The sequence below is a fragment of the Thiocystis minor genome, assembly GCF_016653465.1.
Classification (GTDB): Bacteria; Pseudomonadota; Gammaproteobacteria; order Chromatiales; family Chromatiaceae; genus Chromatium; species Chromatium minus.
The window spans coordinates 1-57,671 of sequence record NZ_NHSQ01000085.1; the positions used below are offsets into that span (position 1 = coordinate 1).

The 57,671-nt window shown below is 62.0% G+C and carries 41 protein-coding genes (1 of these 41 running past the window's edge); 19 read left to right on the top strand and 22 right to left on the bottom strand.

Annotated features, from left to right (window positions below; translation table 11 throughout):
* The 3 genes from CCR95_RS12280 to dnaN form a co-directional block, all read left to right on the top strand.
* A partial coding sequence (locus CCR95_RS12280; RefSeq protein WP_276570259.1) for an IS4 family transposase occupies positions 1-179 on the top strand: 179 nt, incomplete at its 5' end.
* A gap of 164 nt (positions 180-343) precedes the next feature.
* Positions 344-1,681, top strand: a complete 1,338-nt coding sequence (gene dnaA, locus CCR95_RS12285; protein ID WP_201094699.1) for a chromosomal replication initiator protein DnaA — start codon at positions 344-346, stop codon at positions 1,679-1,681.
* 116 nt (positions 1,682-1,797) lie between these two features.
* Positions 1,798-2,898, top strand: a complete 1,101-nt coding sequence (gene dnaN, locus CCR95_RS12290; RefSeq protein ID WP_201094700.1) for a DNA polymerase III subunit beta — start codon at positions 1,798-1,800, stop codon at positions 2,896-2,898.
* A 216-nt stretch (positions 2,899-3,114) separates the two neighbouring features.
* Here dnaN and CCR95_RS26115 read toward each other — a convergent pair whose 3' ends face one another.
* The 5 genes from CCR95_RS26115 to CCR95_RS12315 all read right to left on the bottom strand — a co-directional run bounded on the left by CCR95_RS26115 (position 3,115) and on the right by CCR95_RS12315 (position 8,501).
* Positions 3,115-4,539, bottom strand: coding sequence for a GGDEF domain-containing response regulator (locus tag CCR95_RS26115; protein ID WP_420825657.1), 1,425 nt, complete (start codon positions 4,537-4,539; stop codon positions 3,115-3,117).
* 295 nt (positions 4,540-4,834) lie between these two features.
* On the bottom strand, positions 4,835-6,583 hold the full coding sequence (locus CCR95_RS12300) for a RyR domain-containing protein (RefSeq protein ID WP_201094701.1): 1,749 nt from the start codon (positions 6,581-6,583) through the stop codon (positions 4,835-4,837).
* 48 nt (positions 6,584-6,631) lie between these two features.
* On the bottom strand, positions 6,632-7,429 hold the full coding sequence (locus tag CCR95_RS12305; protein ID WP_242523214.1) for a hypothetical protein: 798 nt from the start codon (positions 7,427-7,429) through the stop codon (positions 6,632-6,634).
* A 141-nt stretch (positions 7,430-7,570) separates the two neighbouring features.
* The gene (locus CCR95_RS12310) at positions 7,571-8,032 is read right to left on the bottom strand and encodes an OsmC family protein (protein WP_201094702.1); all 462 of its coding nucleotides are present in this window, start codon (positions 8,030-8,032) and stop codon (positions 7,571-7,573) included.
* Positions 8,033-8,054: 22 nt separating this feature from the next.
* Positions 8,055-8,501, bottom strand: a complete 447-nt coding sequence (locus tag CCR95_RS12315) for a gamma-glutamylcyclotransferase family protein (protein WP_201094703.1) — start codon at positions 8,499-8,501, stop codon at positions 8,055-8,057.
* A gap of 229 nt (positions 8,502-8,730) precedes the next feature.
* On the opposite strand from CCR95_RS12315, the gene CCR95_RS12320 reads away from it, so the two are divergent.
* Positions 8,731-9,777, top strand: a complete 1,047-nt coding sequence (locus tag CCR95_RS12320; RefSeq protein WP_201094704.1) for a quinone-dependent dihydroorotate dehydrogenase — start codon at positions 8,731-8,733, stop codon at positions 9,775-9,777.
* A 100-nt stretch (positions 9,778-9,877) separates the two neighbouring features.
* Here the strand turns inward: CCR95_RS12320 and CCR95_RS12325 are convergent, their stop codons facing one another.
* The 5 genes from CCR95_RS12325 to CCR95_RS12345 form a co-directional block, all read right to left on the bottom strand.
* Positions 9,878-13,348 carry a bifunctional diguanylate cyclase/phosphodiesterase gene (locus CCR95_RS12325; RefSeq protein ID WP_201094706.1) on the bottom strand — a complete coding sequence of 1,157 codons (3,471 nt, stop codon included), beginning with the start codon at positions 13,346-13,348 and terminating at the stop codon, positions 9,878-9,880.
* Complete coding sequence (locus CCR95_RS12330; protein ID WP_201094774.1) at positions 13,341-16,319, bottom strand: chemotaxis protein CheB; 2,979 nt, start codon at positions 16,317-16,319, stop codon at positions 13,341-13,343. The genes CCR95_RS12325 and CCR95_RS12330 overlap by 8 nt, the downstream gene beginning before the upstream one ends.
* Positions 16,320-16,705: 386 nt before the next feature.
* On the bottom strand, positions 16,706-18,040 hold the full coding sequence (locus CCR95_RS12335) for a hemolysin family protein (RefSeq protein ID WP_201094707.1): 1,335 nt from the start codon (positions 18,038-18,040) through the stop codon (positions 16,706-16,708).
* A complete protein-coding gene (locus CCR95_RS12340) occupies positions 18,033-19,370 on the bottom strand; it encodes a hemolysin family protein (RefSeq protein ID WP_201094708.1) in 1,338 nt (445 codons plus the stop codon). The genes CCR95_RS12335 and CCR95_RS12340 overlap by 8 nt, the downstream gene beginning before the upstream one ends.
* A gap of 279 nt (positions 19,371-19,649) precedes the next feature.
* The gene (locus CCR95_RS12345; protein WP_420825658.1) at positions 19,650-21,206 is read right to left on the bottom strand and encodes a glycosyltransferase; all 1,557 of its coding nucleotides are present in this window, start codon (positions 21,204-21,206) and stop codon (positions 19,650-19,652) included.
* 339 nt (positions 21,207-21,545) lie between these two features.
* On the opposite strand from CCR95_RS12345, the gene CCR95_RS12350 reads away from it, so the two are divergent.
* The gene (locus CCR95_RS12350) at positions 21,546-21,917 is read left to right on the top strand and encodes a hypothetical protein (RefSeq protein ID WP_201094709.1); all 372 of its coding nucleotides are present in this window, start codon (positions 21,546-21,548) and stop codon (positions 21,915-21,917) included.
* Between the two features lie 18 nt (positions 21,918-21,935).
* On the opposite strand, the gene ggt is transcribed toward CCR95_RS12350, so the two are convergent.
* The 6 genes from ggt to CCR95_RS12380 form a co-directional block, all read right to left on the bottom strand.
* Positions 21,936-23,630, bottom strand: a complete 1,695-nt coding sequence (gene ggt / locus CCR95_RS12355; RefSeq protein ID WP_201094710.1) for a gamma-glutamyltransferase — start codon at positions 23,628-23,630, stop codon at positions 21,936-21,938.
* A gap of 31 nt (positions 23,631-23,661) precedes the next feature.
* Positions 23,662-23,913 carry a YfhL family 4Fe-4S dicluster ferredoxin gene (locus CCR95_RS12360; protein WP_201094715.1) on the bottom strand — a complete coding sequence of 84 codons (252 nt, stop codon included), beginning with the start codon at positions 23,911-23,913 and terminating at the stop codon, positions 23,662-23,664.
* 68 nt (positions 23,914-23,981) lie between these two features.
* Complete coding sequence (gene coaD, locus CCR95_RS12365) at positions 23,982-24,458, bottom strand: pantetheine-phosphate adenylyltransferase (RefSeq protein WP_201094721.1); 477 nt, start codon at positions 24,456-24,458, stop codon at positions 23,982-23,984.
* Positions 24,459-24,730: 272 nt separating this feature from the next.
* Entirely contained in the window at positions 24,731-25,318 is a 588-nt protein-coding gene (rsmD, locus tag CCR95_RS12370; protein WP_201094723.1) for a 16S rRNA (guanine(966)-N(2))-methyltransferase RsmD, read from the bottom strand.
* The gene (locus CCR95_RS12375; protein WP_201094725.1) at positions 25,302-26,669 is read right to left on the bottom strand and encodes a M16 family metallopeptidase; all 1,368 of its coding nucleotides are present in this window, start codon (positions 26,667-26,669) and stop codon (positions 25,302-25,304) included. The genes rsmD and CCR95_RS12375 overlap by 17 nt, the downstream gene beginning before the upstream one ends.
* Positions 26,659-28,047 carry a M16 family metallopeptidase gene (locus CCR95_RS12380; RefSeq protein WP_242523216.1) on the bottom strand — a complete coding sequence of 463 codons (1,389 nt, stop codon included), beginning with the start codon at positions 28,045-28,047 and terminating at the stop codon, positions 26,659-26,661. The genes CCR95_RS12375 and CCR95_RS12380 overlap by 11 nt, the downstream gene beginning before the upstream one ends.
* A gap of 391 nt (positions 28,048-28,438) precedes the next feature.
* Between CCR95_RS12380 and CCR95_RS12385 the strand changes: the two genes are divergently transcribed.
* From CCR95_RS12385 to CCR95_RS12395, 3 genes are all read left to right on the top strand, one after another.
* Positions 28,439-29,404 (top strand): substrate-binding domain-containing protein, encoded by a 966-nt coding sequence (locus tag CCR95_RS12385; protein ID WP_242523217.1) that lies wholly within the window; start codon positions 28,439-28,441, stop codon positions 29,402-29,404.
* A gap of 24 nt (positions 29,405-29,428) precedes the next feature.
* On the top strand, positions 29,429-31,462 hold the full coding sequence (locus CCR95_RS12390; protein ID WP_201094727.1) for a hybrid sensor histidine kinase/response regulator: 2,034 nt from the start codon (positions 29,429-29,431) through the stop codon (positions 31,460-31,462).
* Between the two features lie 121 nt (positions 31,463-31,583).
* Positions 31,584-32,846 carry a bifunctional alpha/beta hydrolase/OsmC family protein gene (locus CCR95_RS12395; protein ID WP_201094729.1) on the top strand — a complete coding sequence of 421 codons (1,263 nt, stop codon included), beginning with the start codon at positions 31,584-31,586 and terminating at the stop codon, positions 32,844-32,846.
* Positions 32,847-33,041: 195 nt separating this feature from the next.
* Here CCR95_RS12395 and CCR95_RS12400 read toward each other — a convergent pair whose 3' ends face one another.
* Complete coding sequence (locus tag CCR95_RS12400) at positions 33,042-34,622, bottom strand: glycosyltransferase family 39 protein (RefSeq protein ID WP_201094731.1); 1,581 nt, start codon at positions 34,620-34,622, stop codon at positions 33,042-33,044.
* Between the two features lie 233 nt (positions 34,623-34,855).
* Between CCR95_RS12400 and CCR95_RS12405 the strand changes: the two genes are divergently transcribed.
* The 9 genes from CCR95_RS12405 (at position 34,856) to CCR95_RS12445 (ending at position 45,693) form a co-directional block, all read left to right on the top strand.
* Complete coding sequence (locus CCR95_RS12405; protein ID WP_201094733.1) at positions 34,856-36,721, top strand: DUF294 nucleotidyltransferase-like domain-containing protein; 1,866 nt, start codon at positions 34,856-34,858, stop codon at positions 36,719-36,721.
* A 21-nt stretch (positions 36,722-36,742) separates the two neighbouring features.
* On the top strand, positions 36,743-37,420 hold the full coding sequence (locus tag CCR95_RS12410) for an exonuclease domain-containing protein (RefSeq protein ID WP_201094735.1): 678 nt from the start codon (positions 36,743-36,745) through the stop codon (positions 37,418-37,420).
* A gap of 264 nt (positions 37,421-37,684) precedes the next feature.
* Positions 37,685-39,631 (top strand): acetate--CoA ligase, encoded by a 1,947-nt coding sequence (gene acs, locus CCR95_RS12415; RefSeq protein WP_201094737.1) that lies wholly within the window; start codon positions 37,685-37,687, stop codon positions 39,629-39,631.
* A 262-nt stretch (positions 39,632-39,893) separates the two neighbouring features.
* A complete protein-coding gene (locus tag CCR95_RS12420; protein WP_201094739.1) occupies positions 39,894-40,727 on the top strand; it encodes an NYN domain-containing protein in 834 nt (277 codons plus the stop codon).
* Positions 40,728-40,743: 16 nt separating this feature from the next.
* Positions 40,744-42,459 carry a type IV-A pilus assembly ATPase PilB gene (gene pilB, locus CCR95_RS12425; protein ID WP_201094746.1) on the top strand — a complete coding sequence of 572 codons (1,716 nt, stop codon included), beginning with the start codon at positions 40,744-40,746 and terminating at the stop codon, positions 42,457-42,459.
* 20 nt (positions 42,460-42,479) lie between these two features.
* Positions 42,480-43,736, top strand: a complete 1,257-nt coding sequence (locus CCR95_RS12430) for a type II secretion system F family protein (RefSeq protein WP_201094749.1) — start codon at positions 42,480-42,482, stop codon at positions 43,734-43,736.
* 5 nt (positions 43,737-43,741) lie between these two features.
* Entirely contained in the window at positions 43,742-44,644 is a 903-nt protein-coding gene (locus tag CCR95_RS12435) for a prepilin peptidase (RefSeq protein WP_242523218.1), read from the top strand.
* Positions 44,645-44,730: 86 nt separating this feature from the next.
* Positions 44,731-45,330: a dephospho-CoA kinase gene (gene coaE / locus CCR95_RS12440; protein ID WP_201094751.1), complete on the top strand. Its 600-nt coding sequence runs from the start codon at positions 44,731-44,733 to the stop codon at positions 45,328-45,330.
* Positions 45,331-45,423: 93 nt separating this feature from the next.
* The gene (locus CCR95_RS12445; protein ID WP_201094753.1) at positions 45,424-45,693 is read left to right on the top strand and encodes a hypothetical protein; all 270 of its coding nucleotides are present in this window, start codon (positions 45,424-45,426) and stop codon (positions 45,691-45,693) included.
* Between the two features lie 124 nt (positions 45,694-45,817).
* Here CCR95_RS12445 and CCR95_RS12450 read toward each other — a convergent pair whose 3' ends face one another.
* Positions 45,818-47,698, bottom strand: a complete 1,881-nt coding sequence (locus CCR95_RS12450) for a phosphoenolpyruvate carboxykinase (GTP) (RefSeq protein WP_201094755.1) — start codon at positions 47,696-47,698, stop codon at positions 45,818-45,820.
* A gap of 438 nt (positions 47,699-48,136) precedes the next feature.
* Here CCR95_RS12450 and pyrC point away from each other — a divergent pair, with 438 nt between their 5' ends.
* Positions 48,137-49,213 carry a dihydroorotase gene (pyrC, locus tag CCR95_RS12455; RefSeq protein WP_201094757.1) on the top strand — a complete coding sequence of 359 codons (1,077 nt, stop codon included), beginning with the start codon at positions 48,137-48,139 and terminating at the stop codon, positions 49,211-49,213.
* Here the strand turns inward: pyrC and CCR95_RS12460 are convergent.
* The 4 genes from CCR95_RS12460 to CCR95_RS12485 all read right to left on the bottom strand — a co-directional run bounded on the left by CCR95_RS12460 (position 49,210) and on the right by CCR95_RS12485 (position 56,962).
* Positions 49,210-50,925 (bottom strand): L,D-transpeptidase family protein, encoded by a 1,716-nt coding sequence (locus CCR95_RS12460; RefSeq protein WP_201094766.1) that lies wholly within the window; start codon positions 50,923-50,925, stop codon positions 49,210-49,212. The two genes, pyrC and CCR95_RS12460, sit on opposite strands and share 4 nt — an antisense overlap.
* A gap of 97 nt (positions 50,926-51,022) precedes the next feature.
* Complete coding sequence (locus tag CCR95_RS25305) at positions 51,023-53,731, bottom strand: SpoVR family protein (RefSeq protein WP_242523219.1); 2,709 nt, start codon at positions 53,729-53,731, stop codon at positions 51,023-51,025.
* Positions 53,728-54,996 (bottom strand): YeaH/YhbH family protein, encoded by a 1,269-nt coding sequence (locus tag CCR95_RS12480; RefSeq protein WP_201094768.1) that lies wholly within the window; start codon positions 54,994-54,996, stop codon positions 53,728-53,730. Before CCR95_RS12480 ends, CCR95_RS25305 begins: the two co-directional genes overlap by 4 nt.
* Positions 54,997-55,039: 43 nt before the next feature.
* Positions 55,040-56,962, bottom strand: coding sequence for a PrkA family serine protein kinase (locus CCR95_RS12485; protein WP_014776808.1), 1,923 nt, complete (start codon positions 56,960-56,962; stop codon positions 55,040-55,042).
* A gap of 672 nt (positions 56,963-57,634) precedes the next feature.
* Between CCR95_RS12485 and ald the strand changes: the two genes are divergently transcribed.
* On the top strand, positions 57,635-57,671 hold the 5' portion of the coding sequence (ald, locus tag CCR95_RS12490) for an alanine dehydrogenase (RefSeq protein WP_201094770.1). 1,085 nt of this gene lie beyond the right edge of the window; 37 of the gene's 1,122 nt are visible here — the first part of the coding sequence; the start codon lies at positions 57,635-57,637; its stop codon lies off the right edge, out of view.

Consider the following 57,671-nt stretch of genomic DNA (forward strand, 5'->3'; position numbering starts at 1 on the left):
AACCGCCACGTCTCAACGAGGTGATGCGCCTCATCGCCCGTCTCGGCGGGTTTCTCGGGCGCAAGGGCGATGGCGAGCCCGGTTTGAAGACGATCTGGCTGGGCATGCAGCGCATCATGGACTTCGCGGCTGGAATCAAATATGCCAGGGAGATGCCGGACACGGAAAGTTGTGTGTAATGGGATGCCTCTAAGGGGGCTGGATGCCCTGTACGCAGATGCTTGTCGACACTTAGGCGCTGCTGTACTGGATTTCGCGTACACAGTATTTAGGGCCTTTGGGGGCAGCGCGCGATGCGCCTGTCAAAACTGAACGAATGATATGACAGAAGTCGGGAGTCGCCATGGATGTATGGGAGCAGTGTGTCAGGCAATTGAAGAGCGAATTGACGCCGGCAGAATTTAACACATGGATTATGCCACTCCAGGCACTGGTTGACGGCATTCAGTTACAGTTGTTTGCACCCAATCGTTTCGTGTTGGATTGGGTCCAAAATCATTATGAAAAAAGGCTGCTCGAACTTTGTGGGCTGCTCAGTAAAGGAATTGTTCTTCGGATCACATTTGAAGTTGGCGGGCTTGAACATGCCGTCGATCAAAAGCATGAACGCTCCCGATTCGTGGATCTTGCGGCCAATCCTGGGCTTGCAGAAAGGCGTTCAAATGCGCATTTAAATGCTGACTTTACCTTTGAGACATTTGTCGAGGGAAAATCCAATCAGCTTGCTCGGGCAGCGTCGATGCAAATCGGTCAGAACCCAGGAACGGCGTACAATCCATTATTTATCTATGGTGGAGTTGGTCTCGGCAAGACTCACTTAATGCACGCTGTTGGAAATATAATACTTACATCAAATCCCAGTGCACGTGTCGTTTATCTGCATTCCGAAAGATTTGTTGCCGAGATGATCAAAGCTCTTCAACATAACAAAATTGACGACTTCAAAAAAAACTACCGCTCGGTCAATGCCCTTTTAATTGATGACGTTCAGTTTTTTGCGGGGAAGGAACGATCGCAAGAAGAGTTTTTTCACACTTTTAATGCGCTCTTTGATTCACGCCAACAAATCATCTTAACGAGCGATCGATTTCCAAAAGAAGTTGTCGGTCTTGAAGAACGCTTGAAATCACGCTTTGGATGGGGCTTGACGGTCTCGATCGAACCTCCGGATCTTGAGACAAGCGTTGCTATCCTGCATTGCAAGGCGACTCAGTGGGGCGTTGAGCTTCCCGAGGATGTTGCATTTTTTGTTGGTCGCCGGATCCGGTCAAATATTCGTGAACTAGAAGGTGCCTTGCGACGCTTGATCGCAAATGCCCAATTCACCGGCAAGCCAATCAGCCTCGATTTCGCAAAACATGCTCTCCGAGATATGCTTGCCGCTCAAGACAAGCAAGTTAGTGTTGAAAATATTCAAAAAACTGTCGCAGAGTATTACAAACTTCGCACCTCTGACATGCTGTCGCCTAAACGAAGTCGTTCGCTTGCGAGACCAAGACAGATCGCAATGACGCTGGCAAAAGAACTTACGAAGCATAGCCTGCCAGAAATTGGCAACGCATTCGGGGGACGCGACCACACTACAGTGCTTCATGCCACTCGAAAAATTAAAAGCTTACGGGAAAGTGACGCAGGGCTAGACGAGGATTATAAGAATCTGTTAAGAATGCTTAACGCCTAATTTTGAATGCGATGTTCAGCTTTTTTGCTTTAAGTTGACTAGCTTCATGTAAGCAGATAGCGAATCGCAGTACTTTTTGAATTTACAATACTACTTACACATTTATGGAGAATGCGATGGAATTTGTCGTTAACCGGGAGATCCTGTTGCCCGCACTTGGGAAGGTGACTGGAATTGTCGAACGGCGTCAAACATTGCCAATTCTTGGCAATTTACATTTGGCCGTGGAAAGTGATCGTGTCACGATGACCGGGACCGATTTAGAGGTCGAAGTGAAAACGGTTTTTAATGTCGAAACATGCCACGCTGGAGATGCTACTGTACCAGCCCGAAAATTAATGGATATTTGCAAAAATCTCCCTGAAAGCGCCGATATTCGTCTGAAAATCAAGGATGATCGATGCGTTGTTACATCCGGTCGTGGGCGATTTTCGCTTGGCACATTACCGGCAGCTGATTTCCCGTTTATGGAGTCTGTACAAGATGGCGTTCAATTTTCGATTGGCGAATCTCTTTTAAAGCGATTACTGGAAAAGACTGCCTTCGCGATGGCACAACAGGATGTGCGATATTACTTGAATGGACTATTAATCGAGTTCGATACCGCAACACTGACTGCGGTCGCGACCGATGGTCATCGACTTGCAAAATTTCTCAGTAAAACTGCCGTTGGCATGAGCGAATCCCGGCAATTAATTGTTCCGAATAAAACCGTCCTTGAACTTCGCCGTCAACTGGGTAATTCTGAAGAATGCGCGATTATGAGCCTGGGGGAAAAGTGCTTTCAAATCTCAGTTGGCCATATGACGATGACATCGAAAATTGTTGATGGTCGATATCCAGAGTATGAACGCGTCATACCACGCGAACTTGGAAAAGTGGCTTTATTGAATAAAGAAGAGCTGAAACGTGCGCTTTCACGTACTGCGATATTGTCTAATGAAAAATATCGTGGTGTCAGACTGACATTCGTTCAAGACACACTCAGACTTCTCGCGCATAATCCTGAGCAGGAAGAAGCCGAAGAAGAGATTGAACTGGAATACAGTGATGACCAGATATCCATTGGTTTTAATGTTTCTTACCTGATGGACGTTCTCGGGGCCATCGACGGAACCGACGTGCAAGTTCAATTTCAGGATGGGAACAGCAGTTCTGTCTGGCGTGGCAAAGGTGCCGATGACGAAATATATGTTGTTATGCCCATGCGCCTCTGATTGGCTCTCCCGGATTTCATGCGGCAAATAACATTTTATAAATCATGATTTTACGCGAGCCACTCTCAAAACGCCGTATTCGAGCGATGTGATTTATGTGATCGACAAAGAGCCGCTTCTGAGCTTATTTAGGAATCGCCGAGATCGAACGCGTGGTCGAAAGTGGACCCCACGTCCAGGACAGTTATTCCCCGAATTCAAGTTGTGCTGCCGACCTCAATCGCAGCGGTTTGGCGCTGCCCCAGTGTTGTCTCGCCGACACGATCCACGATCTTCGCTCCCTCGCCTTCCCCCGAGCGGTAGACCTCCTCCGGCGTCGGGTACCCCAGGGATTGGTGCGGATGCTCGTGGTTGTAGAAGGCGAACGACGCGGTTGCGTCCCTCTGCCTTGGCGCGATAAACGGCGCGATCCGCCCGTCCGATCATCTGGAGTAACGAGTTTTCCAGCTCGGTGGTGAATCCAATGCTCACGGTCAGCGGGATCGGCGTTCCGCCATCCTCGAAATCCACCCGAGCGACGGCGGCGCGTACCCGCTCTAACACCAATTCTGCGTCATCGTCCTGTTTAAGCACGAGTAAACAGATGAACTCCTCGCCCCCGTAGCGCCCGACAATATCGGACACGCGCAACGATTGGCTCAGCGCGACGGCAATCCGCTTCAAGGCATCGTCGCCGACCAGATGGCCAAAGCGATCGTTGACCTGCTTGAAGTGATCCACATCGATCATGCCGAGCGCGATCTGAAAATGACCGCGCCGGGCATTGGCGTAGAGTTTTTCGCCCACTTCCAGGACATGACGCCGGTTGGCCAGCCCGGTCAGCACGTCGCGGGTGGCCGCCTCGCGCAGACGGCGCACATACTCCATCATGTTGGTGTTCTGGGTGACGCGGCAGAAAAACTCCTCCGCCTGAAATGGCTTGGCGATGAAATCGTTGGCGCCGGTCTTGAGCAGGCGGGCCGAGAGTCCGGGCTTGGAGGTATCCGACATACCGATGACGGCCAGATCTTCGCGGCGATATTGCTGACGGATGGCTTCGATCAGCTCCAGTCCGTTCATCTCGGGCATGTTGACATCGGTGATCACAAGACTGGTCTCGGGATGTTCAGCCAGCCGCTTCAACGCTTCCCTGCCGTTGTTCGCTGTCAATGTCTGATAGCGATAGCTCTCCAGCAGACTTTGCAGATACGCCCGAAAACTGGGCGAATCGTCAACCACCATCACCTTGATCTGACGGTTTTGCCACAGGCGTCCGAGCGTGTGCGCGACCTGTTCGATCTCGTTGCGATTGTGCTTGATGAAATAATCCACGACCTGCTTACTCAGCATGGTCTCCCGCAGCAAGGGATCCATGGAGCCGGTCAGCACCACCACCGGAATCCCGTGCCGCTGCACCAGATCCACGACCTGGCCCTCCGGCGCATCCGGTAGATTGAGATCCAGCACGGCGGCGAAGAACCGCGTGGGATCCAGGGCCAGCGCCGCCTGCGCCTCGGCCAGCGAACCCGCCTCCACCGTCTTCAATCCATGCGCATCGTCGAGATAGGCGCTCAGTAAACTGCGCAGGGAACGGCTGTCCTCGACCACCAGCACCGTGCCGGTCGCGCTGACGCTGGTCGCGTCATTAATCATCTGAATCATGGGGGCTTGCCTCTGTCGAGGACCGCCGAAAGTCACTGTTCGACAGGCCATACTCGAAACGCTCGAACTCAAGCCATCCCAGCCGCGAGAAAGAGTTCGGATTCTAAAGCGATTTCCGGCAAACATCATCTTCGCGTCGAATGCTGGCCCGGCGGACGAAGATTCGTGTGCAACGACGTTCGCCATCCCGGAGGGCACTGCCATTCAGTGAAGCCGTTCGTGGTGAGCGTGTCGAACCATGAACGGCTTCACTGAATGGCAGTGCATCCCGAAAGGAGTCCGCGCGTGGCCGGGATCAATACTCGAAGTTCCAGTCGAGTCCGGCCCAGCCAGTCGAAAGCGTCACTCGCCTGGCGGGTTCGGCCATGGGCGCGATCGCTCCCAGCGCAATGACGATCTCGGCCCGCGCGGCGAACCAGCGCGCCAGTTCGCCCTCGCCGTCCAGCGCGATCCGGCGCTCGGCGCGAGCGGCGAGTTCCAGCAAATCCAGCCGCGCGGCAGCGTCGGGCTGGGCGGCCAGCAGTTCGTCGACAGGCCGGGGCAGCAGCCAGAAGAGTCCGGCATCGGTCTGATCCAGCGCCTGTCGCATCACCTGTCGCGTCGCCGGGTCCGCCAGGGTGGCAGCGAGCACGAGGGCGCGATCCGGATAGCGGGCAACGAGCCGCTCCAAAACCAAACGGGTCAGGGTGCACAGCCGTCTCCCGCTAGCCGACCCCGCACCCGGCGCGGGGAGACCGACGATCAGCAGACGCACCACCCCCAGCCCGGAACGCGCCAGCAGGTTCGGCACGCCGCGCACGGCGAAACGGTCGAGATCCTTCATGGGCTCGGACAGTTCGGCATAGGGGATGAGCTGCGGATGATGCTTGCGGGCATTGTCGCGCACCGGGGCATAACTCCAGCCATCCAGAAACCGGTCGGCGGCCCAGCGCCGGTGTTCGATCCGGGCCAGCCGTTCCACCTCCAGCGGCGTGAAAGCGAAGGAGTCCACCATCTCCTCGACGACCGCCCGGCAGTCCGTGAGGGCCAGCTTGGCCCAAAGATGGTCCGCCTGATGGCGGTTGGCCTGCCGATAGGAGGTGGCCAGTCGCGGCCAGGGCTCGCCGGCCGGCTCGGTGCCCGGATCGCGTCCCTGCGCGGCGATGCTGTCGCAATACTGTTCATGGATGGTTCGGGCCGCCTCGTCGCCGAGACCATCGAGCAACACCTGAGGCCGGCAGGCTGCGTGGAGCGACGAGAAGGGGATGAGCTGTCCGTCCCAGTCCGCGATGTCGCCCCTGGCCGCGTCGTCGCCGATCTCCAGCAGAATCGGCGGCGAGGCGCGTTGCTCTCGGGCAATGGCCTGGATGAGCGCGCGCGCCACCCGAAGACCCTCCGCGCCGGGAGCGTCCGGGCAGACCAGGGCGAGAGTGACGGCTGGCGCGTCCTTGAGTGACGGTGACGCGAGTGGCGCGAACCGGATCTCCGCCACCTGACCAGCCTGGGGATACGCCGCCTGGAAACGCGCGGCCACGCGCTCCGTGTCATCGCAGAGAACGCTGACCCGTGGGCACGCATCGGCGTATTGGATCAGCCGCAGCGCCTGGACCAGAAAAGCGCCAGCAGAGGGCGTGAACCCCGCGATCAGCAGATGCGGCACCTGACCGAACGGCGGATCCATGCCGGAATGCAGCGGCCAGCGGGCGAGCAGCGCGCGCATGGCGCGGTTTTCGATGGCGAAGGTCTCCAGGCGCAGCCGTCCATCGAGGTTCAAGGTTGGAAGCGGGGGCGGCGGGTCGGCCGGGTGCATCAGGATCAGCCGGACGGGTTCGGCACCGAACCCTCGCCGGGCTTGATCTAGTCGGGCGGCGAACGGGGCGATCAAGCCCGCCGGGTCGGGTGGATCGGCCAGGATCAGGGTACGGATTCGGGCAGGCTTCAGCGTCGTCAGTTGGTCGGGCGAGACCAAGCGCACCCGTCGCCCATCCGCGCGCAATCCCGCGACGACACGCGAGGCGAGCGGCTCAGAGCCGCAGACATGGATAGGCGATGGGCCAAATAACATGGAGAGGCACTCGGGTCATTTCCAGGAAACGGCCCTGGGACCGCATCGTTATGACGCCTTCCCGTCTCCCGTCGACGCGAACGTCTGGGCCAGGATGTCGGCCACAGGTTCGACGGCATCCGCCATCTCCACCACCTGCATCAAGGCGTGCTCCCGCGCTCCGAGCGGGAAATCCTTAATCTCCCGGCCGTCACGCCACCAGTTGGCCAGCAGATCGGCCGTACCGCCCGTACCGGCCAGTATGATCAGGCGCAGACCCGCCCGCAACGCCAACACCACATCCAGCCGGGTAACGAGCCCGCCGGCGGCGACCAGGGTCAGGACTGGACCGTCGCCAGCAAGGCAGGTCGCGGCGGCGACGATCCAGGCCGATTCGTCGCCCCAGCGATCCCCTGGCGTCAGGAGAAAATGCGAGTGGTTCGGGTCAAGCCGCGCGCCCTCGCCGAATGTCCGCCCTCCAAACCGATCGGTGTCCCCACAATGTCCCGCCCCGCTCAGAACGCGGACCGCGGCACGCGACGGCCGTGTCTCCAGCGCCACCGTGCCGCGGTCCGCGACCCCGAGCAGCGGAAAGCGGGCGGCGGTCCGATGGCGCGCCTGACCCATCAAGGCCATGACTCCAAAGGCGGTGCCGCCATCGACGACCGTGACACCCAGCGCATCCAGCCGGGGCGCCAGTCGCTCGAACAGGCTGCGCAGGGCCGCCGCCACCGCCGGATCGAGATTCGCGGCCCCGCCGATCAGCACCAGCACCGGACGGGGCACGGACAGCCCCAGCGCGTCGAGCGCGCCGGCGAGGGCGGTCACGGCTTCGGATGGCGCGCGCCCGGCGCCTGCCGCCGTCATCTCGCCGAGATCCAGCGACCCGCTCCCGTGAATGCGGCTCGGCGCGCGAGGTTCCGTTCGCCCTTCGACCGGCCTGTCCTGAGCGAAGTCGAAGGGCTCAGGACGCACGGAACCTCGGCAAGGTCTTTCCCGGAAGTCGCCTTACTCGGACTCATGCAGGATCGTGCCCTGCTCGTCGAGCAGCGTGACGCGCATCGGAATGCCCTGGCGGATGCTCGCCGACACCACGCAGAAGTCCTCGAACAGGGTCTTGCAGCGGGCGAAACGGGGCGACTGCGTGACGACATCGGTCAGAATCAGCCGGACCTCCAGACCGCCGATGCGCTGACGTTTCTTCTCGTTGCGGACCATGATGCAGTCAACCTCGGTACGCAGACAGTGCTCTGGCGGCTCCTCCTTGAAGACGCAATAGAGCAGGCTCGCGCTCAGACAGTTGGCGGCGGCGGCGGCCAGCAGGCGCGAGGCGTTCGGCCCCTGCTGCTCGCCGAGCGGCGGGGGTTCGTCCATCAGCAGATCGGGCGCGCGCTTCCAGTCGAACGCGACATTGATCTGAAAACCTTCGCGTTGCTCAAGATGGATGGTGAAACGGCCTTCTTCGGACATGTTCTTTCCTCGATCTCGGTGGTTATCGCGCTGAACCTGTGGATGATGACGACCGTCGGTGACGGGTCTTGGGATCCCTGAGAGAGCGCACGCCGGTGGCCCGTAAAGACTGCGGATCGGCAGCGAGGGCACGCCAATCGCCGCCGACGATGATCGGCCGGCCGCGCAGCCGGCCGCGATAGACATAGATCCAGGCGCGACCATAGGGCGTTGCGATCCAGTGTCGATCATAGAGGATCGGATAGTCCTCCAGCCGGTCGAGTTGGCGCAAACCGGCGCCATCCAGGGCATAGACCTCGCCGAGGATCGCGGTCGCCCCGCCACGGGCCGCGCCCGGATAGGCGCCGATGCGATACAGTGTAAAGCAGGGCGCGGTGCGATGCGGCCCCAGCCAATCCGCGCCGTTCAGCAAGCGATGGTTGACTTCCCCGCGCAACAGGGTGCCATAAACAAAGACACGATGACGCATGGCGGCGGTCTCAGGATGCGAGCGGGGCGCCCGGCATGTCCGGCAACTGGGTTTGCGTGTCCATGGAAGTGTTCCCGCGGGAATCGGTTGAAAGACGCAAACTATACCATTCAGGTCAATCGCCTCTAAACCGCATCGACGCCGACGGCCCTGGGCGAATCCCATCTGGCCGATCCCGCGCGACGACACGCCGCGCGATGGCCGCGACTTAACAGCCTTGGACGACACGATGACAGAAGACAACCTTTGGCGTCTCCTCCGACCGCTGGCATTCCGGCTGGATCCGGAGCTGGCGCACAATCTGACCCTCGACCTGCTGTCGCGCTGGTCGACGCTGTTCGCGGGCAAACTGGATGACGGCGACATCGCCCGCGCCCCGGACCTGGCGGTCGAGGCGATGGGACTGCGCTTTCCCAACCCGATCGGGCTGGCCGCCGGACTGGACAAGAACGCGGAAGCGGTGTCGGCCTGGCAGGCGCTGGGCTTCGGTTTCGTCGAGGTGGGCACGGTCACGGCCCTGCCCCAGCCCGGCAACCCCCGGCCACGGCTGTTTCGCTTGCCGCGGGATAGCGCGATCGTGAACCGGATGGGGTTCAATAACGAAGGCGCGGAAGCCATGGGACGGCGGCTGGAACGCCTGCGCGCGCGTGATCTGCTGCAGGTACCGCTCGGCGTCAATCTCGGCAAGTCCAAGGTGACGCCACCGGAACAGGCCGCCGCCGATTATCGCCGCAGTTTCGAGCGGCTCGGCGAACTGGCCGATTATGTGGTGGTGAATATTTCGAGCCCGAACACGCCGGGTCTGCGCGATCTGCAACGGGTCGAGGAGGTCGAGCGAATCGTCGCGGCGATCCAGGGGCCGAATCAGCGCCTGTCCCGCCCGCGCCCGCTGCTGGTCAAGCTGGCGCCGGACCTGGCCGATACGGACGCCATCGACTGCGCCCGCGCCGCGCTCGGAGCGGGCTGCGCCGGCCTGATTCTGACCAATACCACCATCCGCTTCGTGGGGCTAGCCAGTGCGACCGATGGGCTCAGCGGCGGACTGTCCGGCCAGCCGCTGCTGGCGCGCAGTACCGAGTTGTTGGGCCGGGTCCGCGCGGCGCTCGGTCCGGAGCCGGTGCTGATCGGTGTCGGCGGCGTGATGGATCCGGCGGGGGCGGCGGCGAAGCTGGCCGCTGGCGCCAATCTGATTCAAGTATATACGGGGCTGATCTATCGGGGGCCGAGGTTCGCGCGGCAATTGCTGCGCGCATTGGCCGTCAGTCAATCGGGATGATGGCGATGCGTGACGCCGCAAAGCGGCGTCACGAGATCTAATCCTGTTCATCCTGTCCATTGACGGCCTCTCGGTGTGGACGAGTTTTTCAGGAAATCGCCTAAGACAACGCGGCCGCGAGATCCGCGGCCGGCATGGGCCGGCTGAACAGATATCCCTGACCCTCGATGCAACCCTCTTGCAGCAGGAAGTCCACTTGAGCCTGAGTCTCGACTCCCTCGGCGAGCGTCTCCAGACCGAGGCTGCGGCCGAGCGCAAGGATCGCCCGCACGATGGCGTCGTCGTTGGAATCCTGCGTGAGCTTCTCGACAAAGGAGCGGTCGATTTTCAGACGATGCAGCGGCAAACGCTTCAGATAGGCGAGCGACGAGTAGCCCGTGCCGAAGTCGTCCACCGCCAGGGTGACGCCCAGCCCGCGCAAAGCCGCCAGGGTTTTGATGGCAAGCTCGGCGTTGCGCATGATCATGGACTCGGTGACCTCCAGTTCGAGGCGCTCTGGCGCGACCCCGGTCCGATGCAGGATCTCCCGAATCTCGTCCACCAGATCGGCGCGCTCCAGTTCCCGCACCGAGAGATTCACGGCCAGCCGCGGCACATGAAAACCGGCTTGATCCCACACGATCATCTGCCGGCAGCTTTCTTCAAGCACCCAGGCGCCCAGCCGGTCGATGAGTCCGATGTCCTCGGCGACCGGAATGAACTGGTTGGGCGGAATCAGACCCAGCGTGGGATGTTGCCAGCGGCACAGCGCCTCGACCCCGCAGAGTTGCCCATCGGCGAGCGCCAGTTGCGGGTGATAATGCAGAATGAATTCATTACGCAGCAGCGCGCCGTGCAGATCGTGCTCCAGACGCAACCGCTCGGCGGCGCCCTCGGTCATAACGGACTCGAAGAAACTGAACCCGTTGCGCCCGCCATTCTTGGCCTGATACATGGCGATATCGGCATGGCGCACCAGGACATCGATCTCCACCCCATCCTGCGGATAGAGACTGATCCCCATGCTGGCGGTCACGAAAAGTTCATGGCCCTCCACGTTGAACGGCTGGCTGAAGGCCGTCATCAGCCGTTCCGCGAAATTGGCGGCGAAACGCGCGGCGGGAATGTCTTCCAGGATGATGACGAATTCATCGCCCCCCAGACGGGCGATGGTGTCGGCCGCCCGCACCTGTTTGGACAGGGTCTCGGCCACCTGTTGCAGGAGTCCATCGCCGATCGAGTGGCCGAGCGTGTCGTTGACGATCTTGAACCGATCCAGATCCAGAAACAGCAGCCCAACCAGACGCTGATGGCGCGCGGCGCGCTGCAGACACTGTTCCAGACGGGCCTGAAACAGACTGCGATTGGGCAGGCCGGTCAGCGGATCGTGGTGGGCCAAATACTCCAGCTTCTCCTCGGAGCGCTTGAGGTGGCTGATATCGCGGAACACGCCGACGTAATGGGTCAGTTCGCCATTCCCGTCCACCACGGCGCTGATGGTCATGAGTTCCGGATAGATCTGGCCATTTTTGTGACGATTCCAAAGCTCGCCGCGCCACTGACCGGAGCGGTTCAGTTCGGCCCACATCGCCTGATAGAACTCGGCATCGTGCCGCCCCGAGTTGAGGATGCGCGGCGTGGCGCCCAGCACCTCCTCCTCGGCGTAGCCGGTGATCTCGGCAAAGGCCCGATTGACGGCCAGGATGCGCTCATCGGGGTCGGTGATGACGACGCCCTCGGCGGTATTCTCGAACACCCGCGCCGCCTGACGCAGCGATTTATCGGCGTCCATGCGGGCGGTGATGTCCTGGATCGTCCCCAGGAGCTTGGTGGCCACGCCGTGGAGCATCACCGGCTCGCAGGCCACCTGCACCCAGAGCGGCCGGTCGCTAGCCGTGACGAGCCGGGCCTGGATATCGAATGGCTGACCCAGCGAGACCGCCAGGTCCATGACCTTCTGCAGCTTGACGCGATCGCTGGGATGGAAAAATGTCATCCCGCTCTCGAAGGAGGGTGCCCCGTCCGGCTCGACCTCGAAGATTTCATAGGTGACGCTGGTCCAGCGCATGGCGTTCGTCACCGGGTCCAATTCCCAGCCGCCGACCTTGGCCATGCGGCCGGTGGCGTTGAGGAAATCCTCGCTGCGGCGCAGCGCCTCCTCGAAACGTTTGCGCTGGGTGATGTCACGGTTCACCCCGCGTCGCCCCAGATAGCGTCCGTCGTCCGTGACCACCGGATTACAGATGTGCTCGATCCAGCGTTCCTGGCCGTCGCGGGCGAAAATGCGGAATTCCACGCTGCCCACATGCTCGACCGTGCTCGACGCCAGCTCCCGACAATGGTTGACCCAGAGTTCCCGATCCGCCGGATGAATCAGGTGGGTGAAGAGGTCGGGGTCGTCGACAAAGCCTTCGGGAGGATAGCCGGTCAGCTTGAGACAGGCCGGCGAGACATAGCGATACTGACCGTCCGGACCCAGCCAATACTCCCAGTCCGGACTGTATTGGGCCAGCACCCGATAGCGCTCGCGGCTGTCGCGCAGACGTTCCTCGTCGTCATGCCGGTCGAGAAAGACGGCGACATGGGTCGCGACGGCGTTGAGTAACGACCGTTCCTCGGGCAGGAAAATCTCATGCTCCTCGTCATCGTCATCGTCGTGCGGTTGCGCGCGATAGACGACCGTGAGATCCCCCTGCCGGCCGCCGGCCAGGGGGATGGGCGCGGTCAGGGACCAGTCGGTCATCCCGAACCCCTGGGTCTCGAAGCTGGCATGGGGCAGACAAATCCGGGCCTCGGCAAGATCCGAGAACCGCCAGGCGGCAGGCAGGCGCTCGACCACTTGCCGGATGACCTGCTCCACGGGGGCCTCGACCCGGCTGGTCGCGGCCAGCACGTCATGGAGACAGGCGAGTTCCTTGAGCCGCTCCTTCAAGTCGGCTTCGCTGCGAAACAGACGTTCGCCGGTCTCGAACAGATCCCGGCGTTGCTGAACCGCCTCGGTGCGGTCGATCACCGCGCAGACGAACTGCGGCGCCTCGTCATCGGTCTTGGGCAAGGGGGCGAAATGGAGGTCGCCGATGAACTCGCCCGCGTCGCCGCCGCGAAACCGGACCTCCGGGATGACCACGGTCTGATTCCCTGAGAGCTTGGACCAGGCGCCGATGACCGCGCCCCGGTCCGCCTCGGCGATCAGCCGCGCGAAAAAATGCTGATGAAAATGGATGTCTCGCAGATTGAACAGCCGTTGCGCCGCCAGGTTGCTCTCCTTGACCAGACCCGTGCGATCGATCACCAGCTCGGCCACGGGCAGGCCGTTGAAAAACGCCGTGAAGCGATCGAGCGACTCCTGGCTGTGACGCTGGCTGTGCAGCAGTTCCTCGTTCTGGATTTCGAGTTCAGCCTGATAGATCCGCAGGTTTTCCACCAGGGCGGCAACCTTGAGGTCGCTCCCCGCCAGCACCTCGTCGGCGAGGTCGAAGCGCCCCTGTTGCAGCGCGGCCAGCGCGCGCTCGCGCAGTTCCTCGGGGGAGATGTCGATCAGATCATGGATGCTGCCCTGCCCCTCCCGCACCCCGGTCTTCTGTCTAATCATGGTTGCCCGTCGACCACTTGCTGATATTGATGTGACTCACGATGACTCCCCCGCCCGGATGATCGATCGGCGCGACATGCATAATGTACCAACGCTGCTCATCCGGCGAGTGGCAGGGATATTCCAGGGAGAATGCCGTGGTCTTGCCTTCGAGCACCTGCCGGATGCCGTTCATCGCGTTGCCGGCGGTCGGCTCGTCCACGATTTGGCGCATGTCGCAGACTTCCAGATAGTTTGTCCCAAGTCCCGAGTATTGCAGCGTCGGATTGCCGTTGTCCTCCGCAAAAGCGCGCCAGGCACGGTTGACCATGGTGATGACACCCTTGGAATCGAGCACGGCGACATGCTCGGGCAGCGAGTCCAACACCGCCTGGAGACGTTCCACGTCCCGCAGCGTGGTGATATCCACGAAGGTGGCGACCGCACCGCGCGCCTCGCCGGCGCGCACCGCGTAGGGATGCACGCGCGCCAGATAGTGCCGTCCGTTGGCGGCGTCGATCTCGCGCTGGAGCATCTCGCCGCTGGCGATGGTGCGATGCAGCTCGGGGAGAAATTCCGGATACTGGAGCAGATTGGCGAAGTCGTCGATAGGGCGTCCTAGATCGCCGTCGCGAATCTTGAACAAGGCGGTCGCCTCGGGCGTGAAACGGGTCAGACGCAGTTGCGAATCCACGAAGACGGTCGCGATCGAGGCGGCCTTGGCCATGCCGTCGAGATCGGCGTTGAGCCGGTTGAGAATCTCGATCTTTTCCTGATTCTCGGCGTTGACGGTATAGAGTTCCTCGTTGACCGATTGCAGCTCCTCGTTAGAGCTTTGCAGCTCCTCGTTGGAGGCCATGAGTTCCTCGTTGGTGGCCTGCAACTCTTCGTTGGCGGTTTCCAGTTCCTCGATGGTCGCCTGGAGGCTTTCGCGGGTCGCCGCCAGTTCGCGTTCCAGGGTCTCCAAACGCTGGGCCGTCTCGCGGTCGAGACTGAGCGTCTCCATCTCGGTCAGGGAGGGCGTGGCGGAACGCCTGCCGCCCGCGGCATCGATCTCGACGGCGACACTCGGCGCGGTTTCTGTCTCGAAGGACAGCAGCAGGTTGAGCTCGCCGTGCGGCGGGTCGATGGGTCTGGCGACCAGGTGCAGACGCTCGGTGCGGCCCTCATCCAGCGAGAGTCCGAGCAGGTCGGAGCGCAGCGGCGAGCGATCGCGCGCGGCTTTATAGAGCAGCGCCTTGGCGATGGCCACCAGCGAGCTGGGCAGCAGCTTCGCCAGATCCAGAGTGGCCGCGCCCTCGCCGATGCGCAGGTAATGCGTCACATCGCCAAACACATGCAGCAGATCGTGACGTTGATTCAGGAGCAGGCTGGTCGGCGCGTAGCTACGCAGCAGCAGATTCTGCGCGGCATCGATGGCGGCGGCATCGCTGGACACGCCATGGGTGCGGATCCCTGGACGCGGCCGGGCGCCTGTCACCGAGCTGCGCGAGAGCGACGCGATGGCGGTATCCAGTGGCAGCGCGACATGGCGCAGGATGCGATAGATCTTGTGCTTGGAGCTGACGGCGGTGAAGTCGGTCTGGAGATTGGCGAGCGTCTCGCTGGGTCCGAGAAAGAGGAAGCCGCCCGGCGCCATGGCGTACTGGAGCCGGCGCAGCGCGCGCTCCTGGGCCTCGGAGCGGAAATAGATCAGCAGATTGCGGCAGGACACCAGATCCATCCGGGTAAAGGGCGGATCCTCCAGGAGATTGTGCCGGGCAAAGATGATGCTCTGACGGATCTCGGTCTTGACCACGAAATGGTTGCCGCGCCGCAGAAAGAATTTTTCCAGCCGCTCGGGCGAGATTTCCGCCGTGATCGCCTCGGAAAAGACGCCAGCACCGCCCGTCTCGACGTTCTGGGGCTCCACGTCGGTCGCGAACAGCTTGAAATTCGGCCAGCGGCGCGCCCGATCGAACGCCTCGGCAAAGAGGATCGCCAGCGAATAGGCCTCCTCGCCGGTCGCGACCCCCGCCGCCCAGACTCGCAGCGGCTGATTGTCGGCGCGTTCGGCCACGATGGTCTTGACGGCGGTGTCGGCCAGGATCTCGAACGCCTCGGGGTCGCGGAAGAAGCTCGTGACCGGGATCAGCAGCTCGCGGCGCAGGGTCGCCAGTTCACCCCGATCCGTGCCCAGCAGTCGCACATAGTTCAGCAGATCCGGCGTCTGGCGCACTTGCATGCGCCGCTCCATCCGGCGCATCACGGTGGCCGGCTTGTATTCGCGGAAATTGATCCCGCCGGAATGCTGCAACAGGTGCATGACCTCTTCGTGGGCACCGTCCTGATCGATCTCGGCGGCCAGCACCGGCACCCGGATCTTGACGTGAGGCAGTTGGTGGATGTGTTCGAGCAGACGGGGTCCGAGTTCTTCCGGCGGGAGGATCGCATCCACCAGACCGGTGGCGATGACGCTGCGCGGCATGCCGTCGAATTTGGAGGACTCGGGATCCTGAGCAAGCAGGAAGCCGCCGGCATCGTTGATCGCCACCGAGCCGCGGGTGCCGTCGGAGCCGGTTCCGGAGAGGATCACGCCGATTCCGCGATTGCCGAACTCCTTGGCCAGCGAGCTGAAGAAATGATCGACGGGCAGGGTCAGGCCGCGCGGATTCTTGGGGCTTAGGCGCAACGCATTGCCCGAGGCGCTCATCATGCTGGCGGGCGGGATCAGATGCACCCGGTCCGCCTCGATCTTCATGTCATGCTCGACGGTCACCACCGGCATAGCGGTATGACGCGACAACAGATTCGCCATCATGCTCTTGTGATCGGGCGAGAGATGCTGGATCACGACATAGGCGGCACCGCTGTTGGCGGGCAGACCTTGAAAAAAACGCTCCAGTGCGTCCAGTCCGCCCGCCGAGGCTCCGATCGCAACGACATAGCCTTTGAATCGATTCGGGGAGGCGCTCGCCTCCATGCTCTCGGCAACATTCGGGACATTGGACATAGTAATGATCTTTTCGCCTGCTTCGTCATGAGTCATGAATGACTGCCTTATGTCGGTTCCGCGCTGGTTTATCCCGTCACCCGGCCGTCATCGGTCGATCCGACCTGGAGCCAGGCGCTCGTGAAACCGCGGAGGAGTATTCTAACGCCCTCCCTGCCTGTCTTTCAGGTGCGACCGTCGCCACAGCATTGTGCTGCCGCCAGTTTACCCGTACCACCCCGATCCTGCCGATCGATCTGAAGCAAATTCAACCGCGTTCGGCCTGATCGACGCCCTGTCGAGCGATCCCCGCCACCCGGGATCAGCCAAGGTCTTACCGCATTCGGCATCCTGCCGAATCAGCTCGCCGCCTTTCTCGCAGGCTCCCGAAACGTCTTGCGAATGCCTCAAAGAGACTCGGCCGAGCGGGGGGCTGACCGATCCAGGGTCACAACCGCTTGCCGCACCCCGCGTCCATACAGACTGCTGACCTTAAAGCTCAGATCATTCCAGTGGATGCGATCGCCCACCAAGGGCGGCCGGCCGAGTTCGCTCAGGATCAAGCCAGACACGCTGTCGACCTCCGGGTGTTCCAACTCCCGCCCGATGAGGGTGCCCAGCGTATCCAAACGAACCGTTCCCTGTACCTGATAGCTGTCCGCCCCGACCGGGAGGGCATCGGGGACATCGTCCTCCCCCTCCTCGATATCCCCGACCGCCTCGGCGCAGATATCCTCCACGGTCAGGATGCCCGCCGTGCCGCCGTGCTCGTCCATCACCACGATCATTTGACTGTGCACTCGGTCCATCGCGGCGAGCACATCGTCCAGGGTGGCGGTTTCCGGCAGATAGGCGGTTTCCCGAACCATGGTCGGGGCGAGACCCGAACCCTCGCGTAGCGGTCCGAGCAGATCCTTGATATGAACCGTGCCAATGATGTGATCGAGATCGCCCACGTAGACCGGATAGCGGGTGTGGCGATGCAGGTTCAGGATCTCGCACAGCAGGGCGTCGTTCGCGCTGACCGGGATCCCATGCGTGCGCACCCGCGGCACCATCGCCTGCGCGGCCGAAATCTCGCTGAAATCGGCGAGTTCCCGAAAGATCCGACCGCTTTCCTCGCTGATCAGACCGCTCTGCTGACTCTCGCGCGCGACCGATTCCAGTTCTTCCGGGGCAAGATAATGCGCGGCGTCGCGACCGCGCTCGAAACCCACCAGACGCAGCAGCAGGTTACCCGTCAGATTGAGCCCCTTCACCAGCGGATACAGCAGCAGCCCGATCCACAGCATGGGCGGAGTCACCCACAGGGCGACCCGCATCGCGTGGTTCAGCGCCAGCGCCTTCGGGATCATCTCGCCAAAGACAATATGCAGATAGGTGATGGCCGCGATCGCGAGGACGGCGGACAGACCGTGCGCCGTGATCTGCGCGCCAGGGCCGGCGAAACCCGCCAGGATCAGCCCCTGTTCGATAAAGGCGGCGAGTGTGTGTTCGCCATACATGCCCAAGCCGAGGCTTGCGAAGGTGATGCCGATCTGCGCGGTCGCGACATAGCGATCGAGGCGGGTCGGGTCGTCGAGGACGGCGACGATGCGTTGCGCGCGCGGGTCGCCAGACTCCGCGCGCGCCGCCATCGCCGCGCGCGGGGTGCCGATGATGGCGAATTCGGCCGCGACGAACAGCCCGTTGAGCGCGACCAGAACCAGGATGACCAACAGGACAATCGTGAACTCAATCATGCGCGTCTCCCGGCGTCCGCGCGGGTCGCGCCAATACTGAGCGAATCGCCGCGCCGTCCATGCACTCGATCTCGAAGTCGATGCCGGCCGCGGTGCATTGATCGCCGACCTCCGGGATCGCCTCAAGCTGTTCCAGCAGCCAGCCAGCCAGGGTCTCCGCCTCGCCGGCATCCCAGGCGGGGGTGCCGAGGCTTTGCGCCCACTCGATCGACTCGTCAATCGGCAACCGACCTGGCAGCCGCCAGCGGCCATCGGGCAGCGACTCCGGCGCCAGATCGAACGCGGACTTGAACTCGTCGGAGAGTTCGCCAAGCAGTTCGCGGATGATGTCTTCGAGACTGATGAGCCCCTCGATATCCCCAAACTCGCTGACCGCCAGCGCGATGCGCGCGCGCCGGTCGCGTAACTGCCCGAGCGCGCGGTCGATCGTCAGCCCGCTCGGCAGCGCCAGCAGCGGGCGCACCAGCGCTGGCAGCGTCGCCGGGTCGCCCCCGCTGGCAATCGTCACCGCCAGATCCTTGACGTGCAGAAAACCGCGCATGTTGTCGAAGTCGCCCTGATACACCAGGAGCCGGGTGTAGGGCGAGGCGTCGATCTCCGCCAGCAAGTTCGCCAGCGGCGCGTTCAGGTCCAGGCTGGCAATCTGGCGCCGTGGCACCATCAACTGGCGCACCGTATGACGACAGAGTCGCAGCGCCTCGCGCAGACGGGTGCTGTCCTTGGCCTCCAGGAGCCCGCCGTCGCGGCTCTCGCGGATCAGCAGATCGATTTCATCGGGCGCATGAACATGCCGGTGGCTGGTCTCGGGGTTGACGCCGAACCGCCGCAGCACCAGGTTGCCGCTCCCGTTGAGCAGGCTGATGAAGGGTGCATAGAGGATCAGCGACCAGCGCATCGGCAGATAGGTAAAGAGCGCCGTGCCGACCGGATATTGAAGCGCCACCGTCTTGGGGATCAATTCGCCGAAGATCACCTGGGTCGACGACAGCACCACCAACACGACGGTGGCCGAGAGCGCGTAGGCGCCAAGTGGTTCGAGTCCCCCGTGCGACACCAGGATTGCGCCGAGGGCCAGGCCGATGGTCGCCTGTCCGAAGGCGCCGAGCACCAGGCTGGACAGCGTGATGCCGATCTGACAGCCGGCGATATACCGGTCCAGGCGACCGGAATCGCGCATGATCGGCAGCAGGGACGCAGCTAGGCGGTGACCCTGCGCGGCGAATTGTTCGACGCGGGTCGCCCGCGCGCCGACGATGGCGAATTCGGCGGCCACGTAGAGTGCATTGATGAGAATGAGGACGACGACGATCAGAAAGGGCCAGAGGCTCATCCGGGCGATCTCGCATCGTGCTGGCGACCGCGAGCCGGGGAGAACCGCGTGGCAGGCGTGTCGATAAACGCGCTGTCAGGATCCGGAGAGTCCGGATCCTCGCCGGAATCGTCCGCGGATTCCGCCATTGCCGGCGGGGTGTCTGTGCTGTTCATAGGATTTCAGTCAGGGTGTCTATGCTGTTCATAAGATTGGGATTATGCCAGATCGTGTTCGCGGTTGCCGCACGCCCAGCGAGGGATGCCGACAACCGCGCGCGTTTCAGCGAAGGGCGGTTTGTCAATGCTGCGGATCGGCCTGCTTGACCAGCGCGAATCCATCCAGCATCTGCATCGTCCCCACCCCGAGCAGACCGCTAATGACCATGGCCAGATAGATCGCCGCGATGGGCTGCTCCAGCAGGACGAAACCAAGCAGTCCGAGTCCGGCGCTCAACTCGATCAGGCCATAGCTCCAGCGGGCCGCGCGTGGCCCCGTCTGCGCGCGCGCCTTGGGCGTGCGCACGAACTCGGTGCGATAGCCAATCAGCGCCTCCAGCCCGCCGCGCGCATTCGAGAGCAGGAGTCCGCTCGTCAGGGCCAGCGCGCCAAGCACCTCCAGCGTCGTCTCCCGGGCACCGCCGCGGATTCCGGCCAGGGTGAGGAAACCGATCGGCGCGGCGAAACCCAGGATCGAGGTGACGATCGCGACGCGGCTCAGGGTTTCGCCCGCCACTGCCGCACCCGAGATGAACGGCAGTCCAAGAAGGACACAAACCGTGCCGAGCAGGAAGGCGAGGGGTTGAGCAATCTGGAGACTGATGATCGGCTTCTGCCAAAGCGGAAGCGCCGGACTCGCCCAAATCAGGGGGATCAGTTTGACGAAGCATTGCACGAAGCCCTTGGTCCAGCGAAATTGCTGGACCCGCCAGGCACGCGCGGAGACGGGCAGAACGCCGGGCACGGCGAGATCCTTGAGATAGCCGGAGCGCCAGCCACGCAGACGCGCGCGCAAGCTCAGATCCAGATCCTCGGTCAGGGTGTCGCCCTCCCAGCCGCCGGCATCCTCGATCGCCGCGCGCCGCCAGACGCCGCAGGTGCCATTGAAGGGAATTGGAAGACCCAAACGCCAGCGCGCCTCCTGCTCGACCCCGAAGTGCGAGTCCAGCAGCCGTGCCTGGATGCGCGTCAGCAGACTCTCATCGCGGTTGAGATGTGCCCAGCGCGCCTGGACGTAGGCCAGGTTGGGCTCGGCGATCAACGTGCCGATAGTCTTGCGCAGAAAATCCGGTGGCGGGATGAAATCGGCGTCGAAGATGGCCACGTAGGGCGCATCGGAGCGTTCCAGTCCGGCCGCCAGCGCGCCGGCCTTGAAGGCGGTGCGTTGGACCCGATGCAGCAGCTCGATCTCGACGCCGCCTTGGCGCAGAGCGGCCACGGCCTGCCGGCTCAGAACGAGCGAGCCGTCGATGCTGTCATCGAGAACCTGGATCTGGAGCCGGTCGCGGGGCCAGTCCAGGGCAATGACGGCGGTCAGGATCCGTTCGACCAGTTCGCCTTCATTGAAGAGCGGAAGCTGCACCAACACTCTGGGCAGAGCGGCCTCTTCGGGCGTCGCGATGGCAAGGCGACGCTTGGGAGTCAAGATCCTCGCCAGGATCAACAAGGCCAGATTGAATGAAAAGATCGCCAGAATGACGAGACAGAGTGTGAGTAAAAGCTCGACCGTGAGTTCAGTCGCGAGCATGGGTTGCATGTCCGTAAGGTGATAAAACCTAAATCCGGCGAGCTGAACCGCAAAGAGCGCAAAGGACGCAAAGAACTTCAGGAGTTTGTTCCGGCTGTCTGTCTCGCTCATGAGGTGAATTTCAGCGGCTCGGCAGCATTTTGTCGTTCTTTGCGCTCTTTGCGGTTCAACTGCTCTTTTTAGGTTTATATAGGGTTGATGGGGGAACGATGACCGGTTAGGAACGAGTCAGTTCATCGTCCAAGGACAGAATAGGACCGCCTGAAAGCGACAGCAAGTCCCGCCGGAGCGATATGCGGGAAAGCAGTCGGTCGTTCGCTGTATTATGAAGCGACTTGATCGCTTGAAGGCAATCGCCCGACGGATAAGTCGTCGGCTGGCGGCAGGATCGGCTAAACTTTTTCGATTCAAACGCTGTCGTCCGACCGCTCCATCGAGATCTCCACTGCCATGCTGGATCGTCTACAACGGATCGCGAGACATCTTCTGCCCGTTCGCCAGATACTGATCGGTCTTGCCGCGCTCGGCTCGCTCGTCGCCGGTATCGGACTCTTCGCCTTTGCGGGCAAGGAAGGTGACTCGCTGCTGATGCCGGGTCTTCTCGTCCTGCTGTGGGCCGCTACAGGGCTGATTTTCGTCGATGTTTTCGCCCATGTTCCGCATCCGCCGGAGCCGAGCTGGAATCCCATGCGCAGACGGATTCAGATACTGTGGCGCGGTCTGCATTGGCTGTTCGCGGCTGGATTCGTGCTGCTAAGCCTAATGGCTGCGGATGTCAGTCTGCATATCGCCGAAGTCTGGCTGGAAGATCGCTCGCAATAAACGCTTGCCGCGATCGCCTCAGCGCGCCAGCGCGCGACCGGAACCGCGCGGATCGCTTGCGGCCTCGACCGCTTGACTGGATCGATCCCAGAAAATCGCCTGCAGGTCGCCATAGGGCCGGTCGAGCGACTCAAGCCGATGGCCCATTGACATCAACCCCTGTTGCTCGGCTTCCGTGAGCGCGCCGGGCTCGAACTGGATCGCGTCGGGCAGAGACTGATGATGAATCCGGGGGCGGGACACCCAATCGGTCACCGGGGCGCCCTCGACAGCGGCCAGGATGCCCTGCAGGACCATGGTAATGATGCGGCTCCCGCCCGGCGTGCCCAGAATCGCAATCCCCTTCGACGATTCCAGAAAGGTCGGCGACATGCTCGACAGCATGCGTTTGCCCGACGCGATGGCGTTGGCCTCGCCACCGATCAGGCCATAGACATTGGCCACGCCGGGTTGGGCCGAGAAGTCGTCCATTTCGTCGTTCAGCAGGACGCCGGTGCCCGGCGGCACGAAACCTGATCCGAAGGGATAATTGATGCTGAGCGTGGCGGCCACCCGGTTGCCCTCGCGGTCGAGCACCGAGAAATGGGTGGTGTCCTGTCCCTCCGCGAAGGTCGATGTCTCCGCGCATTCCGCCAGACGGCTCGGGGTGGCGTGCGCGGGATCGAAATCGCGAATCAGACCCGCGGCATAGTCCGGGTCGGTCAGACGCGCGAGGGGCATCGACACCTGATCCGGATCGCCGAGATAGGCGGCGCGATCCCGATAGGCGCGGCGCATGACCTCGACCAGGGTATGGGCGCGCGCGTCGCCCTCCAGTTGGTTCGCCGGCAGCGCGGACAGCATGTTGAGCATCTGGACCAGCAGCACGCCGCCCGAGGACGGCGGCGCGGCGCTGACCACCCGCCAGCCGCGAAAGGCGCCGACAATGGGCGCGCGCTCGACGATGGCGTATTGCTCCAGATCCTCGCGGGTCCAGATGCCGCCGCCCGCGCGCACCCCCGCGACCAGCCGGTCGGCCACGGGGCCGGCATAGAATCCCGCGCAGCCCTGCCGCGCCAGCGTCTCCAGCGTCTCCGCCAGATCGGGTTGACGCAGACGGAAGCCCACGGGAGGAATCTCGGCATCCGCCAGAAACTGGCTCGCCGCGCCGGGCGAGGCCCGTAGCGCCTCCAGCCGCCAGCCGGCCAGGCGCCGATAGGTCTCGCCGATCACGAAGCCTTCGCGGGCATGGCGGATGGCCGGGGCCAGGGTCCGCGCGAGCGGCAGGCGGCCATAGCGTTCGGCCAGATGACAGAGGGCGGCGGGCATCCCAGGAATACCGGCCGCCAGCGGTCCATCGAGCGCGCGTTCGCGGACGAAGCGACCCTCGGCATCGAGATAGAGATCGCGATGGGCGGCGAGTGGCGCGCGCTCGCGCCCATCCACCATGGTTTGAAAACCGTCGCTGGCGCGATGCAGCAACCAGAAGCCGCCGCCGCCAAGACCGGAACTGTAGGGCTCGACCACGGCAAGCGTGGCGCCGATGGCCACGGCCGCGTCGAAGGCCTGTCCGCCCGCATCGAGGATGGCGAAACCCGCCTCGGTCGCGAGGGGATGGGCGGTGGCGATCGCGGCCTTCGGCGGCCGGCTTTCCCCGGCAACGCACGCGCATGCCGCGAAAAACGAGAAGAAAATGAGAAGCCCCGTGGTGGGGCCCCTCAAGCGTCGGCTCATGTGGCCGACGATGTGGTCTGGATCAACAGCCTCATGCCGCGCTGGAGATTCGCTCGTACTTGACGCGCAGTTCATCCTCGCTCTCTTCGTGAGCCGGATCCTTGATGATGCAGTCGACCGGACACACCTCGACGCACTGCGAGGTCTCGTAGTGACCGACGCACTCGGTGCACAGGTTAGGATCGATCACATAGGTCTCGTCGCCCTGGGAGATGGCGCCATTCGGGCACTCGGGTTCACAGACGTCGCAATTGATACATTCATCGGTAATGATCAGAGCCATGGGAAAATTCCTCTTGTTTGCTCGTTGGGTTGTAGGGGTTGTTCGGGGTGTGATGGGACTTGCGCATGTTATCCAAACCGCTGCTTCAATGCAGCCTGAACCGCTGGCGTGACGAAGGTCGAGACATCGCCCCCCAATCGCGCAATTTCCCGCACCAGCGAGGAGGAGATATAGGAATACTGCTCGGCGGGAGTCAGGAAGAGGGTCTCGATATCCGGAGCCATTCGGCGATTCATGCCCGCCAACTGGAATTCATACTCAAAATCCGAGACAGCACGCAAGCCACGCATGATAACGCTGACTCCGAGTTGCCGCGTAAAGTTCACCAGCAGCCCTTGAAAGGGCACGATTTCCACGTTGGTCTGACCGACGACACTGGACCGTACCAGCGCCACGCGCTCCTCGGTGGAAAACAGCAGCGCCTTGCCGGTATCGGCGGCGACCGCGACCACCACGCGATCGAAGAGTCGGGCCGCGCGATGGATCAGATCCACATGACCATTGGTGATGGGATCGAAGGTTCCGGGATAGACCACGCTGCGCAATCGTTGGATCCTCTGGGGGAAATTCGGCCAGTCGGCGGACGCGTAAGGCTCCGGGACAGGGTGTCGGCGGCCGCCCGCGATCAGAGGCCGGCGCGCACGATAGCACAACCTGCATGCAAACGCCGTCCTGGGACCGCCGGCTTGCAGCCGGCCCTGGGGCGTCCGGCTTGTAGCCGGACGAAGCCGAGCGACCGGATCGATGCCGCGTCATCCGACCGGCCACGTCCCAGCGGTATCGTCAGTCGACAACATGTCGACTACCCCAGGGCCGGCTACAAGCCGGCGCTCCCAGGGGCGGCGCTCCCAGGGCTAACCAACCCGTAGCGGACCTGGCCCGCCGTCTTGTCGCGCAGTAGCTCCCAGCCTTGCGGCAACGCCGGAAAACCCGTCCGACGGGCGGCTTCCAGATAGATCCGCGCGCCTGGCGCCAGCCAGCCCTGGTCCGCCAGACGCGCGATGGCCGGGGCGAGCAGGTCGTCGTCATAGGGCGGATCCAGAAACACCACGTCGAAAGGACGCGGCGAACCTGCGAGCCATTGCAGCGTGTCGGCGTGTAGGATCTCGATGCCGGTGGCGTCCAGGGTCCGCGCATTGGTCCGCAATTGCTGCGCGACGGCTGCGGCGCGCTCGATCAGAACCACCTCGCCCGCGCCCCGCGAGGCGGCCTCGAAACCGAGCGCGCCGCTGCCAGCAAAGGCGTCGAGACAGCGGGCGCCAGGGATGATGGGTGCCAGCCAGTTGAACAGGGTCTCGCGCACCCGATCCGGCGTGGGACGCAGACCGGGTTGATCGGGAAAGGGCAAACGGCGGCCGCGAAAACGGCCGCCGACGATGCGCAGTTGGTTACTCGCCCGCGTCACTGACCGCGGACGCCTGAGCGGAGTTGTCGCCGACCGTGACGATGGCGAGCCGGTCGGGATGGACGCGCCGCGCGAAGGCGTCGTGGATCTGCTCGACGGTGATGGCCTCGATGCGCGACGTGAAGCGGTCCAGATAATCCAGCGGCAGTCCGTAGAAGCCGATCACGGCCAGATATTGCACGATGTCGCCATTACTCGCGATGCGCAACGGAAAGCCGCCGGTGATGTTCTTCTTGGCCGCGATCAGTTCCTGCTCGCTCGGCCCCTGGTCGATGAAACGTTTCAGCGTCTCCAGCAAGACGGCGCGGGCCTGGTCCGCCTGCGCGTTTTTGGTCTGAAGCCCCATCAGGAAGGGGCCGGGCTGGGCCAGCGGCAGGAAATAACTGTAGGTGCTGTAGGACAGACCGCGTTTCTCGCGGATCTCGTTCATCAGGATGGAGACCAGACCGCTACCGCCCAGGATATGGTTGCCGACATAGAGCGGGAAATAATCGGGATCGCCCCGACGCATCCCCGGCTGGCCGGCCAGCACCGTGGTCTGACTGGAGGTGAAGGAGATGGCTTCCAGGCTGCCGTCGGTCAGCTCCGCGACCGCGGGCAACTGGGGCGGGCGTTCGCCGGCGGAGAGCCCAGCGGTGACGCGCGCGGCCAGCGCCTCGGCGCCGGCACGGTCGAGCGCGCCGACAATGGCGACCACGGCATTCGCGCCGCGATAGTAGCGGGCGTGAAAGTCCGTCAGATCCTCGCGGGTCATGGCCGTGATGGTCGCGGCGGTCCCGGCGGGATCGGCGGCATAGGGATGGTCGCCGAAGATCGCCCGATAGAGCGCCTTCTGGCCCACGGTCTTGGGCGATTCCTGATCCTGCCGGAGCGCGACCAGCCGGTTCTCGCGGATACGCTCCAGATCGGACGGGGCGAAGGTCGGCGCGGCCAGCACGGTCGCGAACGTCTCGACCGCCGTGCTCAGTGCCGGTTCGCGGGTCAGCGAGCGCATGACCACCGAGGTCATGTCACGATCCGCGCCGGCATCGAGTGTCGCACCGACAGTCTCCAGCCGATCGGCCAGCACATCGGCATTCCAGTCGCCCGCGCCCTGCGTGAGCATGGTCGCCGTCATAGAGGCCAGGCCGGAGCGCTCGCCGTCGCGGGCGCTCCCGGCGTCGAAGGCCACCCGCACATCGACCATGGGCAGGTCCGGGGCGGCGACGAAGAGCACCCGCGCGCCGCTGGGCGCCTGCCAGGTCTGAATCTCGGGTGTCGCGCGCGCGGCGCCGGGTGCGAGGCCAACGGCCAGGAATAGGGCCGCGACAAGCCAGGGTTGATGGGATATGTGGAAGCGATCAGCGAACATGAGTGAGTCCTCCCAGACCCTGCGGGGCGCGTGCCGGTTGGTCGTCAGCGAGCGGTTGCGGATCGAGCACCGCCACGGTGAGTCGATCGGGATTGAGATATTTGCGGGCGACCGCCTGGATCTGCGCGGGCGTGACTGCGGCCAGATTGTCCACATAGGCATCGGCGAGCCGCCAGTCGAGACCGAGCGCTTCGAGCTGGCCGAGCTGCATGCCTTGGTAGAAGAGCGCATCCTGTTCATAGACCTTGCCGGCAATCACCTGGGTACGGACCCGATCCAGTTCGCTCGCGTCGACCGGCTCGTTCTGAAGGCGCGCGATCTGGTCACGCAGCGCCTGTTCGAGATCCGCGATGTCATGCCCCTTGGCCGGAACACCATCGAACAGAAACAGCCCCGGCAGGCGCGCGAAGGCGCTGTAACTGGCCCCTGTGGAGGACGCGATCTGACGGCCCCGCACCAGTTCGCGCGCGAGCCGGGCGCTGTCGCCGCCGTCCAGGATCGAGGCCAGGATCTCCAGCGCATAGGGCTCCCAGGGCTCGTCGGCGTCCGCGATGGCGGGCGCCTTGTAGCCCATCAGCAGATAGGGTTCCTTGGCCGGCGCCTTGACCCGCAGCCGCTTTTCGCCCAGTTGCTCGGGTTCCGCCAGGGTTTTGGGCGGGGTCACGGTCTCGGCCTTGAGCGGACCGAAATGCTTTTCGGCCAGTGCGAAGACCTGTTCCGGGTCCACGTCGCCCGCCACCACCAGGGTCGCGTTGTTCGGGGCATACCAGAGACGGTACCAGTCGCGCAGATCCTCGACGCGCAGTTGTTCCAGATCGCCCGGCCAGCCGATCACCGGGTTGCGGTAGGGCGAGGCGTCATAGGCAACGGCGGTAAAGCGTTCGTAGGTCAGCGACTGCGGGTCGTCGTCGGTACGCATCCGGCGTTCTTCCTTGACCACTTCGAGTTCCTTGGCGAATTCCTTCTCGCCCAGGGTCAGATGGCGCATGCGCTCAGACTCCAGCTCGAAGGCGATTTCCAACCGGTCGCTCGCCAGATTCTCATAGTAGGCGGTGTAATCGCGCCCAGTGAAGGCGTTCTCCTCGCCGCCATTCTCGGCGACGATGCGCGAGAATTCGTTGGGGGCGAAGCGCTCGGTCCCCTGAAACATCATATGTTCAAGGACATGAGAGATCCCGGTGATGCCGCCATGCTCGTAGCTCGATCCGATGCGATACCAGATCTGCGAGGTCAGGATCGGCGCGCGACGGTCCGGTTTGACCAGGATCTTGAGTCCGTTAGCGAGGCGTCGTTCGTGTACGTCCGGCGCGGCGAGCGTTGTCAGCGGCAACAGGAAAAGCAGCACGGCGAGCAAGCGTCGTTTCATGAGTCGTTGCATGAACAGGGGTTCCTAAATCGGTTATCGGGTCAGACAGGCAATCTATGGGCAAGCATGACCCGATGATAGTTCCGGAGAGAAAACGATTCGAAGCCACCGTCCCCTGGGGCGCCGGCTTGCAGCCGGCCCTGGGGAGGTCGACATGTTGCCGATTTATAAGTACTTCAACAGAATGACGAATGATGAATAGAAACGATATCCAGGTTCGGAGCACTACCCGCCAAAAATTGCCGGCTTTCCAGGATTTCAAGCGGCACATGATATGTTATAAATCATGCTATCTGTCCTTCGAAAACGGGGACGCGTTGATGGGTTTGAGGCTCAAGAGCTTCGAGCCCGAGCCGCCCCCGACGCCTAACGCTGGGTAACGTGGCCAAACTGAGAATTGCTGTTGACGCTGCGCCCTTCGTACGAGCAGTGCGGAAGCCCGCCTTGCCCATCGCCGGTATCGCGACTACCATCGCGATCCATCCTGTGCAAGACACCTCGCCCATGCTCTCCAGTGCTCATCGGATGTCGTGTCCGCTCGAAAACGCGGCATTTCGAACCGAACAGAAGATACACAATGATCGTTTCATTTTCGCGCCGGATCGCCCTTCTGACACTCGTCGTCCTGAGCGCTGGGAGCGCCTTCGCGCAAGGCGACCGGCCAGAACTTCTGCTCTACTGCGGCATCACCATGGTGCGGCCCATGACCGAAATTGCCCAGCGCTTCGAGCAGCGCGATAACGTCAAGATCACCATCGCGCAGGGCGGCTCGGAAGACCTCTATCAATCCGCGAAGAAAAGCGGCGTTGGCGAATGGTATCTACCCGGCGAACCCAGCTATCGCGACAAACACCAGCCGGAGGGACTACTGGGCGATTTTGTCAACGTCGGCTATAACCAGATGGCCTTGATGGTGCAAAAGGGCAATCCGAAACAGGTCAAACCCGATCCGCGAGAACTCCTGCGCAAGGATCTGACCGCCATCGTCGGCAATGCCGAATCGGGCAGCGTCGGCCAGGAGTCAAAGTCGATTCTGGATGCGCTGGGCATCTATCAACAGGTTCTGAAATCGGCCGCTTTCCTCGCCCCCGACTCACGCAGCCTGATGAACGCCATGAAAAAACAGGAAGCCGATGTCACCCTGACCTGGCGCGCCACGGGGTTCTTCCCGGACAACGCCGCCTTCCTTGAGGTCATCGACCTCGATCCGCACATCGCCAAGCCTCAGGCACTGCTACTGATCCAGTTGAAGAGCGCGAAGTATCCCGAACGGGCGAACGGCTTCATGAACTTTGCTGCCGGGGATGAGGGTCAGGCGATCTTCCGCAAGCACGGATTCCTCGACAACCAAACCGCGATCGACCACTAACCCGGTCCCTCCGACACACTGGCGATGGATCATCCCCGCCGCGTTCCCGCCGGCCTGGCAACCGACACCGACCAGACGGCGCGTCCGGTCGTTCAGGATGTCGCCGTCACTTCCATCCGCTGGTTGTTCGGCGTCTTCATCCTCTGTCTGGCCCTGCTGCTGGGGTTACGGGTGATCTTTTCCGACCTGCAGGCGGAGTTGAATGCGCGCAGCACCAATGAGCGGGCGCGACTCTTCATCGGCGAGGAAATCGTTCGTGGTGTCCACGGCATCGAAAAAGACATTTACCGGATGGCGTCCACCCCCAATCTCGCCGGGCTTCGGCGGGTGAATCTGTCCATCGAACACCGGTTGGCAAAGCTGCGGCACGACCTGAACGTCCTGAAGCAGGGAGGGATCGTCAAACGTCAGGTACTGCTGAATCTCGAAGGGCGCGACGAAATGGTAAGCGAGGTTGCCTATCGCCCCGATCAGGACAATAAGCGCCATGTCATGGAACTGATCGAGATCGCCCCGCTCCTGGACACGCTGGGCGAAAAAACCCAGGAATTGGAAGAGATTCTTGTCAGAAGCTGGGAGTTCCAGGAGCGGGAAGATCTGCAAGGCTTTTTCGATCTGCACGTCGATATCGATATCTTCATCAAGCACATTCCGCCCTATTTCGAGCGCATCGCCGAAAACGCCAACCGTCTGTTCTTCGAGAGCAGCGAGCAACTGCGGGATTTGGAAACCGCCCTACACCTGCAAAGCGATCGTCTTAAAGCGGTCGAATTCTCGCTGGTGGTGCTCGTGATCCTGCTCGGCAGTCTGGCTGGCTGGCTCTTCCTCAAGCGCATCGGCCAGGCCAACCGACAGCTTGCCAACAGCGCCCAGGAAATGCGGGTCGCCAAGGACGCGGCGGAACGCGCAAGCCGCGCCAAATCCGAGTTCGTGTCGCGCATGAGCCACGAACTGCGCACGCCTCTGAACGCCATCATCGGTTTCGCTGAATTGCTGGAGGCCGAACCGCTCGCGCCCTCGCATCAGAATTACGTCAACCTCATCGGCAACTCGGGCAAACACCTGATGGAGCTGATCAACGCGGTGCTCGATCACGCCAAGATCGAGGCCGGAAGTATGACGCTGGAACGGATCGCCTTCGATCTTCACGCCGCTATCGAGGCGGTCAGAACCATCGTCGGCGATCGCGCCACCGCCAAGGGTCTGGAGTTTGCAGCCAACATCGATTCCAAGCTGCCCCGTTTCGTCGTCGGCGACCCGACCCGGCTGCGGCAGATCCTCATCAACCTCTTGGTGAATGCGATCAAATTCACCGCGCATGGCGACATCAAACTGTGCATCGCGCGCGAGGATCGGCGCATCCTCTTCAGTGTCCGCGACAGCGGCATCGGCATGGACGCGGCAGGGGTCGCCCGCCTGTTTCAACCCTTCAGCCAGGCCGATGACTCGATCACGCGCAAATTTGGCGGCACCGGTCTCGGCCTGATGATCTCGAAGGAATTGATCGAGGCGATGGGCGGCGAGATCGAGGTCGAGAGCGCGCCCAATGTGGGAAGCGTTTTCCGGTTCTGGCTCCCGTTGCGGGAAGCCGAGTCGACTCCGGAGCACGCGGCCGAGGTCGCGCCATCCAGCCCTCAGGAGACGCTCGCCAGCCTCGTGGCCGGGCGGGTGCTGCTGGTCGACGACAACCGCGTCAATCAACAATTGGCCGGCGCGATGCTGAACCGATTGGGCCTGAGCCATGACTTCGCCAACAATGGGGCTGAAGCGCTCCGACAACTGGCCAGCGCCGACTATGCCCTGGTGCTGATGGACATGGAGATGCCGGAAATGGACGGCATCACCGCCACCACCCATATCCGCGCGCATGAGGCCGCTCGGGGCGCTGCCCGCCTGCCGATCATCGCCATGACCGCCAACGCCATGCAGGAAGACCGCGACCGCTGCTTCGCCGCCGGCATGGACGGCTACCTCTCCAAGCCGGTCAGGCTGGCCACCCTGAACACCGAAGTGCGTCGGCTGTTCGCCGCGACGACCGCCGCCGCTCCCGCTTCCTGAGCGATCGCCCGCCATCGCTGGCATCATCGGCCAACTGGATTCGCCCGCCGCAAACCCCGACCTCCAGGGAAACGCGCGCTCGACCGCCACACGAGAGAAGCACCACGCTGGAGAGATTGGAATGTCACGGATCAAACTCGAATTCCCGAATACCGCCGGTCAGACCCTGGCGGGTCTCCTGGAAACGCCGCCCGATCGGGTGCCGACCGCCCGCTACGCCCTGTTCGCGCACTGCTTTACCTGTAGCAAGGATGTCGCTGCCGCCAGCCGCATCAGTCGCGCGCTGGCCGCGCGCGGGATTGCCGTGCTGCGGTTCGACTTCACCGGGCTCGGCAACAGCGATGGCGACTTCGCCAACACCAACTTTTCGTCCAACGTCCAGGATCTGCTTGCCGCCGCGCGCAAACTGGAGACCGATTTCCAGGCGCCCGCGCTGCTGATCGGCCACAGCCTGGGCGGAGCGGCGGTGCTGGCCGCCGCGCACCAACTGCCGTCGGTGGAGGCGGTGGTGACGATCGGCGCCCCGGCGACGCCGGACCATGTACAGCACCTGTTCAGTGGCGCGCGCGGGCAATTGGAAGCCACCGGTGAGGCCGAGGTCCAGATCGGCCTGCGCCGCTTTCGGATCCGCAAACAACTGCTCGACGATCTGGCGCAATACGGCTCCGCCGATCATATCCGCCACCTGAACCGAGCGCTCCTGGTCTTTCACTCGCCGCTCGACGAGATCGTCTCCATTGACGAGGCGGCCAAGATCTATCGGGCCGCCCGTCATCCCAAGAGCTTCATCTCGCTCGACAAGGCCGATCACATGCTCGGCAACCGCGAGGATGCCGAATATGTCGCCGAAACCCTGGTCGCCTGGGCCAGCCGTTATCTGGGGCTCGGGCGTCACGGCTTCGAGCCCAGCACCGGAACCGCGCCCAGGGTCGCCCCCGGCGAGGTGCTGGTCACCGAAATCGACACCCGTTTTCTGCGCGGACTCTATACCGACCGCCATCAATGCCTGGCCGACGAACCCAAGTCGTTCGGCGGCTCCGATTTGGGTCCCTCGCCCTATAAACTGCTGCTGATGGCCCTGGGGGCCTGTACCTCAATGACTCTGAGGATGTACGCCAACCGCAAGGGCCTGAGTCTCGACGACGTGGAGGTGCGATTGACGCATGAGCGGGACGTGGTCCTGGAGGGCGCGGAGAGAGGACAAACGGCAGGCAGGGGCGAACGCATCATTCAGCGGCTGAACATCCACGGCGATCTCAGCGCGGCGGAACGCGCGCGGCTGCTGGAGATCGCCGATCGTTGCCCGGTGCACCGCACGCTGGACTCAAGCCCTTTGATTCAGACCCAGTATGAGGAGGACGAATCCCCTCCAAGTAACGAATAAAAATAATTTAAACAACGACTAACGACAACGATTCCACAGGTATTCGCTCATGGATTTGTTTAACTTGTTCATGAATCGTTCCTAAACCGCGTCCGGCGGGGACAAGCCTTGCCGGTGCCGTCGCTGCGACCTCGCGCGCCAGCATCGGTACTGACGCGGTTGGGAGTGAAACGCATCAAAGATGCGCGCGCACTCTCAGCGAACAGGTGTGTAACGATACAGATGCCAGCGATGCAGCGGATGCCGACAGGGTGGGACCGGGGTTTCGCGCAAGGGCGCGGCCGGACAGTCGAACAGTGTCCGCTGGGCCTCGACGCGAAAGCCCGCGATGGCCGGCGGCGCGCCGAAGCGGGTCACCAGCCAGAAGGGACCAGCCACCGTCTCGGGATCCACGCGCGGGGCAATCCGGCCCCGCAGATACTCGGATGGACGGGTCAGACCGGGCCATTGACTGGTGTCCAGATCCGGTTGATGGAAACGCAGCATGGCCGCGGTCTGATAGCGATCCGCATAAACGGGAGCGTCCAGTTCAGTGCCGATCCGCGCCAGTTCCGCGAAGCCATGGGTCTCGCGCAAGATGCGATTCTGACTGTCGGGTAGCGGGAGCGCGCCGGTCGCGGCATGCACGGCATAGAGACTGACCAGCAGTAGATTGACCGCCGCCGCCGCCAACACCCAGCGTCGCACCCGTCGCAACCAGACCGCCGCCAGCGGCGCGGCCGTGAGCAGATACATGATCGGCCAATTGGCCTCCACGTCGCTCATGGTCGCGACCAGGGCAAAAAAGCCCAGCGGGAAGACGGTCGCCGCGCTCAGCAGCACGCGCGCATGCGGCTGGAACGCTGGAGATTGAGCCAGTCGTTCCGAGGGAGTGGATTGAGGATCGCCATCTCGCCGGGCGGACTTGCCCCAGCGCGTCAGCCAGGGCGCCAGCAGCAGCGGTAGGCCAAGCAGCCCCCAGAACGCCAGTTGCGTCGCAAGATAGCCGAACAGGCTCCCGAGTCGCTCGCCGGGAGACTCGGGGCCGGCATGATCGATGGCGCCAGCGGGCGCCGAGGCGAGCGGCCCCATCTCAGTCGAGAAACCATGCCCGAACTGGAAACGCATCGTCAGCCAGTCATGGTTCGCGTTCCAGAGGATATTCGGCGCGAACACCAAGAGCGCCATCAATGCGCCCAGATAGGGCCAGGGCGTGCGCAGCGCCCGCCAGTCCGCGCGCAGGATCGCCCAGAGCAGGATCGGGCCGATTAGGACCATGGTGTATTTACCGAGCAGCCCAAGCCCGACCGCCACGCCGGCCGTCAGCCAGCGTCGGCGCTCTCCGGCCAGCGCGCGCTCGCCCTCGTGCAAGGCCAGCGCCCAACCCAGCGCCAGCGCGGTATCCGGCGTGGTCAGCACGCCGCCGGCCAGTCCGGGCAGGGTCGCGAATGCCAGGATCAGCGCGAGCGTCAGATCCCGGTTGTCCGTCAGCCCGCAGTTGCGATAGAAACGGGCGAGCACCAGCAGGGTCAGCGTCCCGGCGATCAAACCGCCAAGTCGGGCCATGAACGCCGAGCCCGGTGCGAGCAGCGTTCCGAGTCCAAGGAACGCGACACCCGGCGGATGATCGAAATAGCCCCAGGCCAGGCTGCGCGCCCAGTCGAAGTAATAGGCTTCGTCCTGCGTGACCGGCAGCAGGGCGGCAATCGCGATTCGCCAGACGATCAGGATGGCGATCAGGATCAGCGGGAGTCGCCACATCCGAGTACGCGATGGGTCCGTCATGGTGCGATACATGATGCCTCGTTAAAGCGCGTCTCGGCACAGACCGCTGACGATTCGAAAAGGCGGCGACATGCAAAAAAGCGCCGTTGACGACGGGCGCGATTTTAGAGTGCGCGCACCAACGCAGCCGGCGCCAGCGCTGGCCGATCCAGTCGACGGGCCGAATCACGTTCCACAAATAGGCCGCCCGCTCGGGCACGAACCGCGTTAAGATCCAGACCAACCACAGCAATCAAGGTGCCGCGATGGACATCGAACTGATCGAGATCCAGGAGTTCCTGGCCAACCATCCACCTTTTGATCAGCTCCCGGAGGAGACACTCGCACGCCTGCCCAAACGTCTGTCGGTGCGCTATTTCCGTCGCGGCTCGCCGTTCCCTCCCGAAGACGCCGACCAGCCTTATCTCTACATTCTGCGCAAGGGTGCGGTGGAACTGCGCGATCCGCAAAACGAACTGGTTGGCAAGCTGGCCGAGGGCGATCTGTGCGAAATGCAGTGCCGTCAGCCATCCCAAGGTTCCGACGACCAAGGGAGTACCGCCGAGGACACGCTGGTCTATGCGCTACCCTGCGCGGATCTGGCGCAACTATGCCACGATCATCCCGCCTTTGCCGAGCACTTCGAGCAATCGGTCTCGAACCGTCTGCGCAAGGCGCTGGATGTCATGGTCGATGCGCCTGCCACCGGCACCGGACTGATGACCGTGCGGGTGCGGGATATGGTCAATCGCGCCCCGATCGTCACCGCGCCCGATACCAGCATCCGCGAGGCGGCCCGGATCATGTCCGAGCATCAGGTCTCCTCGCTGATCGTCATGGACGGGGAGCGTCTGGCCGGCATGATCACCGACCGCGATCTGCGCGGGCGCTGTATCGCCGCCGGTCTGCCGACGGATCGGCCGGTGCGCGAAATCATGACCGAGAAGTTGCAGACCGTGGACATGGATACCCTGGGCTTCCAGGCGCTCATCGCCATGACCCGACTGAACGTACACCATCTGCCGGTGCTCGACGAGGGACGCGTCGCGGGGCTGCTCTCCTCCACCGATCTGACGCGCTTCCAGAGCAGCAATTCGGTCTATCTGGTCGCGGACATCCACCGCGCCAAATCGGTCGAGGTGCTGGCACGGATCGGCGACAAGATCTCGGAATTACAAGTTCACCTGATCACCGGGGGGGCGACCGCCAACCATGTCGGGCAGGCGGTGAGCGCGATTACGGACGCCATCACGCTGCGTCTGATCGAGCTGGCGGAGGCCGAGCTCGGCGCGCCGCCCGTGCCTTATGCCTGGCTGGTGGGCGGCTCTCAGGCGCGGCGCGAGCAATCGTCCCATTCGGATCAGGATAACGCGCTGCTGATCGCGGACCATGCGCGGCCCGAGGACGACCCCTGGTTCGCGGCGCTCGCCAAGTTCGTCAACGATGGTCTCGACGCCTGCGGTTTCATCTATTGCCCCGGCGACGTGATGGCGTCCAATCCCAAATGGCGTCAGCCGCTGCGCATCTGGCACAAATATTTCGCGAATTGGATCGTCAAGCCGGAGCCCATGGCCCTGATGCTCTCCAGCGTCTTTTTCGATCTGCGCCCGCTGCACGATCCGGAAAATCTCTATGCCGAATTGCAGGAGCGCATGCTGGAAAAAACCAGGTCAAACCGGATCTTTATCGCCTACCTCACCGCGAACGCGGTGAAAAACCGTCCGCCGCTGGGCTTTTTTCGCAATATCGTACTGATCCATGGCGGCGACCATAACCATACCTTCGACATCAAGCACCGCGGCACGGTCCCCATCATCGACCTGGCGCGGGTCTATGCGCTGTCCGCCGGCATTCCCGAGATCAATACCATCGAGCGCCTGCAGGCCGCCGCCGAGTGCGGCGCGCTGAGCAAGGATGGGTCGGCGAACCTGATCGATGCGCTCGAATTCATCGGTACCCTGCGCATGCGCCATCAGGCGCGTCAACTGCGCAACGGGCAGAAGGCCGACAATTTCGTGTCGCCGGACGATCTGTCGCCGCTGGAACGGGGGCACCTCAAGGAGGCGTTTCTGTTGATCAACACCATGCAGGAATCGCTGGGGCAGCGTCATCAGGCCGGCCGCTTCGCCTGAACGCCGCCGCGGGAATCCGACATGCTTTCATTGCTCGACTGGCAGCGCCGCTGGCGCCTGCGCCGCGCGCCGCCAGGCCCCTTGCGCGACTATCTGCAACAGCCCTTCGCGCATCCGCGAACGGATTATCGCGAACTGGAATATCTGGCCATTGATCTTGAGACGACCGGACTCGACAGTCGCCGCGACCTGATCCTGAGCGTCGGCTATGTGGTCTTGCGCGGGGTCCGGATCGACCTGTCCACCGCCCGGCACCAGGTGGTGCGCATCGACCGTTCCATTCCGGAGGCGAGCGCGGTCATCCATCAGATCACCGACGACCAGTCGGCCGAGGGCTGCGAACTCGTCGACGCGATCGCGGAACTGCTGCCGGCGCTGGCGGGCAGGATCATGATCGCCCATCATGCCAGCATCGAGCAGAGCTTCATCTCCAATGCCTGCAAACACTTTTGGGGACAAGGTCTGCCGATGCGGATCGTCGACACCCAGGCGCTGGCCCTGCGCACCTTCGAGCGGCGGCAGATCCCCTTCAAGGTCTCCGATCTCCGTCTGCATGCGCTCGGCAATCGCTACAATCTTCCCCGGTACGGTGCCCACAATGCGCTCAGTGACGCGCTCGCCGCTGCCGAACTCTTTCTGGCCCAAGCGGCCTATCGGGACGATGGCCGGGGCCTGCCTCTCGCCGATTTCCTGTGTTGAACTCCTAGATACTGATAGTGCGACGGTTTAGTATTGTCGGCCAACGCGAGTACAGCGGCGCCTGCTTGTGGGCAAGCGTCCTGCGTCGTCAGGGTTTCCAGACCTGACAGGGCAGGCCAGGATGGCAGCTCTTATGCAAAGAGCAAGCTTCGTCAGCAAGAGTTAAGCGCAACGGTACTCGCCGGTCATCGGCTTCGAGGATGCCTGGCATGGTATCCACTGACCCCGATTAACACGCAACCCAGAACCGAGGAGACGACACCTATGTCGGAAGAAAAGGTCTATGCAGTGCCCGCGGAAATCGCCGCGAAAGCCCACGTCAACGCCGAGCAGTACGCCCTCATGTACCAACGCTCGATCGACGATCCGGCGGGCTTCTGGGCCGAGCAGGCCGAGCAATTCCTGACCTGGTCCAAGCCGTGGGATTCGGTGATGGATTACAGCTTCAAGGCCGACGATCTGCACATCAAGTGGTTCCAGGGCGGCAAGCTTAACGTCTCCTATAACTGTCTGGATCGTCATCTGGCCACCCGTGGCGATCAGGTCGCGATCATCTGGGAGAGCGATAACCCGAACGAGGATCGCAAACTGACCTACCGCGAACTGCACGCGGAAGTCTGCAAACTTGCCAATGTCTTCAAGTCGCGCGGCGTCCAGAAGGGTGACCGCGTCTGCATCTACATGCCGATGATCCCCGAGGCGGCGGTCGCCATGCTGGCCTGTACCCGCATCGGCGCGGTGCATTCCATCGTCTTCGGCGGCTTCTCGCCCGACTCGCTGCGCGACCGCGTGCTCGACTCCGAGTGCAAGCTGGTCATCACCTCCGACGAGAGCGTGCGCGGCGGGCGTCATATCCCGCTGAAGAAAAACGCCGATACGGCGATGCTGGAATGCCCGAACGTCGAGACCGTGGTCGTGGTCCGGCGCACCGGCGGCTCGGTCGAATGGACCGAAGGCCGCGACATCTGGTACCACGAGGCCATCGCCGCCGCCTCCGCCGAGTGCGCGCCCGAGGAGATGGACGCGGAAGACCCGCTGTTCATCCTCTATACCTCCGGCTCCACCGGCAAGCCCAAGGGCGTGCTGCATACCACCGGCGGCTATCTGGTCTATGCCGCCATGACCCATAAATACACCTTCGACTATCAAGAAGGCGAGGTCTACTGGTGCACCGCCGATGTCGGTTGGGTCACCGGCCACACCTATATCGTCTACGGACCCCTGGCGAATGGCGCCACCTCGCTGATGTTCGAGGGCATCCCGAACTACCCGGACATGTCGCGCTTCTGGGAGGTCATCGACAAGCACAATGTCGCCATCTTCTACACCGCGCCCACTGCCATCCGCTCGCTGATGCGCGCCGGCGAAGAGCCGGTCAAGAAGACCTCGCGTCAGTCGCTGCGCGTGCTCGGTTCGGTCGGCGAACCGATCAACCCTGAGGCCTGGGAGTGGTATTACCGCATCGTCGGCGACGAGCGCTGCCCGATCGTCGACACCTGGTGGCAGACCGAGACCGGCGGCCATCTCATCACCCCGCTGCCCGGCGCGACGCCGCTCAAGCCCGGTTCGGCCACGCGCCCCTTCTTTGGCGTGGTCCCGGCACTGGTCGACCCGGCGGAAGGCACCCTGATCGAGGGCGCTGGCGAAGGCGCGCTGGTCCTGTCGCGTCCCTGGCCGGCGATGATGCGCACGCTCTATGGCGATCACGCGCGCTTTGCCGACACCTATTTCCGGCAGTATCCGGGCTATTATTTCACGGGTGACGGCGCGCGGCGCGACGCGGACGGCTATTACTGGATCACCGGACGCATCGACGACGTGCTGAACGTCTCGGGCCATCGTCTCGGCACCGCCGAGATCGAATCGGCGCTGGTGCTGCATCCGCATGTCGCCGAGGCGGCGGTGGTCGGTTATCCGCACGACCTCAAGGGTCAGGGCATCTATGCCTATGTGACCCCGATGGCCGGTGTCGAGCCGACCGACGACCTGAAGAAAGAGCTAGTGGCCATGGTGCGCGGCGAGATCGGTCCGATCGCCATCGTCGACATCATCCAATGGTCCCCCAGCCTGCCCAAGACCCGCTCGGGCAAGATCATGCGCCGAATTCTGCGCAAGATCGCCGCCAATGAGATCGATTCGCTCGGCGATACCTCGACCCTGGCGGATCCGACCGTGGTCACCGATCTGATCGAGAATCGCGCCAACCAGTAAGACCGTCCATGCGTCAGCGATGCACTCCCCAAAACCTTGGAGAGCGCATCGCTGTCTTGAGTGTAATCATCAACGAATGCAAAACTTGAAGAACCATCAGCGCAGGTGCACGACTCCACCATTCATATCGATTTATCGTCATTTTCTGTCTTTATGCCAGAATCGGAAAGCATGGATGCCGCACAGGATGTCGCGACCACCCCGGCATTCGTAAAACGAGCGCAAAGGGTCTTCCTTTTTATTTAAATAACCGAGGTTCAGTTTGAGTTCTCATTTTAGAGTTGGGGTCTTCGTCGATGCCGAAAACGTCCGTTACAATGGCGGCTATCAGATGCGCTATGACGTGCTGCGCCGCTTCGCGGCCCGCGAGGGCGGCATTCTGCAGCGACTGAACACCTACATGGCCTTCGACGCCGAACGGGCGCGCGAGGACATCGAATATCGCAAAAAGGCTCAGACCTACCAGCAGATGGTCCGCGACTTCGGCTGGAAGATCACCGTCAAGCTGGTGCGTCGCTATACCGATGAAGCCGGCAATGTCACCACCAAGGCGAACGCCGATCTGGATATGGCCGTGGATGCCATGCTGCAGGCGCAAAAACTCGATCAGGTGCTGCTGGTGACAGGCGACGGCGACTTTCTGCAGGTCGTGGAGGCGCTCCAGAATACCGGCTGCCGGGTCGAGTTGATGGGCTTCAAGAATGTCTCGCGCCAGCTCCAGCAGCAGGTGGACGCCTTTTACTCCGGTTTCCTGATCCCCGACCTGCTCCCAGTCTCCTACGAACCCCGCAACGAATGGGGCAAGCCGGGATCCTGCGTGCGTGGGGTCTGCACCAAATGGTTCGCCGACAAGGGCTATGGATTTCTGCGCATCATGACGGTCATTTCGCCAAATCTATGGATCACTGACCCGCGCGAACCGGACTCTCCTTACGCCAGCGTCTTCTGCCATGCCAACGAGCTTGCCGAGGATGTCAATGAGGATCTGCTGGCGAACCGGGAAACTGTGCTCGAATTCTATGTCAACGAGAGCGACCAGAAAGATAATGGACTGGTCGCGAATAACGTTAGGCTCGCGTTTACGGTGAATCGATAATCAGGAATGACACACCATGTCAATGGATCAAGCCACGATCAAACCCTCGGGACTGGCATGGCGATTGGTTAAGGATCACTTGCTCACCGAGCAACAGATGAGGGCCGCCTATGAGGATTCGTCCCGGCAGGGACGTGCCTTCGTGCGTCATCTCATCGAACAGAAACTGCTCGACAGTCGGCGCATCGCGGTGGCCGCCTCGCATGAGTTCGGTGTCCCGCTGCTGGATCTCAGCGCCTTTGATCTCAGCAATCTGCCCCTGAATCTGGTCGACGAACGCTTGATCCGCAAGCATCGCGCCCTGCCGCTGCTGCGCCGGGGCAACCGTCTGTTCCTCGCGCTGTCCGATCCCACCAACGACCAGGCGCTGGAGGAGATTCGCTTCAATACCGGCCTCTCCACCGACGCCATCTTGGTGGAAGAAGACCGGCTGAACGCAGCGATCGAGACCGCGATCGACGCGCAAGACACCACGACCATCAGCGAATTTGTCGATGGGGATCTGGAAAAGCTCGACATCGCGCCAGAGGATGACGAACAGCGCGACGAATCCGAAGCCAACATCGATGACGCGCCCATCGTGCGCTATATCAACAAGATCCTCGTGGACGCCATCACGGCCGGCGCCTCCGATATCCATTTCGAGCCCTTCGAGAAGTTTTTCCGGATCCGCTTCCGCCAGGATGGCATGCTGCGCGAGGTTGCCAGCCCTCCGCTCAATACCGCCGGACGGCTGACCGCTCGCCTCAAGGTCATGTCGCGCATGAACATCGCCGAGCGGCGCGTGCCCCAGGATGGCCGCATCCGGCTGAAGTTGAGCCGCTCGCGCGACATCGATTTCCGTGTCAATACGCTGCCGACCCTCTATGGCGAAAAGGTCGTGCTGCGGATCCTGGATTCGTCCTCGGCACAGGTCGGTATCGAGGCGCTCGGCTTCGAACCCGAACAACGTGAGTCATTTCTCAACGCGATCAAGAAACCCTATGGCATGATCCTGGTGACCGGCCCCACCGGGTCCGGCAAGACGGTCTCGCTCTATACGGCGCTCAATCTCTTGAATCAGCCCGAAATCAACATCTCCACCGTCGAGGATCCGGTCGAAATCCAGGTGGCCGGTATCAATCAGGTCAACCTGAACCCCAAGACCGGGCTCACCTTCGCGTCCGTCCTGCGCGCCTTTCTGCGCCAGGATCCGGACATCCTCATGGTCGGCGAGATCCGCGACCTGGAAACCGCCGAGATTGCCGTGAAGGCCGCCCAGACCGGACATCTGGTGCTCTCCACCCTGCATACCAACGACGCGCCGCAAACCCTGACCCGCCTTGCCAACATGGGGGTCCCGCCCTTCAACATCGCCTCCTCGGTCCTGTTAATCATGGCCCAGCGGCTCGCCCGGCGGCTCTGCGTCCATTGCCGGAAGAAACTCGATCTACCGCGCGAGGCGCTGCGCGAAGAGGGGTTCTCCAATGAAGAAATCGACGCCGGCCTGACCATTTACGGACCGGTCGGCTGCGAGCAATGCAATAAAGGTTACAAAGGGCGGGTCGGGATCTTTCAGGTCATGAAGGTAACGGACGCCATCACCCGCCTGATCCTGCAAGGCGGCGACGCCATGCAACTGGCCGATCAGGCACAGCGCGAGGGGGTCTCGGATCTGCGCCAGTCCGGTCTGCGCAAGGTCAAGGCCGGACTCATCGGCCTGGAAGAGCTCAATCGGGTCACCAAGGATTAATTTACTGCGGAGTTAGCACGATGGCACTGGCAGTCGCAAGCAAGGTCAAGCCGAAACCCAAGGTCGAGGCCGAAAAAGCCCGCGTCTTTGCCTGGGAGGGCATGGATCGGCGCGGAGCAAAGGTCAAGGGCGAGACCCGCGCGGCCAATATCAACCTGGTGCGGGCCGATCTGCGCCGCCAGGGCGTAAACGCGACCAAGGTCAAGATGAAGCCTAAGCCGCTGTTCGGCGGCGGCAAGAAAAAGATCACCAGCGCGGATCTTTCGATCTTCACCCGCCAGTTGGCCACCATGATGGGCGCGGGTGTCCCACTGGTCCAGGCGTTCGATATCGTGGCACGCGGTCACGAAAATCCTTCGATGCAGGATTTGCTTTTATCCATCAAGGCGGACATCGAGAGCGGGACATCGATGGCGCTGTCCTTGGGCAAGCACCCGCTCTACTTCGACGATCTGGTCTGCAACCTGGTCGCCGCCGGCGAACAGGCCGGTATCCTCGATAATCTACTCGACAAGATCGCGGTCTATAAGGAAAAGACCGAGTCCATCAAGGGCAAGATCAAAAAGGCCATGTTCTATCCGGTGGCGGTTATCGCGGTGGCCGTGATCGTAACCGTGGTCATCCTGCTGTTCGTCATCCCGCAGTTCAAAGAGCTTTTTACCAGTTTCGGCGCCGATCTGCCGGCCTTCACCCTCATGGTCATCGGACTCTCCGATCTCCTCAAGGAATGGTGGTGGGCCTTCTTCATGGGCATCGGCGGCGTCATCTATAGCTTCGGCTATGCCTACAAGCGCTCGCGGGGGATGCGCGAGGCGATCGATCGCATCGTCCTGAAGATCCCGATCATCGGCACCATCCTGAACAAGGCCGCCATCGCCCGCTTCGCGCGCACGCTCTCCACCATGTTCGCCGCTGGCGTGCCGCTGGTGGAGGCGCTCCAGTCGGTCTCGGGCGCAACCGGCAACATCGTCTATCAGGACGCCGTGCTGAAGATGCGCGAGGAGGTCGCCACCGGTCAATCGCTGCAATTGGCCATGCGCCAGCGCGACCTCTTCCCCCACATGGTGATCCAGATGACGGCCATCGGCGAGGAATCGGGCTCGCTCGACGCCATGCTGGGCAAGGTGGCCGATTTCTACGAGGAACAGGTGGATAACGCGGTGGACAGCCTGAGCAGCCTGCTCGAACCCATGATTATGGTTATCATCGGTGGTCTGGTCGGCAGTCTGGTGGTCGCCATGTATCTGCCGATCTTCAAACTCGCGTCGGTGGTTTGATCGTCATGCCGGAATTCGCCTGGATCGAAGTGCTCGAACAGAACCCGGCGCTGCTCGCCGTCGTGGCCATCCTGTTCGGCCTGATTGTCGGCAGTTTCCTGAACGTCGTGATCCTGCGTCTGCCCAGGATGATGGAAGCGGAATGGGCGCGCGACTGCGCCGAACTCGCCGGAGATCGCGCCGCTGCCGACGCGACAGCGCCGGAACCGTCCGCTCCCCGGCTGTCACTGTCCTCACCGCCCTCCACCTGCCCGGCCTGCGGCCATCGCATCCGCGCCCACGAGAATATCCCGATCCTGAGCTATCTGCTCCTGCGCGGGCGATGCTCGGCCTGCAGCGTCGGCATCAGTCCGCGCTATCCCATCATCGAGGGATTCACCGCTCTGCTGACGCTGGCGGTCGTGATGCAGTTCGGTCTGACCTGGCAAACGCCGCCGGCCCTGCTGTTGACCTGGGCGCTGGTCGCCTTGGCGCTCATCGACTACGACACCCAGCTCCTGCCCGACAGCATCGTCCTACCTCTGGTCTGGCTGGGCCTGATCCTGAGCCTGTTCGGACTCTTCGCCGACAGTCAGGCGGCCATCGTGGGCGCGGTGGCCGGTTATTTGAGCCTCTGGACCGTCTTTCAACTCTTCCGGCTCGCCACCGGCAAGGAAGGCATGGGTTACGGCGACTTCAAGCTGCTGGCGCTCTTTGGCGCCTGGCTCGGCTGGCAGTTCCTGCCCCAGGTCATCCTGCTCTCCGCCCTGACCGGCGCACTCTTCGGTCTGATCCTGATCGCCGTCGGACGCCATCAGAGGGATAACCCCATGCCCTTTGGTCCCTTTCTGGCGGCGGCGGGTTGGATCAGCCTGATCTGGGGTGACGCAATCAATCAGGCGTATCTGCAGATCAGCGGACTTGGATAGCGAACCGTGTCCGTTCACACGATGATTGGTTCATACGCCCCCGCGCCGATACACGAACGACACGGAGCACGCCGGAGGCGGTTTCGATGTTCACCGTCGCACTGACCGGCGGCATTGGCAGCGGAAAATCCACCGTGGCCGATCAACTCGGCGCGCTCGGCGCGGGCGTCATCGACACCGATCTCCTGGCGCGCGAGCTGACCGCCGCCGGCCATCCGGTGCTGGAACGCATCGCGGCCGTTTTCGGGGAATCGATCCTGCAATCCGACGGTTCGCTCGACCGCGCCGCCTTGCGCGAACGGGTCTTTCGCTCGCCCGCCGAGCGCGCCCGACTGGAGTCCATCCTGCATCCGGCCATCAAGTACCTGATGCTGGAGCGGCTCGCGACACTCGACACACCTTACGCGGTGCTCGTCATCCCGCTGCTGTTCGAGACCGGCCAGGAGACCCTCGCCGACCGCGTCCTGGTCGTCGACATCCCCGAACACGTTCAGATCGAGCGAGTCAAACGCCGCAGCGGTCTGACCGAGGACGAGATCCTTCGGATCGTCGCCAGCCAGTGTCCCCGTCAGGAACGCAACGCCCGCGCCGACGACATCCTCGACAACCGCGGCGATCCAGCAGCGCTGTCCTCCCAAGTCAGGCATCTCCATCGCCGCTATCTCCAACTCGCCAAATCAAAATAATTGCTTTATTGGCGCTTCCGTTTTATGGTCCCAAACACGCGACAGAATCAACGTCGCGTGGCATCCACAGGGATTATTAGAGAGGAAAAACCAATGAAAAAAACCATTTTGCTCGACTCCGCACGGATTACGCTGTTCTCTTCCTTACTCATCGCCCCCCTGGCCTGGCAACCGGCCAACGCGGCATCCGCCTGCAAGGGCATGGAGCAGGCCGCCTGCGAAACGAACGCGGAATGCCGCTGGCAGGCCGGCTACACGCGCAAGGACAACGTCCAGGTCGCAAGCCACTGCCGAGCATTACCGAAGAAAAAAGAGGCCGTCACCGAACCGGCGAAGACCCTCGATAAACCGAGCACACCTTAGCGGCCTGCTGTCTGGCCGATCCCGCGGGATCGGCCGCCGTTTGCCCCTCGTCCCCCACGCATCGCTAGGTCGCTTTGCACATCAGGCGACACGGAATGTCCGGATACCACTTACGCCATTCGTGTCATTTCGGCGTTTCTGTCTCAGGCGGACCGGAAGTCGCCGACAGGTCCCAGATGGATGGCGAGTGGAAGAGCCGCGAGAGCTGGAGTTCGCGCTCGATCTCGATCTCGCGGGGCAGATGATCGCCGAACCGCGTGAAGAGTTCCTCCTGATCGTTGGTCTCCTGACGCGCGACCTCGCGATCGATGTTCATGATCGCGTAAAAATCGTCACGACTGAAATCCAGACCCTCCCAATTGAAGGCGTCATAGTTCGGAATCCAGCCCAGCGGACTCTCCACCCCCGCGCCCTGATGATTGCAACGCTTCACGATCCACTCCAAGACCCGCATGTTCTCGCCGAATCCCGGCCACATGAAACGCGAGTGGCTGTCCTTGCGGAACCAGTTGACGCGGAAGATGCGTGGCGGCGTGGCGACATGACGGCGCCCCATCCGCAGCCAATGGCGCCAGTAGTCGGCCATGTTGTAGCCACAGAAGGGCAACATCGCCATGGGGTCGCGTCGCATGGCGGCCTGGCCGATGGCGGCGGCGGTCGCTTCCGAGCCCATGGTCGCGGCCATGTAGACGCCGTGCTCCCAGTTGTAGCTCTGGAACACCAGCGGGAAGTGCTTGCTGACCCGACCGCCGAAGAGGAAGGCGCTGATCGGCACGCCCTTGGGATTCTCCCACTCCGGATCGATCGAGGGACAGGCCGAGGCCAGCGCGGTGAAGCGGGCGTTCGGATGGGCGGCCGGGCGGCCGCAGCCGGGGGTCCAGTCATTGCCCTGCCAATCGATCAGGTGCTCGGGCGGCTCCTCGGTCAGACCCTCCCACCAGACATCGCCGTCGTCGGTCAGGGCGCAGTTGGTGAAGATGGCGTCATGGCTGGTGGCGGCGAGCGCGTTGGGGTTGGAGCTTGCATTGGTGCCGGGCGCGACGCCGAAGAGGCCATATTCCGGATTGATCGCGTAGAAGCGACCGTCAGCGTTCGGCTTGATCCAAGCGATGTCGTCGCCGATGGTGGTCACCTTCCAGCCCTCGTAGCCGGCGGGCGGGATCAGCATCGCAAAGTTGGTCTTGCCGCAGGCGCTCGGGAAGGCCGCCGCCACATAGAGCTTCTCGTGCTCGGGTGACTCGACACCCATGATCAGCATGTGCTCGGCCAGCCAGCCCTCGTCGCGCGCCATGACCGAGGCGATGCGCAGCGCCAGACACTTCTTGCCGAGCAGCGCGTTGCCGCCATACCCGCTGCCGTAGGACCAAATCTCGCGGGTCTCCGGAAAATGGGTGATGTACTTGTCCTCGATGCGCGCGGCGCAAGGCCAGGGCACGTCCTCCTCGCCGGGGTGCAGCGGAGCGCCCACCGAATGGATACAGGGCACGAATTCGCCGTCCGGACCGAGCACGTCGAGCACGGGCTGACCCATGCGCGTCATGATGCGCTGGTTCACGACCACGTAGGGCGAGTCAGTGATTTCGACACCGATATGGGCAATCGGCGAGCCCAGCGGCCCCATGCTGAAGGGGATCACGTAGAGGGTGCGGCCCTGCATGCAGTCCTTGAAGATCTCCTTGAGCAGCGGCTTGGCCTTGCGCGGATCCATCCAGTTATTGGTTGGGCCGGCGTCCTCCTCGCGCGTCGAACAGATGAAGGTGCGATCCTCGACCCGCGCGACATCGCTGGGGTGCGAGCAAGCCAGATAGGAGTTGGGACGCTTGTCGGGATTCAGTCGGACGAAGGAGCCGGTCGTGACCATCTCCTCGCAGAGCCGGTTGTACTCTTCCTGGCTGCCATCGCACCAGTAGATGCGGTCGGGGCGACAGAGCGCGGCGATCTCATCGACCCAGTCGAGCAATTTTCGATTACTGGTGCGCGTGGCGCCGTCGTGGGAACTGGTCATAAGTCATGGATTCCTGAAAAGCGGTTGGAAGGATCGGGCGATCGGTCGAATCGGGGCGTTCGTGGAATGGCGAGGTTGTAATAATGGGGTCTGACTCCACGAGGCTGTCGAGTCGACGCGGGCCATGCGGGTTCGCTTAAATCTGACACCAGGAGTTAGACCCTGGATTCAAGCAAAACTGGCGCCAAAGAGCAAAAGGCCCGTTGATGACGGTATTCGTTAAGGACTGGCGCGGTTCTTGAGTCGTGATCGCGCATCGTGATGAGGCATCAGGATACCCGACACGCACCAAAAATGCCCGCGCCAACCATTGGGGTTTGAGTAAAATCATGCGATGTCAGCGCGTCGGAAGGAAGGGCACGAAGCTCGATGATGGGTAGAGTCGCTGCATTTCTGTCAAAATAACAACACGAAAGGCCCAACAACCCACAGATCGAAATGAACCGACCCGACGAGATCGTCATCGCCCGTCCCGACGACTGGCATCTGCATCTCCGCGACGGCGCGGCGATGGCGGATGTCGTTCGTCACACTGCCCGCCAGTTCGCGCGGGCCATCGTCATGCCGAACCTCAAACCGCCGGTGGTCGGCACGGCTCAAGCGCTCGACTATCGCGCGCGGATTCTGGCCGCGCTGCCCGCGGGTAGCGAATTCCAGCCGCTGATGACGCTCTATCTCACCGACCAAACGGCGCCCGAGGAGATCGCTACCGCCAAGGCGAGCGGCGCGGTGGCGGCCTGCAAGCTGTATCCGGCGGGGGCGACCACCAACTCGGAGAGTGGCGTGACCGACCTGGCGCGTCTCTCTCCGGTCATGGAGGCGATGCAGCGCGCAGGTTTGCCACTGCTGGTGCATGGCGAGGTGACGGATCCCGAGGTAGATATCTTCGACCGCGAACAACGCTTCATCGCGGAACGTCTCGACTGGATCGTGACGAATTTCCCCGCGCTCAAGGTGGTGTTCGAGCATGTCACGACGGCGGACGCGGTGGATTTCGTCCGCGCGGGGCCGGACACGCTGGCGGCGACCATCACGCCACACCATCTGCTTTACAACCGCAACGCCATCCTGGCGGGCGGCATCCGCCCGCATTTTTATTGCCTGCCGGTGCTCAAGCGCGAGCGCCATCGTCTCGCCTTGCTGGAGGCGGCCGTTAGCGGACATCCGCGCTTTTTCCTGGGGACCGACAGCGCTCCTCACGCCCTTGGGGATAAGGAAAACGCCTGCGGCTGCGCGGGCGTTTACAGCGCTCATGCCGCGCTCGAATTCTACGCCGAGGCATTCGAGCAGGCCGGCGCGCTAGATCGGCTGGAAGGGTTCGCCAGCCATTATGGAGCGGATTTTTATGGACTCGCCCGCAATCCGGGGACCATTCGGCTGTGCCGCGAATCTTGGCGGGTACCGGAGCAGTATCCCTTCGGCGCAAGCCGCGTCGTCCCGCTGGCCGCCGGGGAAAGTCTGAACTGGCGGTTGGTCGATGAAGCCGCGTTCACCGCCAAAACCGACGCGGTTTAAGGCGCCGGGCTTTCGGTCTGGGTCAACCGCACGGCATTCGATGCTGGCGGGGCATCGAGATCCGGATCGGTCGGCGCTGGCGGCAAGGCTGGCGCGGACTCGGAATCCGGCACGGCTGGGGGTTCCGGGAAGGCGATCCGAGTACGGAGCACCGGACCAGCAAACATGTCCAGCAGGCTTTGATCACGTTCATAAATATCCGGACGAAAACGAACCGCGCCATGCTCGTCGGCGCGGGCGGTCAGATAATAGAGCAGCACCGGCAAGGTTTTCTCAAGGTTGACGTACCGAGTACGACTGCTGCCGAGCACCTGGTCGATCCTGCCACGATCCCAGTTCGACTCCTGAAGCAGGATCTCCGCGAGCCTGACCGGATCCTGAACCCTCACGCAACCATGACTGAGCGCCCGATGATCGCGCGCAAACAGCCCCTTGTTGGGCGTGTCGTGCAGATAGACCGAATGTCGGTTCGGAAACATGAATTTGACACGACCCAGGGCATTGCGCGGTCCCGGTTGCTGGACGACCTGGTAACGTTTGTAGTTGCTCGCGTCGCCGCCACTGGACTTGCGGCCCGTTCGACGGTCGACCAGCGTGTAGCTTGAGGAGACCCGCCCCATCGTCTTCTGGATCGAGATCGGCACCGTCCAGGTCGGATTGAAGACCAGGTGGTCCATGGTGTCCCGGAACATCGGCGTCTGGGCGTCCTTTTCGCCGACGATCACGCGCGTACTCCAGACGATCCCGCCGTCGCGCACCACATGCGCCTTGTAGTTGGCGACATCGACGAACACGTAATCGGTGTCCAGATCATTGTAGAGCCAGCGCATACGCTCCAGATTGATGCGAATGCGCTCGACCTTCCCCGCATCGAACGGCTGGTTCAGGGCGGCGATCGTCGCCGGCCCCACCGCGCCATCCGCGGACAAGCCGAACCGCCGCTGAAAGGCGACCACCGCAGCGTGGAGCGACTCATCGAATCGCGTTGCATCCGACGGCACCGGGATCTCGTGATCGTCGATCAAACGGAGTCGCTCCCGCACCAAGGCCACCCGAGGATCACGGTTGCCCTGCATCAAAATGGCCCCCGCCGGCAGGGGCGCGAGCCCCTCCAGATTCGCCTTGCCCAAATACCTCGCAAGTCCGCGCTTGAGATCCTCGTACCAGAAGGGATACTGAAACCGGGATGACAGAAAGGCGTCAGGATCGTCAGCTTCCAGCGCACCCATCATGTCGGCGAGCAGTTGCTCGGCGGGAACCGGCTTGCGATCGTTGCGTTTCGGATCGACCGCAACGGGATCGAGCTTGCCAAAACGGGTGTGATGAACATAACGCAGCAGCGCGTCGCTGAGTTTGATGTCCGCGCCGATACGCTCCGCCTCGGAGAGCGCATCGAAGGCATGTGGAAGACTCAGCTCGCGCAGGGTTTCCACATGGAAATCCTGGGGCGCGAAGCCTTCCAGGCGACTTTCCTCGACTAGGAGCAGAAGGGCGTCGATCCGTGCTGGCTCGGTCCAGACGGGCTGATGGTCGCGCCGCGCGTAAAACTCGGCGAGCAGACGACCTGACAGCAGGTGAACGCCGTCCACGGCGGCGGTCTCGGACTCGCGCAACGACTCCAGGGTGCGGCCTAACAGCGAGGACGGATGCGCCAACGCGGGTAGGAAGGCGAGCAGGAGTGAGAAAATACTCGGATAAACATGGAACTTCATCGCCCGTCCTCAAGGACCATTGCAGAGATGGCCACTATACCGTTTCTGGGAAACCTGTAGGTGTCTTCAAAATACGACAGAGGCCGCAAGCGCTCGGTCAGACTTCGCCAACCAATTGTGCCCGCCCATCCTCGTGAACCGTCTCCAGACGCACGGCAAACCCCCACAGACGTCGAATATGGCGCAGCATCTCATTGATTGAGTCGCCCAAGGGTCGACGATGATGCGAAAAATGACGCAGGGTCAGCGAGCGATCTCCCTGTCGATCCACCTTGAAGACCTGAATATTCGGCTCGCGGCTACCGAGATTATATTGCTCCGCGAGCCTTAGACGCAGCGCCCGATAGCCCTGTTCCTCGTGGATATCCGTCACTTCCAGGTGCTCTTCGCGATCGTCGTCACGAATCGCGAAAAAATGGAAATCCCGCATCAGGGTTGGCGATAAATACTGGGCAATGAAGCTTTCGTCCTTGAAGTTGCGCATGGCGAAATCCAGCACCCGGCGCCAATCGCCGCCAGCGATGTCCGGAAACCATTCGCGATCTTCAGCGGTCGGCCGTTCGCAGATGCGGCGGATGTCGCGCATCATCGCAAACCCCAGCGCATAGGGATTGATGCCATTGTAATACGGCACATCGAATGACGGTTGAAACACGACTCCGGTATGGGATTGCAGAAACTCCATCATGAAACCGTCGGTGACAAAACCATCGTCATAGAGATGGTTCATGAGGGTGTAATGCCAGAAGCAGTTGTGATTGATGAAACAGGAGGCCTTGTAGGCATGCGAGCGTTCCACACTGAAATCGAAGACTGGCCCCTCGTCGTCTTCGATGGATTCGATCGTTGTCAGATCATCCTTGTCGAGGAACCATTGGACGGATTCCAGCGTCTCCCGCAGGCGTTGACGCTTGTACGTCAGGCGAAAACCGATCTGCTCCGCGAAGCGTCTGACATCCTCGCCAGTGATGACGAGCCGGAAGATCCCATCCCGCTGTGGCCGCAAGGAGCTGACGATGCCCAGATTCAGGATCAGTAGTTGCTCGATCAGCAACAACTCGCGACTCTTGCTGACCAGGATGACCTGACGATCCTGTTTCGAGACACAGCCGTCGGTATCGAAATGCCCGCGAAGAAAGGCTTGGACCACGGGGCATGGCGATTTGAGGATGATCTCGGGCACCTGTTTGCGCGCCGCGGCGCCCCGACCGGTCGCCATCTGGAACGTCTGTTGGAACAGGCGTGCCAGGGTGGTGCTATGAATCGTCGAGTTGAAATGGTTACGATCCGCTCGGCGTGAGGCCTCGACACCGAAGTTGTCGAACAGCGTTTGCTCAAAGAAATCCAGCAACTCTGGATCCTGCGAGGTGAGATTCACGCGGCGGGCATCGACGAATCCATCTCCGATCACCTGACCAAGCACTTCGGCCAGATCAGGGTTCAGGGTCCGCGGGCGTCGGGGTAGATCCTCGGGACTCTGCAAGGAGAGCGGCAGTTTCGGGTCGACCAGAATGGCCTCCCACTCGTCACGACAGGCCTGCAAGCGGGTGACCGTCTCGGCGCGAACCGACAGACCTGGAGCGGCGCGATGCCATTTGTAATAGGTGCTGGTCGACACCTCATGCTGATGACAGACCTCAGCGATGCGGGGTCGGGCCAACAGATTGTAGTCGATGACGACCTCGGTCTCGGCGAACAGACCTTGGCCGCGCCGGATCTCCACGCGATCCCCAACCTTCAGATCCTGGAGTTCGATCCAGTCCCCGGCCACCAGGATTCGGTGATCCGCGCCGCCATGCAATTCATAGCCGTGACGAGTACGGATGCGGACACGCCGCTTGGCCGGGTGCGCAAACCAGTTGATAACCCGATTGCCATCCTCGACGCACCCCGAAAACTGCGATTCCACGAGTTCCTGGGCGCGTATCAGCCCCCGATCCGTGACGATCAAGGTCTCGCCCGTCACGCAGGCCCAACCCTCGTTCATCACCTGGGTCTGACGCTGCGGATAAAAATACTGGCCGATCTTGCGCACGATCCGCACGATTTCGCGCTGCCAGGGTTCGAGCAGCGGCGCGTTTTTCTCGATGAAATACAGCAGATTTTCCTGCGGTTCCTCGGGCCAGCGCGATTCCTGCCGGGCACCCTCAACACCGCCCACCGTGGGAATGGTCCGCCAGAGATCGTTGATCTGCGACTGAAGATAGGTCTCGCGCTCGCGCTGACGGCGCTGCTCCTCCGCCATGCTGAGCGGAGCCGGGCGTTTGTAGCGGTCGACGCCATGATTCATCAGCGCATGGCAGGAATCGAGCAGCAGCTCGACCTCCTCCTGACCATAACGCTCCTCGCATTGAGCGATGTACCGGCGGGCAAAGACCAGATAATCGATGATGGCGTCGGCGCTGGTCCAGGTGCGAAAGAGATAATTCCCCTTGAAGAAGCTGTTATGACCATAGCAGGCATGGGCAATGACCAGCGCCTGCATCGGCAGCGTATTCTCTTCCATCAGATAGGCGATACAGGGATCGGAATTGATCACGATCTCATAGGCCAAACCCATCTGGCCGCGCCGATAGGTCTGTTCGGTCGCGACGAATTGCTTGCCGAACGACCAGTGCGGATAATTGATCGGCAGACCCACGGAGGAATAGGCGTCGATCATCTGCTCGGAGCTGATCACCTCGATCTGATTGCGATAGGTCTCCAGCCCATAGACATTGTGGGCGAGATTCCCGATTTCCTGATCGAAACGCTCCAACAGAGGGAAAGACCACTCCACGGATTCGGAAATGATGTTCTGGCTCATGCCTCCTGCCTCTTGAAGAGTTCCCGGAACACGGGAAAGATGTCATCCGCGCCGTCGATTTCCTGCATGGCGAAATGAGAATAAGCGGCCATGACTTCCTGATAGGCATACCAGAGACTTTGATGCTGACGCGGCGTGATCTCGACATAGGCGTAATAGCGCATCAATGGCATGAGTCGATCGATCAGGAGATCCCGGCAGACGCCCGAATCCGAATCCCAGTTATCGCCATCCGACGCCTGGGCGGCATAGATGTTCCAGACGCTCGGATCGTAACGCGCGCGCAGAATCTCATCCGCCAGATTCAAGGCGCTGGACACCACCGTGCCGCCGGTCTCGCGGGAATAGAAAAACTCCTGCTCATCGACCTCCTGGGCAATGGTGTGATGACGGATAAAGACCACCTCGATCTTGTCGTAATTACGCTTCAGAAACAGATACAGCAGGATAAAAAACCGCTTTGCCAGGTTCTTGCGTGCCTGATCCATGGAACCTGAAACATCCATGATACAGACCATCACCGCCTTGCTGGTCGGCTCCGGCTGTTTCACGAAACTCTGGTAGCGCAGATCGAAGGTATCGATAAAGGGCAGCGCGGCAATGCGGGTCTTGAGCCGGTCGATCTCCTCGCGCAAGGCGCACAGTTGCGGGTCATCCTCGGCGACTCCGGCGGCCAGCAGGGTCGCGATCTCGGATTCCAGTTCACGAATGCGCGCACGCAGGGGCGCCCCGATGGCGGTCCGGCGTGCGATGGCGCCTTTCAGCGAACGGACCACATCGATATTCGAGGGCGGGCCGACGGTCGCATAGCCGGCACGGATCGATTTGAATTCGGTCGTGCCAATCAGTTGATTACGCACCAGATGCGGCAATTCAAGATCCTCGAACAGCAGATCCATGAACTCCTCGCGCGACAACTCGAAGACGAAATCGTCGTCTCCCTGTCCATCTTTGCTGGCCTTCCCCTGTCCCGAACCCTCGCCGCCGCTCTCCGGACGACGCAGGCGATCACCCTTCTGAAAATCCTTGTTGCCGGGGTGCACCAGGTCACGGACCCCGCCCTTTCCATGGTGGAACACCGGCTCCGAAATATCCCGCGACGGAATCCCGACCTTCTCGCCGGAATCGATGTCGGTAATGCTGCGCCGGTTGACCGCATCCGCCACGGAACGCTTGAGCTGGGTCTTATAGCGTTTGAGAAAACGCTGGCGATTGACCGCGCTCTTGTTCCTGCCATTCAGACGCCGGTCGATGAAGTTTGACATAGGTGCTCGCTTGGAACTGCCGCTTATCGTTCGAACTCGGAAATCAACTCGACTTCCTGACCCGCAGATACCACTCCGACAACAGCCGCACCTGTTTTGGCGTATAGCCCTTATCGGTCATGCGATCGACAAACTGATCGTGCTTCTTTTGTTCGTCCACCGATGACTTGGCATTGAACGAGATGACTGGCAGCAGATCCTCGGTATTGGAAAACATCTTCTTCTCGATCACCACGCGCAGCTTCTCGTAACTGGTCCACTTCGGATTCGCCCCGCCATTCTTGGCCCGTGCCCGCAGCACGAAGTTCACGATCTCGTTGCGGAAGTCCTTGGGATTAGAGATGCCCGCCGGCTTTTCGATCTTCTCCAGCTCCTCGTTCAGCGCCACGCGATTCATCATCTCGCCGGTATCCGGATCGCGGTATTCCTGATCCTGAATCCAGTAATCCGCATAGACGACATAGCGATCAAAGATGTTCTGTCCGTACTCCGCATAAGACTCCAGATAAGCCGTCTGCAATTCCTTGCCGATGAACTCGGCATAGCGTGGCGCGAGATATTGCTTGAGATAACTCAGATAGCGTTCCTGGGTCTCCGGCGGCAATTGCTCGCGGGCGATCTGGCGCTCCAGGACATAGAGCAGATGGACCGGATTGGCCGCCACCTCGGTATGATCGAAATTGAAGACCTGAGACAGGATCTTGAAAGCGAAGCGGGTCGAAATTCCGGACATGCCCTCGTCGACCCCGGCATAGTCGCGGTATTCCTGCACCGACTTAGCCTTGGGATCGGTGTCCTTCAGATTCTCGCCGTTGTAGACGCGCATCTTGGAAAAGATGCTGGAGTTCTCCGGCTCCTTGATGCGTGTCAGGGTCGAGAACTGAGCCATCATCTCCAGGGTGCCGGGCGCGCAGGGCGATTCGGCGAGCGAGCTGCCGCGTAGGAGTTTGTCGTAGATCTTGACCTCTTCGTTGACCCGCAGACAGTAGGGCACCTTGACGATAAAGACCCTGTCCAGAAAGGCTTCGTTATTCTTGTTGTTGCGGAAGGTCTGCCATTCCGACTCGTTTGAGTGAGCCAGAATGATCCCCTGGAAGGGCAACGCCGAGAGCCCCTCGGTGCCGTTATAGTTGCCTTCCTGGGTCGCGGTCAGCAGCGGATGCAGCACCTTGATCGGCGCCTTGAACATCTCGACGAATTCCATGATGCCCTGATTGGCGCGGCACAGCGCGCCGGAATAGCTGTAGGCATCCGCGTCGTTCTGCGCAAACCGCTCCAACTGACGGATATCGACCTTGCCCACCAGCGAGGAAATGTCCTGATTGTTCTCGTCCCCCGGCTCGGTCTTGGCGATCGCAACCTGCTCCAGCATTGATGGATACAGCTTCACCACCTTGAACCGGGTGATATCGCCACGGTACTCCTGCAACCGCTTCACCGCCCAGGGCGACATGATGGTGCGCAGATAGCGCGACGGAATCCCATAATCCTCTTCCAGAATGGGGCCGTCCTCCTCCGGCGAAAAAAGCCCGAGCGGTGACTCGAACACCGGCGAACCATGAATGGCGTAGAAAGGCCGCTCCTGCATCAGTTCCTTGAGTTTTTCGGCCAAAGATGACTTGCCTCCGCCCACCGGCCCGAGCAGATAGAGGATCTGTTTTTTCTCCTCCAGACCCTGGGAGGCGTGCTTCAGATAGGACACCAGATGCTCGATCGGTTCCTCCATCCCGTAAAACTCGGAGAAGGCCGGATAGCGCCGCAGCATCTTGTTTTGAAAGACCCGGCTCAAGCGCGGATCGTCGCGGGTGTTGACCATCTCCGTCTCGCCGATCGCCATCAGCAGACGCTCCGCGGCGCCCGCATAGGCGCTCGGGTCCGACTTGCAGAGTTGCAGATACTCGTCCAGGCTCAACACCTCCTCGCGGGAGGCTTCATACCGTGCCTGGTAGCGTTCGAAGATCGACATAGAGGTTACCTCGCTCGGAAACTGATGGTGCCCACCCGGCCCGGCGTTGACAGCGCCAATTGCAATAAACGCTCGGGGCGAGGAAGGTAAAAGACAAGGTTTGGTCTAACTAAAAGCAAAAATTGCGCCATTGCGAGTCAAGCCGAGTCAGCGACGATACCCAACTTCAGGCACAGTGCGACCGACGCATAAACGACACATCGGATGCCCGAAGCGGTTTAACCCCGCACAGCAACCTGTCGGCGACGTAAAGGGGCTGAAACCAGAGAAGCGATGCCGGATGAGCAAACCTAATCCGCACTAAACAAGTGCGTCAAGTGCCAATAGTCGGTTGGTCTTTCGATTACCTGCCCGCCCTGAATCGAGAGTGTCTTCACAACGACTATAGAGCGCGTGCGATGCAACAGGTTCAGTGTCCGCACATCATGAGCGCATTCCGATTCGCCACTCCTGCGGCGAGTCCGGTCGAGTCTCGGTATCGTGTCCCAGATGATCCCCTAGTCAAGCGACACCAGGAACTGACGGCAATTCTCATTTTGACCATGGTGCCTTACAGTTCCTGACCGACAGCCACTGGACTCCGAATCTTGAATTTCAGGCGTGATGTACTAGGCATAAGTGCCCGACACCCCCATCTTTCGTGCTCTGGACGCGGTTTAGGGGGATGACTCGATGAACGTGGGTGTGCCGAAAGAAATCAAGAACCACG

Coding starts and splice junctions, on each gene's coding strand:
- dnaA (WP_201094699.1), top strand. CDS start 344: ATGGATGTATGGGAGCAGTGTGTCAGGCAATTGAAGAGCGAATTGACG.
- dnaN (WP_201094700.1), top strand. CDS start 1,798: ATGGAATTTGTCGTTAACCGGGAGATCCTGTTGCCCGCACTTGGGAAG.
- CCR95_RS26115 (WP_420825657.1), bottom strand. CDS start 4,539: ATGATTCAGATGATTAATGACGCGACCAGCGTCAGCGCGACCGGCACG.
- CCR95_RS12300 (WP_201094701.1), bottom strand. CDS start 6,583: ATGTTATTTGGCCCATCGCCTATCCATGTCTGCGGCTCTGAGCCGCTC.
- CCR95_RS12305 (WP_242523214.1), bottom strand. CDS start 7,429: ATGACGGCGGCAGGCGCCGGGCGCGCGCCATCCGAAGCCGTGACCGCC.
- CCR95_RS12310 (WP_201094702.1), bottom strand. CDS start 8,032: ATGTCCGAAGAAGGCCGTTTCACCATCCATCTTGAGCAACGCGAAGGT.
- CCR95_RS12315 (WP_201094703.1), bottom strand. CDS start 8,501: ATGCGTCATCGTGTCTTTGTTTATGGCACCCTGTTGCGCGGGGAAGTC.
- CCR95_RS12320 (WP_201094704.1), top strand. CDS start 8,731: ATGACAGAAGACAACCTTTGGCGTCTCCTCCGACCGCTGGCATTCCGG.
- CCR95_RS12325 (WP_201094706.1), bottom strand. CDS start 13,348: ATGATTAGACAGAAGACCGGGGTGCGGGAGGGGCAGGGCAGCATCCAT.
- CCR95_RS12330 (WP_201094774.1), bottom strand. CDS start 16,319: ATGTCCAATGTCCCGAATGTTGCCGAGAGCATGGAGGCGAGCGCCTCC.
- CCR95_RS12335 (WP_201094707.1), bottom strand. CDS start 18,040: ATGATTGAGTTCACGATTGTCCTGTTGGTCATCCTGGTTCTGGTCGCG.
- CCR95_RS12340 (WP_201094708.1), bottom strand. CDS start 19,370: ATGAGCCTCTGGCCCTTTCTGATCGTCGTCGTCCTCATTCTCATCAAT.
- CCR95_RS12345 (WP_420825658.1), bottom strand. CDS start 21,206: ATGAGCGAGACAGACAGCCGGAACAAACTCCTGAAGTTCTTTGCGTCC.
- CCR95_RS12350 (WP_201094709.1), top strand. CDS start 21,546: ATGCTGGATCGTCTACAACGGATCGCGAGACATCTTCTGCCCGTTCGC.
- ggt (WP_201094710.1), bottom strand. CDS start 23,630: ATGAGCCGACGCTTGAGGGGCCCCACCACGGGGCTTCTCATTTTCTTC.
- CCR95_RS12360 (WP_201094715.1), bottom strand. CDS start 23,913: ATGGCTCTGATCATTACCGATGAATGTATCAATTGCGACGTCTGTGAA.
- CCR95_RS12375 (WP_201094725.1), bottom strand. CDS start 26,669: ATGTTCGCTGATCGCTTCCACATATCCCATCAACCCTGGCTTGTCGCG.
- CCR95_RS12380 (WP_242523216.1), bottom strand. CDS start 28,047: ATGCAACGACTCATGAAACGACGCTTGCTCGCCGTGCTGCTTTTCCTG.
- CCR95_RS12390 (WP_201094727.1), top strand. CDS start 29,429: ATGGATCATCCCCGCCGCGTTCCCGCCGGCCTGGCAACCGACACCGAC.
- CCR95_RS12395 (WP_201094729.1), top strand. CDS start 31,584: ATGTCACGGATCAAACTCGAATTCCCGAATACCGCCGGTCAGACCCTG.
- CCR95_RS12400 (WP_201094731.1), bottom strand. CDS start 34,622: ATGTATCGCACCATGACGGACCCATCGCGTACTCGGATGTGGCGACTC.
- CCR95_RS12405 (WP_201094733.1), top strand. CDS start 34,856: ATGGACATCGAACTGATCGAGATCCAGGAGTTCCTGGCCAACCATCCA.
- CCR95_RS12410 (WP_201094735.1), top strand. CDS start 36,743: ATGCTTTCATTGCTCGACTGGCAGCGCCGCTGGCGCCTGCGCCGCGCG.
- acs (WP_201094737.1), top strand. CDS start 37,685: ATGTCGGAAGAAAAGGTCTATGCAGTGCCCGCGGAAATCGCCGCGAAA.
- pilB (WP_201094746.1), top strand. CDS start 40,744: ATGTCAATGGATCAAGCCACGATCAAACCCTCGGGACTGGCATGGCGA.
- CCR95_RS12430 (WP_201094749.1), top strand. CDS start 42,480: ATGGCACTGGCAGTCGCAAGCAAGGTCAAGCCGAAACCCAAGGTCGAG.
- CCR95_RS12435 (WP_242523218.1), top strand. CDS start 43,742: ATGCCGGAATTCGCCTGGATCGAAGTGCTCGAACAGAACCCGGCGCTG.
- coaE (WP_201094751.1), top strand. CDS start 44,731: ATGTTCACCGTCGCACTGACCGGCGGCATTGGCAGCGGAAAATCCACC.
- CCR95_RS12445 (WP_201094753.1), top strand. CDS start 45,424: ATGAAAAAAACCATTTTGCTCGACTCCGCACGGATTACGCTGTTCTCT.
- CCR95_RS12450 (WP_201094755.1), bottom strand. CDS start 47,698: ATGACCAGTTCCCACGACGGCGCCACGCGCACCAGTAATCGAAAATTG.
- pyrC (WP_201094757.1), top strand. CDS start 48,137: ATGAACCGACCCGACGAGATCGTCATCGCCCGTCCCGACGACTGGCAT.
- CCR95_RS12460 (WP_201094766.1), bottom strand. CDS start 50,925: ATGAAGTTCCATGTTTATCCGAGTATTTTCTCACTCCTGCTCGCCTTC.
- CCR95_RS25305 (WP_242523219.1), bottom strand. CDS start 53,731: ATGAGCCAGAACATCATTTCCGAATCCGTGGAGTGGTCTTTCCCTCTG.
- CCR95_RS12480 (WP_201094768.1), bottom strand. CDS start 54,996: ATGTCAAACTTCATCGACCGGCGTCTGAATGGCAGGAACAAGAGCGCG.
- CCR95_RS12485 (WP_014776808.1), bottom strand. CDS start 56,962: ATGTCGATCTTCGAACGCTACCAGGCACGGTATGAAGCCTCCCGCGAG.